Source organism: Bacillus sp. FSL H8-0545 (assembly GCF_038006105.1).
In the GTDB taxonomy this organism is placed as follows: domain Bacteria; phylum Bacillota; class Bacilli; order Bacillales; family Bacillaceae_G; genus Bacillus_A; species Bacillus_A cereus_U.
Map to the genome: position 1 here is coordinate 90,001 of NZ_JBBOUO010000001.1, position 56,752 is coordinate 146,752.

Here is a 56,752-nt window from a genome sequence, read left to right on the forward strand (position 1 = left end):
GTGAAAGAGATCCTGAAACCGTGTGCCTACAAATAGTCAGAGCCCGTTAATGGGTGATGGCGTGCCTTTTGTAGAATGAACCGGCGAGTTACGATCCCGTGCGAGGTTAAGTTGAAGAGGCGGAGCCGCAGCGAAAGCGAGTCTGAATAGGGCGTTTAGTACGTGGTCGTAGACCCGAAACCAGGTGATCTACCCATGTCCAGGGTGAAGTTCAGGTAACACTGAATGGAGGCCCGAACCCACGCACGTTGAAAAGTGCGGGGATGAGGTGTGGGTAGCGGAGAAATTCCAATCGAACCTGGAGATAGCTGGTTCTCCCCGAAATAGCTTTAGGGCTAGCCTTAAGTGTAAGAGTCTTGGAGGTAGAGCACTGATTGAACTAGGGGTCCTCATCGGATTACCGAATTCAGTCAAACTCCGAATGCCAATGACTTATCCTTAGGAGTCAGACTGCGAGTGATAAGATCCGTAGTCAAGAGGGAAACAGCCCAGATCGCCAGCTAAGGTCCCAAAGTGTGTATTAAGTGGAAAAGGATGTGGAGTTGCTTAGACAACTAGGATGTTGGCTCAGAAGCAGCCACCATTTAAAGAGTGCGTAATAGCTCACTAGTCGAGTGACTCTGCGCCGAAAATGTACCGGGGCTAAATACACCACCGAAGCTGCGAATTGATACCAATGGTATCAGTGGTAGGGGAGCGTTCTAAGTGCAGTGAAGTCAGACCGGAAGGACTGGTGGAGCGCTTAGAAGTGAGAATGCCGGTATGAGTAGCGAAAGACGGGTGAGAATCCCGTCCACCGAATGCCTAAGGTTTCCTGAGGAAGGCTCGTCCGCTCAGGGTTAGTCAGGACCTAAGCCGAGGCCGACAGGCGTAGGCGATGGACAACAGGTTGATATTCCTGTACCACCTCTTTATCGTTTGAGCAATGGAGGGACGCAGAAGGATAGAAGAAGCGTGCGATTGGTTGTGCACGTCCAAGCAGTTAGGCTGATAAGTAGGCAAATCCGCTTATCGTGAAGGCTGAGCTGTGATGGGGAAGCTCCTTATGGAGCGAAGTCTTTGATTCCCCGCTGCCAAGAAAAGCTTCTAGCGAGATAAAAGGTGCCTGTACCGCAAACCGACACAGGTAGGCGAGGAGAGAATCCTAAGGTGTGCGAGAGAACTCTGGTTAAGGAACTCGGCAAAATGACCCCGTAACTTCGGGAGAAGGGGTGCTTTCTTAACGGAAAGCCGCAGTGAATAGGCCCAAGCGACTGTTTAGCAAAAACACAGGTCTCTGCGAAGCCGTAAGGCGAAGTATAGGGGCTGACACCTGCCCGGTGCTGGAAGGTTAAGGAGAGGGGTTAGCGTAAGCGAAGCTCTGAACTGAAGCCCCAGTAAACGGCGGCCGTAACTATAACGGTCCTAAGGTAGCGAAATTCCTTGTCGGGTAAGTTCCGACCCGCACGAAAGGTGTAACGATTTGGGCACTGTCTCAACCAGAGACTCGGTGAAATTATAGTACCTGTGAAGATGCAGGTTACCCGCGACAGGACGGAAAGACCCCGTGGAGCTTTACTGTAGCCTGATATTGAATTTTGGTACAGTTTGTACAGGATAGGCGGGAGCCATTGAAACCGGAGCGCTAGCTTCGGTGGAGGCGCTGGTGGGATACCGCCCTGACTGTATTGAAATTCTAACCTACGGGTCTTATCGACCCGGGAGACAGTGTCAGGTGGGCAGTTTGACTGGGGCGGTCGCCTCCTAAAGTGTAACGGAGGCGCCCAAAGGTTCCCTCAGAATGGTTGGAAATCATTCGTAGAGTGCAAAGGCATAAGGGAGCTTGACTGCGAGACCTACAAGTCGAGCAGGGACGAAAGTCGGGCTTAGTGATCCGGTGGTTCCGCATGGAAGGGCCATCGCTCAACGGATAAAAGCTACCCCGGGGATAACAGGCTTATCTCCCCCAAGAGTCCACATCGACGGGGAGGTTTGGCACCTCGATGTCGGCTCATCGCATCCTGGGGCTGTAGTCGGTCCCAAGGGTTGGGCTGTTCGCCCATTAAAGCGGTACGCGAGCTGGGTTCAGAACGTCGTGAGACAGTTCGGTCCCTATCCGTCGTGGGCGCAGGAAATTTGAGAGGAGCTGTCCTTAGTACGAGAGGACCGGGATGGACGCACCGCTGGTGTACCAGTTGTTCTGCCAAGGGCATAGCTGGGTAGCTATGTGCGGAAGGGATAAGTGCTGAAAGCATCTAAGCATGAAGCCCCCCTCAAGATGAGATTTCCCATAGCGTAAGCTAGTAAGATCCCTGAAAGATGATCAGGTTGATAGGTTCGAGGTGGAAGCATGGTGACATGTGGAGCTGACGAATACTAATAGATCGAGGACTTAACCATATAATATGAAGCAAATGTTATCTAGTTTTGAAGGAATATACCTTCAATAGTTTGGTGATGATGGCAGAGAGGTCACACCCGTTCCCATACCGAACACGGAAGTTAAGCTCTCTAGCGCCGATGGTAGTTGGGACCTTGTCCCTGTGAGAGTAGGACGTCGCCAAGCAACTAAAACACGAGTCAAATGACTCGTGTTTTTTCGTGTTTCTTTTTATAATTCATAGTAATTTAAAAAATCTTTACTTAAAGAATCGTCCTTTTGATTAAAGACTGGGAAATGTGGCTAGGATAGTGAATAAGCAAAAGAGTTGCAAAATTTTTTAATACGTATATAATTAAAGTCAAAGATAGTCAAAGTCAATAAAGGTGGCGGATAAATGAGAAATATATCTGATATCATTGAGAAATATCTAAAGCAAGTTATTGACTTAAGCAATAATAATGCGATTGAAATCAAGAGGAATGAGGTCGCTGATCGATTCGATTGTGTGCCGTCTCAAATCAACTATGTAATCAATACCCGTTTTACGTTAGAAAGAGGATTCGTAGTAGAAAGTAAACGAGGTGGAGGAGGTTACATTCGCATTATAAAAGTCAAACTGCATGATGATATAGACATTATTGATCAAATGCTTCATATGATTGATCATAGCGTTGCACAAGGAAATGCAGAAAGCATGATTATACGTTTAATAGAAGAGGGTATTATAACAAATCGTGAAGCTAAACTTATGTTAAGTGTACTAGATCGTTCTGTATTATTAATGGATGTTCCTTCTCGAGATGAACTTAGGGCTCGAATATTATGCGCAATGTTAAGAACACTGAAATATAAATAAATATAACTTTTGTTAAGAATGATAACTAAGATAATGCAGTTTAATATTGTAGGGATTTTGAAAGATGACATGTGCTTTTACTAAATGGATTAAGGAAAGAGAACAATCTAGTAATGTATGAAAAGTATCATGAGATAGATCGTTCCTGTTGTAAAGGTGGGGGATAGCGATGACTTGTCAAAACTGTAATATAAGACCAGCAACTTTACATTATACAAAAGTAATCAACGAAAAAAAGGCGGAAGTTCATCTTTGCGAGCAATGTGCAGAACAAAGTGGCTATACGTCTTTCTTTCAATCACCGCAGTCTAATTTTTCATTCCATGACCTATTAGCCGGATTATTGCATGGTGAACCAGCAATGTTTGAAGAAGGGCAAGATGCATTTTCAAATACAAATATATCAAGATGTCCAAATTGTAAGATGACATATGAACAATTTACAAAAGTGGGACGCTTTGGATGTGCTTCTTGTTACGATACATTTAAGGGGCATTTAAAACCATTGTTAAAACGTCTTCACGGTGGGCATACAGATCATTGTGGAAAAATTCCTGAACGTATAGAAGGAAATATCTACTTAAAGAAAGAATTAGATGAACTAAAACTCAATCTGAAACAATATGTACAGAAAGAGGAATTTGAGAAAGCGGCTGAAGTACGAGATAAAATTCGATGTCTTGTAAATCAGCTTAGTGAGCATAGAGAGGGGGAATAGTTCTATGTCACTGGACAGAATTATGAATGAAGCGATTAGTCCATGGATGAAGGGGGATGGCCCTGATTCTGATATTGTTTTAAGTAGTCGAATTCGTTTGGCTCGTAACTTTAAAAAATATCAATTCTCTACTATGCAAAACGAGGCAGAAGCTAAACAGATTCATGAGTTATTTAAGAAGAAGTTTATAAATAAACCTGTAGAACCTTTTGGGGAGTTTGAACTATTAAAAATGAATGAATTAAATCCTCTTCAAAGGAGAGTTTTAGTTGAGAAGCATTTAATTAGTCCAAATCTTGCAGGAACAGAATACGGAGCATGCCTACTATCAGAAAGTGAACATATAAGTATCATGCTTAATGAAGAGGATCATGTTAGGATTCAGTGCCTATTTTCAGGTTTACAGTTATCAGAGGCGCTTCAAAGTGCCAATCAAATAGATAACTGGATCGAGGAACAGGTTGAATATGCTTTTGATGAATCGCTTGGATATATTACGAGTTGCCCCACTAACGTCGGTACAGGATTAAGGGCTTCGGTAATGATTCATTTGCCGGGACTGGTTTTAACGAAAAGAATTAACCGTATTATACAAGTAATTCAAAAATTAGGGCTAGTAGTAAGAGGAATATACGGTGAAGGTAGCGAAGCGTTAGGTAATATATTTCAAGTGTCAAATCAAATGACACTAGGAAAGTCAGAAGAAGATATTATTGCAGATTTAAAGAGTGTCATTCAACAAATCATCCATCAAGAAAAAATGGCTAGAGAATTAATTGTACAAAATTCAAGTATTGAGCTTGAAGATAAAGTATATCGTTCTTACGGAATACTAGCTAACAGTCGTTTAATTCAATCTGCAGAAGCAGCCACTTGCTTATCAGATGTACGACTTGGTATTGACTTAGGATATATACAAGGTATATCGAGAAATATTTTAACTGAGTTAATGGTTCTTACTCAGCCGGGCATTTTGCAACAATATGCAGGAGGACCTCTAGGACCAGAAGAAAGAGATTATCGAAGAGCAACCTTAATCCGTGAGCGATTACGAATTGAACAAAATTAAGCGCAAGTAGGAGGCGATTTCTATGATGTTTGGAAGATTTACAGAACGAGCACAGAAAGTATTAGCTTTATCTCAAGAGGAAGCAATTCGCATTGGGCACAATAATATTGGAACAGAACATATTTTACTTGGGCTTGTACGCGAAGGTGAAGGAATTGCAGCAAAAGCGTTAATTGCTCTTGGATTAAGTCCAGAGAAAGTTCAAAAAGAGGTAGAAGCATTAATTGGACGTGGAACGGAAGCTTCTCAAACAGTACATTACACACCTCGTGCTAAAAAAGTTATTGAGTTGTCTATGGACGAAGCTCGTAAATTGGGCCATTCCTACGTTGGAACAGAACATATTTTACTTGGTTTAATCCGTGAAGGTGAAGGTGTAGCAGCACGTGTTTTAAATAATTTAGGTGTAAGCCTAAACAAAGCAAGGCAACAAGTGTTACAACTTCTTGGAAGTAATGAAGCTAGTTCAGGTCACCAAGGTGGTTCATCAACAAATGCGAATACACCTACACTTGACAGTCTAGCACGTGATTTAACAGTTGTTGCACGTGAAAACCGTTTAGATCCTGTTATTGGGCGTAGTAAAGAAATTCAACGTGTAATTGAAGTGTTAAGCCGTAGAACAAAAAACAATCCAGTATTAATTGGAGAACCTGGTGTAGGTAAGACAGCAATTGCGGAAGGATTAGCACAGCAAATTGTAAATAATGAAGTTCCTGAAACTTTAAGAGATAAGCGTGTTATGACATTAGATATGGGTACAGTTGTTGCTGGAACAAAATATCGTGGTGAATTTGAGGATCGTTTAAAGAAAGTGATGGATGAGATTCGCCAAGCTGGTAACATCATTCTATTTATTGATGAGCTTCATACGTTAATTGGTGCAGGAGGGGCAGAAGGTGCAATTGATGCATCGAATATTTTAAAACCATCTTTAGCACGTGGTGAATTACAATGTATTGGTGCAACAACTTTAGACGAATATCGTAAATATATTGAAAAGGATGCGGCATTAGAAAGACGTTTCCAACCAATTCATGTTGATGAACCAAACTTAGAAGAATCAGTTCAAATTTTAAAAGGTTTACGTGACCGTTATGAGGCGCATCACCGCGTATCTATTACAGATGATGCAATCGATGCGGCTGTAAAACTTTCAGATCGTTACATTACAGACCGTTTTTTACCTGATAAAGCAATCGATTTAATTGATGAGGCTGCATCAAAAGTGCGCTTACGTTCTTATACAACACCGCCAAACTTAAAAGAGCTTGAAGTGAAGCTTGAGGAAATTAGAAAAGAAAAAGATGCAGCTGTACAAAGCCAAGAATTTGAAAAAGCTGCTTCCTTACGTGATATGGAACAACGTTTACGTGAAAAGTTAGAAGATACAAAGCGTCAGTGGAAAGAGAAACAAGGACAAGAAAATTCAGAAGTAACAGTAGAAGATATTGCAAATGTCGTTTCCACATGGACACGTATTCCAGTTTCTAAACTTGCACAAACAGAGACAGATAAATTATTAAACTTGGAATCAATTTTACATGATCGTTTAATTGGGCAGGATGAAGCAGTTGTAGCTGTGGCAAAAGCTGTTCGTCGTGCGAGAGCGGGATTAAAAGATCCGAAACGTCCAATTGGCTCATTTATTTTCCTAGGACCGACTGGTGTAGGTAAAACAGAACTAGCGAGGGCTTTAGCAGAATCTATGTTCGGTGATGAGGATGCAATGATCCGCATCGATATGTCTGAGTATATGGAAAAACATTCTACTTCTCGCTTAGTTGGATCTCCTCCAGGATATGTTGGATATGAAGAAGGTGGACAATTAACAGAGAAAGTTCGTCGTAAGCCATATTCAGTTGTCTTATTAGATGAAGTAGAGAAAGCCCATCCGGATGTGTTTAATATTTTACTACAAGTATTAGAAGATGGCCGTTTAACAGATTCTAAAGGACGTACAGTTGATTTCCGTAATACAATTGTTATTATGACGTCTAATGTTGGTGCAGACGCATTAAAACGTAATAAACATCTTGGATTTAACGTACAAGATGAGAGCCGCGATTATTCAGATATGAAAGGTAAAGTAATGGATGAATTGAAAAAGGCATTTCGTCCAGAATTTTTAAACCGTATTGATGAAATTATCGTGTTCCATATGCTTGAGAAAAAACATATTCAAGAAATCGTAACTCTTATGGTGAATCAGTTGGTGAATCGCTTAAAAGAACAAGAGATTGAATTGCACTTAACAGAAGGAGCAATTTCAGCAATTGCTGATAAAGGATTTGATCGAGAGTACGGTGCTCGTCCGCTTCGTAGAGCAATTCAAAAACATGTAGAAGATAGACTATCAGAAGAACTGTTAAAAGGTGCTATTGAGAAAGGGCAAAAAGTTATCTTTGATATAGAAGGAGAATCATTTGTCATTCATAGTGCGGAAAAGGTAAAATAAGTATAGACAAACAAAGAGGGCTACGCGATAGCCCTCTTTCTTGTACGAGAAGGATAAACGTTTGTAGATGAAAGTGAAGTGAACTATAAAAGATATGGCTAAAAAGAAAACAAAATTCACATGTCAAGAGTGTGGTTATCAGTCGCCAAAATATATGGGGAAATGTCCTGGATGTGGTAAATGGAATACGCTTGTTGAAGAGATGGAACCAGTTGTATCATCAAGGCGCCTTAATTATGTCAATGCAATTCAATCAGAAGTAACAAAACCAAGACGCTTAACAGAGGTAGAAACAAATTCTGAGGCGCGTATTGAAACGAAATTTCAAGAGTTTAACCGTGTACTTGGTGGCGGGATTGTAGATGGATCTTTAGTACTTATTGGTGGAGACCCTGGGATTGGAAAATCAACATTGTTATTACAAATTTCATCGCAATTAGCAGATTCTTCATATGATGTACTATACATATCAGGCGAGGAGTCAGCAAAGCAGATTAAACTTCGTGCAGATCGTTTGCATGTAAAGGGTAGTAATCTATTTGTTGTAGCAGAAACTGATCTACAGCGAATTGCAGCGCACATTGAAGAGATGAATCCAGCTTTTGTTGTTATTGACTCTATTCAAACGATACATTTACCTGAAGTGACGTCAGCCCCAGGAAGTGTAGCGCAAGTACGTGAATGTACAGCGGAATTAATGAAGCTTGCAAAGACGAAAGGGATTCCTATTTTTATCGTCGGACATGTGACAAAAGAAGGGGCAATTGCAGGACCACGTATGCTAGAACATATGGTTGATGCAGTTCTTTACTTTGAAGGAGATCGTCACCATACATATCGTATTTTGCGAGCTGTGAAGAACCGTTTTGGTTCCACAAATGAAATGGGTATCTTTGAAATGAAGGAACTAGGTCTTGCAGAAGTACTAAATCCTTCTGAAATTTTCCTTGAGGAACGTCCAGTTGGAGTTGCAGGATCCACAGTGGTTGCTTCAATGGAAGGAACCAGACCGGTTTTAGTAGAAATACAAGCATTAATCTCCCCTACTAGTTTTGGAAATCCTCGAAGAATGGCGACGGGAATTGATCATAACCGCGTTTCACTTATTATGGCAGTGCTAGAAAAAAGAACAGGTTTATTGTTGCAAAATCAAGACGCATATTTAAAAGTCGCGGGTGGCTTGAAATTAGATGAACCAGCAATCGATTTAGCTGTTGCCTTAAGTATTGCTTCAAGTTTCAGAGATAAAGCTACTGCACCAACCGATGCGGTAATAGGAGAAGTAGGCCTAACTGGAGAAATAAGAAGAGTATCAAGAATTGAACAACGTGTACAAGAAGCAGCAAAATTAGGATTTCAACGTGCTATTATTCCTAGAAAAAATTTGGGAGGATGGACAATTCCAGATGGGATTGAGGTAGTAGGTGTTTCTAATTTAGGAGAGGCGCTTCGTTTGACATTAGGAGGCTAGGCTATGGAGGAAAACAAGCAACGTGTCAAAAGTATGATTAACATTCTACAGCTCGTTGCCCCAGGAACACCACTACGCGAAGGGATAGATAACGTACTTCGTGCGCAAACTGGAGGGCTAATTGTTCTTGGGTATAATGAGCAGATTAAAAGTATTGTTGATGGAGGATTTCACATTAATTGTGCATTCTCACCGGCTAGTTTATATGAATTAGCAAAAATGGATGGGGCACTTATTTTAAATGAAACTGGGAGCAAAATTTTAATTGCAAATGCACAATTAGTTCCAGATCCATCCATTGATTCTATTGAAACAGGTATGCGTCACCGAACGGCAGAGCGTGTAGCAAAGCAGACGGCTAGCCTTGTTGTGGCTATTTCACAAAGACGTAACGTAATTACACTATATCAAGGGAACTTACGTTATACACTAAAAGATATAGGTGTAATTTTAACAAAGGCAAACCAAGCTATTCAAACGTTAGAAAAATATAAAGCTGTATGGAATGATGGGATTACGAATTTGGGCATTCTAGAATTTGAAGAGGTCGTTACAATGTCCGAGGTAGTTCACGTTTTACATAGTGTTGAAATGGTACTGCGTATTAAAAATGAAATAGTGAGCTACATTCATGAGTTAGGAACGGAAGGAAGGTTAATTCGTTTACAACTTACAGAATTACTAGCCGACTTAGAAGCAGAGGCAGCGTTATTAATTAAGGATTATTATCAAGAAAAAACGCAGGATCACCATCAAATTTTGAAAAAGTTACAAGATCTTGCAAATACACAGCTTTTAGAGGATAGCGATTTAGTTAAATTGCTTGGCTATCCAGGGCAAATGAGCTTAGAAGAAAGCGTGACACCGAGGGGATACCGAATCGCAAGCAAAATTTCTCGTGTTCCACCACTTATCATTGAAAATTTAATTAATCGATTTAAAACGCTACAAGGTGTTTGTCGTGCAACTATTAATGAATTGGATGATGTGGAAGGAATTGGGGAAGTTAGGGCGAAGAAAATACGAGAGGGCCTAAAAAGAATTCAAGAGCATCTCTATATGAGTAGACACAATTAAGAATATTACATTGATTCCATAATATAACGACACTAGAACATTTTTGGTATATGATATGGTATATTGGTAAATAAAACTATTTATATAAAAAAAAACACGTCCGCTTTTGCATTCGGCGTTTTGATTAGCAAAACAATGGTTAATAATGAGTAGGAGGTGGTTGGATGTTAAAAAGGATCGTACAGCTCTTCTTTTTAGTGATCGGGGGAGCGTTAGGGATTTTTCTAATCCCAAAAGTTATTAATGTATTGGACGTCGGTGCTGTTCCTTGGCTTGAGGGATCGTACGTTCGTGCAATTATTGGTGCAATTATTTTATTTTTAACAACATTTTGGCTTGTGGATTATATTGTTCAACTTATTAAACATATCGAAGAAGCCCTTGTAAAGGCACCGGTAGCGGATGTTTTATTTGGTACATTAGGGTTGATCTCTGGTCTTATTGTTGCATATTTAATTTTGATACCAATTCGTGAATTCACGATTCCAGTCATTAGTACAGTATTACAAGTGTTCTTTACTCTTTTACTTGGTTATTTAGGATTCCAAGTAGGATTTAAAAAGAGAAATGAATTGCTAGGATTATTTACATTACCCCAGCGCGGAGGTAAGAAGAAAAACAATAGCGAGAACGAAGAGGTAGAGGTAGAAAAATCTACAACTCATTGGAAAATTCTCGATACAAGTGTAATTATTGATGGACGTATTGCGGATATTTGCCAAACGAAGTTTTTAGAAGGAACAATTGTGATTCCACAATTCGTATTAGAAGAGCTTCAGCATATTGCCGATTCTTCTGATGCTTTAAAGCGTAATCGTGGTCGCAGAGGATTAGACATTTTAAATCGTATTCAAAAAGAGCTACCAATTCCGGTGGAAATTTATGAAGGTGATTTTGAGGATATCCAAGAGGTGGATAGCAAGCTTGTAAAGTTAGCTAAAATCACTGGTGGAACTGTTGTAACAAATGATTTTAACTTAAACAAAGTTTCTGAACTACAAGGAGTAACAGTGTTAAACATTAACGATTTAGCAAATGCAATTAAACCAGTCGTACTCCCTGGTGAAGAATTAAGTGTTTATGTTGTGAAAGATGGTAAAGAACAAAATCAAGGTGTTGCATACTTAGATGATGGCACGATGATTGTAGTAGAAGACGGTAGAGAATATGTCGGTTCGCAACTTAATGTACTAGTTACAAGTGTGTTGCAAACATCGGCTGGTCGTATGATTTTCGCAAAACGTAAATTATTAGAAAAAGCATTATAAGTAGAGGATTATTAATATGTATACATTAATTATTCCGGCAGCGGGTCAAGGGAAACGGATGGGTGCTGGCAAAAACAAGTTGTTCTTACTTATAAATGGAGTACCTATCATTGTGCATACATTACGTGCTTTTGAAAAAGATAAAGCATGTAAACGTATTATCATGGCAATTAACGAAGAGGAACGTCCTTATTTTGAGGAGTTAATACAGAAGTACCCGGTTGAAAAGCAGGTGCAATTTATTCAAGGCGGGGCTGAAAGACAAGATAGTGTGTATAATGCGCTTCAGTATGTGAGCGGAGTTGAGTATGTTCTCGTACACGATGGTGCGCGCCCGTTCGTAACGAATAAGATGATGCAAGATGTATTAACTGTAGCAGAGAAATATGGTGCTTCCATTTGTGCAGTGCCAGTGAAGGATACAATTAAGAAAGTAGAACAGGGTGTTGTTGTTGAAACGGTAGAACGTTCTCAGCTTAAAGCGGTTCAAACACCGCAAGGATTTTCTGTTCCTCTTTTATTAGAAGCTCATAGAAGTGCAAAGCAAAGTTGTTTTCTTGGTACAGATGATGCAAGTCTCGTAGAACGTGTCGGGAAGCAAGTAGGCGTGGTAGAGGGGAGTTACTATAATATTAAAGTGACGACTCCAGAGGATTTACTAATTGCTGAAAGTTTCCTTCATGTTCAGAAGAAATAGAAGTGATGGTATTATAGTAAAGAAAAGCTCGGCAGTTGCCGAGCTTTTCTTTATAGAGATAGCAATATAATATAGAATTCATAAAGTAGTTTAGATTGAGGAGGATGTAAAGAATGTTTCGAATTGGACAAGGTTTTGATGTACATGAATTTGCGGAAGGTAGACCGTTAATTATCGGCGGAATTACAATTCCTCATGAAAAAGGATTAATCGGTCACTCGGATGCAGATGTATTGTTACATACGATTGCTGACGCATGTCTAGGAGCAATTGCAGCAGGAGATATTGGAAAACATTTTCCTGATACAGATCCTGCCTTTAAAGATGCGGATTCAGCTGTATTGTTACAAAAGGTTTGGGAATTTGTGTGTGAACAAGGTTATGAGCTAGGGAACCTAGATTGTACAATTATTGCCCAAAAGCCAAAAATGGCACCGCATATTGAAAGCATGCGTAAACGCATTAGTGAACTACTAGAAACGTCTATTGATAATATTAATGTAAAGGCAACAACAACAGAAAAATTAGGATTTACAGGTAGAGAAGAAGGGATTGCTTCTCAAGCGGTTGTTTTATTACAGAAAAAATAGTGGTTTTTAATTCGTAAGATGGATAATCATGTTTTTTTGGTGTACAATTATAGAATGTGTTGACATTAAGATTGGAAGGTGTACCAACTATGGAAAAGCAAGTGAGAGTGCGCTATGCGCCAAGTCCAACAGGACACTTACATATCGGAAATGCGCGTACGGCATTATTTAATTATTTATTTGCTCGTCATCAAGATGGTAAGTTTATTATTCGTATTGAAGATACTGATGTGAAACGTAATGTTGCTGGTGGAGAAGAAAGCCAATTAAAATACTTGAAATGGCTCGGTATGGACTGGGATGAAGGTGTTGATGTTGGTGGTGAATTTGGACCATATCGTCAAACAGAGCGTTTAGATATTTATAAAAAATTATATGAAGATTTATTAGAGCGTGATTTAGCTTACAAATGTTATATGACAGAAGAAGAGCTAGAGGCAGAGCGTGAAGGACAAATCGCTCGTGGTGAAACACCGCGTTATGCAGGAAACCACCGTGATTTAACTGAGGAGCAAATTAAAGGATTTGAGGCTGAAGGCCGTATTCCAAGTATTCGCTTCCGTGTGCCGGCTGATAGCGACTTCACGTTTAAAGATATCGTAAAAGATGAAGTTGCATTCCATTCAAATGATTTTGGTGATTTCGTTATCGTGAAAAAAGATGGAATTCCAACTTATAACTTTGCGGTAGCGGTAGATGATCACTTAATGGAGATTACACACGTACTTCGTGGTGATGATCATATTTCAAACACGCCAAAACAAATGATGATTTATGAAGCTCTCGGTTGGGATATCCCGAAGTTCGGTCATATGACTTTAATTGTAAACGAAAGCCGTAAAAAGCTAAGTAAGCGTGACGAATCTATTATTCAATTTATTGAGCAATATAAAGAGCTTGGATATCTTCCAGAAGCAATCTTTAACTTTATTGCATTACTAGGTTGGTCACCAGTAGGTGAAGAAGAAATCTTCTCTCAAGATGAGTTTATCAAAATGTTTGATGCAGCTCGTTTATCAAAATCACCTGCATTATTTGATTCTCAAAAACTAAAATGGATGAACAACCAATATATGAAAAAACAAGATTTAGATACGGTTGTTGAACTAAGCTTACCGCATTTAGTGAAAGCGGGTCGCGTAGGTGAAAACTTAAGTGAACAAGAACAAGCATGGGTTCGTGATGTAATTGCTTTATATCATGACCAAATGAGCTTTGGAGCTGAAATTGTAGAGCTTTCTGAAATGTTCTTTAAAGATCATGTTGATCATGAAGAAGAGGGACAAGAAGTATTGAAGGGTGAACAAGTACCTGAAGTACTTCGTACATTTGCCGATCAATTAGAAGCTTTAGAAGCAATGGAGCCAGCGGCGGTTAAGGCGGCTATTAAAGCAGTTCAAAAGGAAACAGGACATAAAGGTAAAAACCTATTTATGCCAATCCGTGTTGCTACTACTGGACAAACACATGGTCCAGAGCTTCCTAACGCTATTGCTCTTCTTGGAAAAGAAAAAGTTTTAAATCGTATTCAAAAAGTAATTGGTTAACATTTTCTAGGTTTAGCAATATAATAAGTATACCTAAAATCTAATAAGGAAAAGCGACGAGAAGGAGAAGTAGAAAATCAGGCTTTTTACAGAGAGAACCACCCTTAGGCTGGAAGTGGTTTATAAGCGGATTTTTGAAATGCCCCTTCGAGTCTTCTGTTGAACAGCGAAGTATTTCGCGGAACGTCTTAGGGCGCAAAGTAAACAGAAGCGGTGTAAACCGTTATCATGGATGAGTTTGAGGCTTCTTTAGCCTAAACAGAGTGGAACCGCGCTTAAAAGGCGTCTCTGTCTATATGACAGAGGCGTCTTTTTTTTATACCATGTAAATGGGTGTGAGTATAAGTTTTATCCCCTTGTATAAAGATTCAGGGGGAGTTAGGGGAGTTAGTTCACTCGAAAAAAGCAGCCCATAAAGGGGAGGGAACATCGATGTTTAAGAGGCTTCGGGAAGATATTGAAGTCGTTTTTGAACAGGATCCAGCGGCACGAAGTTATTTCGAAGTCATTTTAACTTACTCTGGATTACATGCAGTTTGGGGCCATCGAATTGCACATGCTTTTTATAAAAGGAATTTTTTCTTTATGGCACGTTGGATTTCGCAAGTTAGTCGTTTTTTTACTGGCATTGAGATTCATCCAGGAGCAACTATTGGTCGTCGTTTTTTCATTGATCATGGAATGGGGGTTGTAATTGGCGAAACGTGTGAAATTGGCGAAAACGTAACAATTTATCAAGGTGTCACATTAGGTGGTACAGGTAAAGAAAAAGGAAAGAGGCACCCTACAATTCAGGATAATGTATTAATTGCAACAGGTGCTAAAGTACTAGGTTCTATTACTGTTGGAGAGAATTCTAAAATTGGAGCAGGATCTGTCGTGTTGAAGGAAGTTCCTGCACATTCTACAGTTGTAGGTATACCTGGCCGAGTCGTTATTCAAAATGGAGTAAAGATTGGTCAAGAATTAAATCATTCTGATCTCCCGGATCCGATTTTTGATAAATTAAAGGTTATGGAAGCAGAACTTGATAAATTGAGAAAGCAACTCGAAGTAAAGGTAGAAAGGAAGGATAAAAATGACTATTCACATTTATAATACGTTAACGCGTCAAAAAGAAGAGTTTATGCCATTAGAAGAAAATAAGGTAAAGATGTATGTGTGCGGACCTACAGTGTATAACTACATTCACATTGGGAATGCAAGACCACCTATGGTATTTGATACAGTACGCCGTTACTTAGAATATAAAGGATATGATGTGCAGTATGTATCTAACTTTACTGACGTGGATGATAAATTAATTAAGGCGGCAAATGAATTAGGTGAAGATGTGCCAACAATTGCAGATCGTTTTGTTGAAGCTTACTTTGAAGATGTAACGGCACTAGGTTGCAAGCATGCAACGGTTCATCCACGTGTAACAGAAAATATGGATATCATTATTGAATTTATTCAAGAACTTGTGAATAAAGGGTATGCATATGAATCAGAAGGTGATGTGTACTTTAAAACGAAAGAATTCGAAGGTTACGGTAAATTATCACATCAACCGATTGCAGACTTACGTCACGGTGCACGTATTGAAGTAGGAGAAAAGAAACAAGACCCTCTTGACTTTGTTTTATGGAAAGCTGCGAAAGAAGGAGAAATCTTCTGGGAAAGCCCTTGGGGGAAAGGACGCCCAGGGTGGCATATTGAATGCTCAGCAATGGCGCGTAAATATTTAGGGGATACAATTGATATTCATGCTGGTGGTCAAGATTTAGCATTTCCTCATCATGAAAATGAAATTGCGCAGTCTGAGGCGTTGACAGGAAAAACATTTGCACGTTATTGGATGCATAATGGATATATTAATATTAATAACGAGAAGATGTCTAAGTCGCTTGGAAACTTCATTTTAGTTCACGATATCATCAAACAATATGATCCACAGTTAATCAGGTTCTTTATGCTATCGGTACATTACCGTCACCCAATTAACTTTAGTGAAGATTTATTGCAAAGTACGAATAATGGACTAGAAAGAATTAAAACAGCTTACGGTAACTTAAAGCATCGTATGGAAAGTAGCACGAATTTAACGGACCATAATGAAAAATGGTTAGCTGAAATGGAAAAGTTCCAGGTTGCATTCGAAGAAGCGATGGATGATGATTTCAATACGGCTAATGCGATTACTGAATTATATAACGTAGCAAATCACGCAAATCAATATTTGTTAGAAGAACATACTTCTAAAATTGTAATTGAAGCGTATGTAAAACAACTTGAAACATTATTTAGTATTTTAGGATTAGAATTAGCGCAAGAAGAGTTGCTTGATGAAGAAATTGAAGCACTAATCCAAAAGCGTATTGAAGCTCGTCAAAATCGTGACTTCGCATTATCTGATCAAATTCGCGATGATTTAAAAGGACGTAATATTATTTTAGAAGATACCGCTCAAGGTACAAGATGGAAAAGAGGATAAGAATGATTGATGCAAAGCAATTGAACAGCTTAGCGTTAGCGTATATGGGTGATGCGGTATATGAACAATATATCCGCTATCACCTCCTTCAAAAGGGGAAAGTTCGCCCTAATCAATTACATCGCTTAGGGACGAGCTTTGTTTCGGCAAAAGCACAGGCGAAAGTTGTTTATCATTTATTAGAGACGGCATTTTTGACAGAAGAGGAAGAGGCGGTATTAAGAAGAGGGCGTAATGCGAATTCGGGTACTGTTCCAAAAAATACAGATGTACAAACATATCGACACAGTACAGCCTTTGAAGCGCTAATCGGTTATCATCACTTGTTGAATAATCGTGAAAGATTGGACGAGATTGTATATAAGGCGATTGACGTTTTGGACGAAAAGGAAGGGAGCACATCATCATGAGTAGTGAATATATTATCGGACGTAACCCTGTAATTGAAGCTTTAAGAGCGGGGCGAGATATTAATAAAATTTTGGTAGCAGAAGGTGCTGCCAAAGGACAAGTGCAGATTGTACTAGCATTAGCAAAAGAGAATAAGGTTATTTTGCAACACGCACCAAAGAAGAAATTAGATCAATTGGTTGAGGGAAATCATCAAGGTGTAATTGCTCAAGTAGCTGCATATCAATATGCTGAGTTAGAGGATTTGTTTAAATTAGCAGAAAAACGCAATGAAGATCCGTTCTTCTTAATTTTAGATGAAATTGAAGACCCACATAACTTAGGTTCTATTATGCGTACTGCGGATGCAACAGGGGCTCATGGGGTTATTATTCCAAAAAGAAGAGCGGTGGGACTTACAGCGTCAGTTGCGAAAGCGTCGACTGGGGCAATTGAATATATTCCTGTTGCACGTGTAACAAATTTATCGCGTACAATTGATGAATTAAAAGAACGCGGACTTTGGATTGCTGGTACAGATGCCAAAGGGAAAACAGATTACCGTAATTTAGATGGTAATATGCCAATCGGACTAGTAATTGGTAGTGAAGGAAAAGGTATGAGTCGTATTATTGGTGAAAAGTGTGATTTCCTAATTACTTTACCGATGGTCGGTAAAGTTACATCCTTAAATGCTTCAGTAGCCGCAAGTTTGTTAATGTATGAGGTATATCGTAAACGTCACGAAATTGGTAAATAAAAAATGAACGATATTTTAATCGTTGACGGTTACAACATTATCGGGGCTTGGGGAGACTTGAAGAAACTGCGGGATGTAGATTTACAGTCATCAAGAGACGCACTTATTGATAAGATGGCGGATTATCAAGGCTATACAGGCACAAAGGTAATGATTGTCTTTGATGCCTATACAGTCTATGGTATTGAAAAAAAGATGAAACAATCGCGGGTGGAAGTAATATTCACGAGAAAGAATCAAACTGCAGATGAAAAGATAGAACAACTTGCGATTGAGCTTAGAAATATAAATACACAAATATACGTTGCAACTTCGGATTATACGGAGCAATGGATTATATTTGCGCAAGGTGCACTTCGAAAATCTGCGCGTGAATTAGAGTTAGAAGTGCAAGCGATGGAACAACAAGTAAGAAGGTGTACAAAAGACACGAAAGAAAAGCAACCCGCCATGCGAAAGATATTTAGTAAAGATATTACAGAAAAATTAGAAAAATTAAGAAGAGGAGAGCGTTGAGGCATTGACGCTCTTTATCTTTTTACTGTATAATATTGCTAAATATATAGCGGTCGGAGGGATCAAGGTGGAAGCAGGCTTCGTAAGTGTAGGCGACGTTACATTTCGTGATTTAGAGGATGAGGCAATCGTTGAGTTAGTTCGAAAAGGTAATACTGACGCTCTAGAATATTTAATTCACAAATATAAGAACTTTGTTCGCGCGAAATCAAGATCTTATTTCTTAGTGGGTGCCGATCGAGAAGACATTGTTCAAGAAGGCATGATTGGGTTGTTTAAAGCCATTCGTGATTATAAAGGGGACAAGCTGTCTTCGTTCAAAGCATTTGCTGAACTGTGTATCACTCGACAAATTATTACCGCTATTAAAACAGCAACAAGGCAAAAACATATTCCGTTAAATTCGTATGTGTCTTTAGACAAGCCAATTTACGATGAGGAATCTGATCGAACATTATTAGATGTTATTTCGGAATCGAAAGTAACTGATCCAGAAGAGATGATTATCAGTCAGGAAGAATATACAGACATAGAATCAAAAATATCTGAATTATTAAGCGATTTAGAAAGAAAAGTGCTCTCTTTATACTTAGATGGTCGTTCCTATCAAGAAATTTCAGAACAGTTAAACAGGCACGTGAAATCTATTGATAACGCATTGCAGCGTGTAAAAAGGAAATTAGAAAGATATATGGAGATGAGAGAGAGTACAACTTTAAATTCATAGCAAGTGCCGCAGGTGTAAAATAATTCACCTGTTTTCTTTTTGTTAAGAGAGTGAAAGTCATGACATTGACATTGTCTTTTGTTGTATGATACATTTTTAGGGACAATGTTACAAGGTTGGTGTAACTAATGAGGAAAAAAGTTGTACTCTCATGTGAAGAGTGTAAAAATCGAAACTACTCTACGATGAAAGATACGAGCTCAGTAGAGCGACTTGAGATAAAGAAGTTTTGTAAAACATGCAATAAGCATACAGTTCACAAAGAAACAAAATAAATAATTGAAATAATACACTGGAGGTCCCGTAGATGCGTTTAACGAACTTTTTCGGCGATGTAGGTCGCGAAATGAAAAAAGTAAGTTGGCCTAAAAAAGATGAATTACTCCGCTCAACAACGACTGTTATCGCGACAGTTGTGTTCTTTGCGATTTTCTTCGCAGTGGTTGATATGGGCATTTCTTCTTTAATTCGGTTAATTCTTGGTTAATTCTTGAATAAGAAGCACTTATCCATGATATAATGTTATTTATAAGAACTGTGTAAAAGCCCGGTGAACGGGTTTTTTCATTTGCGCAAAAAAATGTACGTCAGGGAGGGAAGGACGCTCGTCCTAAATGAATGGAAAAAAGTTGGTATGTTGTCCATACTTATTCTGGATATGAAAATAAAGTAAAAGCAAACCTAGAGAAACGTGTAGAATCAATGGGTATGCAAGATAAAATTTTCCGTGTTGTTGTCCCGGAAGAAGTAGAAGTAGAAATGAAAAATGGTAAAGAAAAAATAACGAAAAGAAAAGTGTTCCCAGGTTACGTATTAGTAGAACTAATCATGACTGACGATTCTTGGTATGTTGTTCGTAATACGCCAGGTGTAACAGGTTTTGTTGGTTCTTCTGGTTCAGGATCTAAACCATCGCCTCTATTAGAAGAGGAAGTTGTTACCATCATGAAGCATATGGGAATGGACAATGAAGTGGTTGATTTCGAATTTGAACTTCATGAAACAGTGCGTGTAAATGAGGGGCCATTCGCGGATTATACAGGTGCGATTGAAGAAATTGATGTGGAAAAGAAAAAAGTTAGCGTGCTTGTAGACATGTTCGGTCGCGAGACTCCGGTTGAACTTGATTTCCATCAAATTGAAAAATTATAAAATGAAACTTGAAATGAATTGTAAAAAGTGATAATATCTTTTAAGTCAGTACGTCTTCGGTAACGGAGACGTTTTTTGAAAAAGATTTTATCATTATGATAAAATATGAAGTGGGAGGGCAAATCACTGCCCAATTGACCACATCACGGACTTAAGGAGGTGTGTCTCGTGGCTAAAAAGGTAATTAAAATAGTAAAACTTCAAATTCCTGCAGGTAAAGCTAATCCAGCTCCGCCGGTTGGTCCAGCATTAGGACAAGCAGGTGTTAACATCATGGGCTTCTGTAAAGAGTTTAACGCTCGTACAGCTGATCAAGCTGGTCTTATCATCCCTGTTGAAATTACGGTATTTGAGGACCGTTCATTCACTTTCATTACTAAAACTCCTCCTGCTGCTGTTCTTCTTAAGAAAGTAGCTGGTATTGAGTCTGGTTCTGGTGAACCAAACCGTAATAAAGTGGCAACTGTTAAGCGTGATAAAGTACGCGAAATCGCTGAAACTAAAATGCCTGACCTAAACGCTGCTAGTGTAGAAGCTGCAATGCGTATGGTTGAAGGTACTGCGCGCAGTATGGGCATCGTTATCGAAGACTAATTCGATTTGTTTTTTGTAAAAAAGGTTGCGGGTCTGGAATTCCAATTCGCAACCTTTATTATCGTAAATGATTATCATTTTTAAATAAATGGATGGGCGCACATCCTCGGGGGTTCCCGGAATGAAGGCGTAAACGTGGGAGGTTATTCCGCTAAAACCACATTCAAGGAGGAAACAAACATGGCTAAAAGAGGTAAAAAGTACGTTGAAGCTGCGAAGCTTGTTGATCGTGCATCTGCTTACTCTGCAACAGAAGCAGTAGAATTAGTAAAGAAAACAAACACAGCTAAATTTGATGCAACTGTAGAAGCTGCATTCCGTTTAGGTGTTGACCCTAAGAAAGCTGACCAACAAATTCGTGGTGCAGTTGTTCTTCCACACGGTACTGGTAAAGTACAACGTGTATTAGTATTCGCTAAAGGCGAAAAAGCAAAAGAAGCAGAAGCTGCTGGCGCTGAATTCGTAGGCGATGCTGATTACATCGGTAAAATCCAAAAAGGTTGGTTCGATTTCGATGTAGTAGTAGCAACTCCTGACATGATGGGTGAAGTTGGTAAACTTGGTCGTGTATTAGGACCTAAAGGTTTAATGCCAAACCCTAAAACTGGAACAGTTACTTTCGATGTAACTAAAGCTGTTAACGAAATCAAAGCTGGTAAAGTTGAATACCGCGTTGATAAAGCTGGTAACATCCACGTTCCAATCGGTAAAGTATCTTTCGAAGATGCTAAATTAGTAGAAAACTTCAAAACAATTGCTGACACGCTACAAAAAGCTAAGCCAGCTGCTGCAAAAGGTACTTACATGAAGAACGCAACTGTTGCTTCTACAATGGGACCTGGCGTACGCGTAGACGTTTCTACACTTGCGTAAAAATTGGAAGTTGACTTCTTAAAGAAGTTTTAATATAATCATTTATGTTGTGAATTTTAATAGTGTACCGTAGACAGTAGGAGTCGATTCGACTTAATTCCCTACCTAGGTGTTAATATACGAAGCGGAATCTTTTTTCTGTGACTATATGCCTCCATGTCTACAAGTTGGGCATGGAGGTTTTTAGTGCACTTTCGGTACATCTTCTATATAATCTACAGGAGGTGTAATAACATGAGCAAAGTAATCGAAACTAAACAACAAGTTGTAACTGAAATCGCTGAAAAACTTCGCGCGAGTAAATCTACAATTGTTGTTGACTACCGTGGTTTAACAGTTTCTGAAGCAACAGAATTACGTAAAAACTTACGTGAAGCTGGCGTTGAGTTCAAAGTTTACAAAAACTCTTTAACTCGTCGTGCTGCAGAGTCTGCTGAAATGGCTGAGTTAAACGAATTCTTAACAGGACCAAACGCAATCGCGTTCAGTAACGAGGATGTAGTTGCTCCTGCGAAAGTATTAAACGACTTCGCTAAAAATCATGAAGCTTTAGAAATTAAAGCAGGCGTAATCGAAGGTAAACTTGTAACACTTGATGAGGTTAAAGCTATCGCTACTCTTCCATCACGTGAAGGCTTACTTTCTATGCTTCTTAGCGTTCTTCAAGCTCCAATCCGTAACCTTGCACTTGCTACTAAAGCAGTTGCAGATCAAAAGGAAGAGCAAGGCGCTTAATTTTTTAAAAGATAATTACTTGTTATCTATAAAACAATACAAACCTATTTAAGGGAGGATATTTACAATGACTAAAGAACAAATCATTGAAGCAGTTAAATCTATGACTGTATTAGAACTTAACGACTTAGTAAAAGCTATCGAGGAAGAATTCGGCGTAACTGCTGCTGCTCCTGTAGCTGTAGCTGGTGGCGCTGGTGAAGCTGCTGCTGAGCAAACTGAATTTGACGTAGTACTTGCAAGTGCTGGCGCTCAAAAAATCAAAGTTATCAAAGCTGTACGTGAAATCACTGGTCTTGGCTTAAAAGAAGCTAAAGAATTAGTTGACAACACTCCAAAAGCAATCAAAGAAGGCGTTACTAAAGAGGAAGCTGAAGAAATGAAAGCTAAACTTGAAGAGGTTGGCGCTGCTGTAGAAGTTAAGTAATTAACTTTTGGTGCTTTTAAAAAAAGCTCGCTCTCATGCGAGCTTTTTTTTTAACTGTAAAGAAAAGAGGTGGCCATATGGCAGACCATTATTTTTCTAACGACCCTTCTAGTAAAAGTGATCGTAAACGATGGGAATTTACACTTCGTGAATCTCGATTTACTTTTTTATCTGACCATGGGGTGTTCTCGAAAAACGAAGTGGACTTTGGTTCTCGTCTTTTAATTGAAGCGTTTCAAATGCCAGATGTTAAAGGTAATGTGTTAGACGTAGGATGTGGGTACGGTCCAATCGGTTTGTCGTTAGCGAAAGAGTTTCAAAATCGTGAAATTCACATGGTGGATGTGAATGAAAGGGCCTTGGGACTTGCAAAAGAAAATGCCGCTAATAACAGAATTGAAAATATACGTATTTTGCAAAGTAGTGTCTATGAAAATGTAGATGGCAAGTATGCTGCTATTCTATCTAATCCTCCAATTCGTGCTGGTAAAGATATCGTGCATGAGATTTTAGAAAAGGCTGTGGAGTATTTAGTTTCAGGTGGAGAATTGTGGATTGTTATTCAAAAGAAACAAGGTGCGCCATCTGCGCTTAAAAAACTAGAAGAAGCATTTTCTGAAGTTGAAGTTGTAGAAAAGAAAAAAGGATATTATATCATAAAATCAAAAAAGCGTTGACGGTTATTTTTGGCTATGTTAACATTATACAATGCCAATATATGATTTTCTGCGTTGAGAAAGATGTATATTTTTGTTTCTCTTGGAAAAGATAGTAAAATCAGCAGATTATGAAACAGAATGATGGTTTTCTTATAGAAGCCATTTTTCTTTTTTGAGCAGATAGAAAGACTCAACGTATCTATCTTTAAGAGAAAAAAACTACGCTAATAGCAGTAGTTGTATTTATTTGTGATTTTTGCACAAATTTTTTTGTGCATTTATAATACTCATGATTTGAGGGGTGAAGCAGTTGACAGGTCAACTAGTTCAATACGGACGCCACCGCCAACGAAGAAGTTATGCCCGTATTAGTGAAGTATTAGAGTTACCAAATCTTATCGAAATTCAAACCTCTTCTTATCAGTGGTTTCTTGATGAGGGTTTGCGAGAAATGTTCCAAGACATTTCTCCGATCGAAGACTTTACGGGAAATCTATCGCTTGAATTTATCGACTACAGCTTAGGTGAACCTAAATACTCTGTAGAAGAATGCAAAGAGCGTGATGTGACGTATGCAGCACCACTTCGTGTAAAAGTGCGTCTAATCAACAAGGAAACTGGTGAAGTAAAAGAACAAGATGTGTTCATGGGAGATTTCCCACTCATGACAGAGACTGGAACATTCGTAATTAACGGTGCAGAACGTGTTATCGTTTCCCAGTTAGTTCGCTCTCCAAGCGTATACTATAGTGGCAAAGTGGATAAAAACGGAAAACGTGGTTTTACTGCTACTGTAATTCCAAACCGCGGAGCTTGGTTAGAGTATGAAACAGATGCTAAGGATGTTGTATATGTGCGTATTGACCGTACGCGTAAACTTCCTGTAACTGTTTTGTTACGCGCATTAGGGTTTGGCTCTGATCAAGAAATCACCGAGCTTTTAGGTGATAACGAATACTTAAGCAATACGTTAGAAAAAGACAACACAGATAGCACAGAGAAAGCATTGCTTGAAATTTATGAGCGTCTACGCCCTGGTGAACCACCAACAGTAGAAAATGCAAAGAGCTTACTTGTGTCTCGTTTCTTTGATCCGAAGCGCTACGATTTAGCAAATGTAGGTCGCTATAAGATCAACAAAAAGCTACACATTAAAAACAGATTGTTTAACCAACGTTTAGCTGAAACACTGGTGGATCCAGAAACTGGTGAAATTTTAGCGGCAGAAGGAACAGTCTTAGATCGTCGTACACTGGATCGTATTCTACCTTACTTAGAGAAAAACATTGGATTCAAAACAGCGAAACCAATGGGTGGAGTGGTAGCAGGCGATGTTGAGCTGCAATCTATTAAGATCTATGCTCCAGAATCAGAAGGCGAACGATCTATAAACGTAATTGGGAATGCAAATATTACTCGTGATATAAAAAACATCACACCAGGTGATATTCTTGCTTCTATTAGCTACTTCTTTAACTTGCTATATAAAGTAGGGGATACAGATGATATTGACCACTTAGGAAATCGTCGTCTGCGTTCTGTAGGAGAGTTACTACAAAACCAATTCCGTATCGGTCTTTCTCGTATGGAACGTGTTGTTCGTGAGAGAATGTCGATTCAAGATACAAATGCAATTACACCACAAGCGTTAATTAACATTCGCCCGGTTATTGCATCTATTAAAGAGTTCTTCGGAAGTTCTCAGTTATCTCAGTTCATGGATCAAACAAACCCATTAGCAGAGTTAACTCACAAACGAAGACTATCTGCATTAGGACCCGGTGGTTTAACGCGTGAGCGCGCAGGCTTTGAAGTACGTGACGTTCACTACTCTCACTATGGTCGTATGTGTCCAATCGAAACACCAGAGGGACCAAACATCGGTTTGATTAACTCATTATCTTCGTTTGCGAAAGTAAATGAGTTTGGTTTCATTGAAACGCCATACCGTCGTGTTGACCCAGAAACTGGTCTTGTAACAGGGCAGGTTGATTATTTAACAGCAGATGAAGAAGATAACTATGTTGTAGCCCAAGCGAATATGAAATTATCTGAAGTAGGGGAATTCCTTGATGAAGATATCGTAGCTCGTTTCCGTGGTGAAAACATTGTCACAAATAAAGAACGCATCGACTACATGGATGTATCTCCAAAACAAGTAGTGTCGGCAGCGACAGCTTGTATTCCGTTCTTAGAAAACGATGACTCTAACCGCGCACTTATGGGAGCGAACATGCAACGTCAGGCGGTTCCGTTAATAAATCCGGAATCTCCGATTGTAGGTACAGGTATGGAGTACGTATCAGCAAAAGACTCAGGTGCTGCAGTAATCTGTAAACAGCCTGGTGTTGTTGAGCGCGTAGAAGCACGTGAAGTTTGGGTACGTCGTTATGTAGACGTTGACGGCCAAACAGTAAAAGGCGACTTAGATCGCTACAAAATGCAAAAATTCATTCGTTCTAACCAAGGAACTTGCTACAACCAACGTCCAATCGTAAGTGTTGGAGACCAAGTTGTAAAAGGTGAAATCCTTGCGGATGGTCCTTCTATGGAACTAGGTGAACTAGCGCTTGGACGTAACGTGCTTGTTGGCTTTATGACATGGGACGGTTATAACTATGAGGATGCGATCATCATGAGTGAGCGCCTTGTAAAAGATGATGTGTACACTTCTATCCATATTGAAGAATATGAATCAGAAGCTCGTGATACGAAGCTTGGACCAGAAGAAATTACACGTGATATCCCGAATGTTGGAGAAGATGCACTTCGTAATCTTGACGAGCGCGGTATTATTCGCGTCGGTGCTGAAGTAAAAGATGGAGATCTACTTGTTGGTAAAGTAACGCCAAAAGGTGTAACAGAATTAACGGCAGAAGAACGTCTATTACATGCAATCTTCGGTGAGAAAGCACGTGAAGTACGTGATACATCACTACGTGTACCACACGGTGGTGGCGGTATTATCTTAGACGTAAAAGTGTTTAACCGTGAAGATGGCGATGAATTGCCACCAGGCGTGAATCAACTTGTACGTGCATATATCGTTCAAAAGCGTAAAATTTCTGAAGGTGACAAAATGGCCGGTCGTCATGGTAACAAAGGTGTTATTTCTCGTATTTTACCAGAAGAAGATATGCCTTACTTACCAGATGGTACGCCAATCGATATCATGTTAAACCCATTAGGGGTACCATCTCGTATGAATATCGGTCAGGTATTAGAGCTTCATCTTGGTATGGCAGCAAGATACCTTGGTATTCACATTGCAACACCGGTATTCGATGGTGCTCGTGAGGAAGATGTATGGGGCACAATTGAAGAAGCTGGTATGGCAAATGACGCGAAAACAATCCTGTATGACGGACGTACTGGTGAGCCATTCGATAACCGTGTATCTGTTGGTGTCATGTATATGATCAAACTTGCGCACATGGTTGACGATAAGCTTCATGCTCGTTCTACTGGACCATACTCACTTGTAACGCAGCAACCTCTTGGAGGTAAAGCTCAGTTCGGTGGACAGCGTTTCGGTGAGATGGAGGTTTGGGCACTTGAAGCTTATGGTGCCGCTTATACTCTTCAAGAAATCTTAACAGTGAAGTCTGATGATGTTATTGGACGTGTTAAGACGTATGAAGCAATTGTAAAAGGTGAAAATGTTCCAGAACCAGGCGTTCCTGAATCATTCAAAGTATTGATTAAAGAACTGCAAAGTTTAGGTATGGACGTTAAAATGATGTCTATCAACGATACAGAAATTGAAATGCGTGATACGGAAGATGATGATCATCAATCAGCAGATAAATTGAATGTTGAAGTTGAGACAACTAAGGAATAATTGGGATAACCTGTAGACTAAAAGGGAGGTAGGCCCCTTGATAGATGTAAATAACTTTGAATATATGAAGATTGGACTTGCTTCACCTGACAAGATTCGTTCTTGGTCATACGGTGAAGTTAAGAAACCAGAAACAATTAACTATCGTACGTTAAAGCCTGAAAAAGATGGCTTGTTCTGTGAGCGTATTTTCGGACCACAAAAGGACTGGGAATGTCATTGCGGAAAATATAAACGTGTACGTTATAAAGGTGTAGTTTGTGATCGATGTGGCGTTGAAGTAACGCGTGCAAAAGTTCGTCGTGAACGTATGGGTCATATCGAATTAGCTGCTCCTGTATCTCATATTTGGTATTTCAAAGGTATCCCGAGCCGCATGGGACTTGTCTTAGACATGTCCCCTCGCGCGCTTGAAGAAGTAATTTATTTCGCTTCTTATGTTGTAACAGAAAGTGGAGATACACCACTTGATAAGAAGCAATTACTTTCTGAAAAAGAATACCGTGCATATCGTGATCGATATGGCAGTACATTCCATGCTGCTATGGGTGCAGAAGCGATTAAAAAATTACTGCAAGACATCGATTTAGATAAAGAAGTAGACTTCTTAAAGGAAGAATTAAAAACAGCACAAGGACAACGCCGTACTCGTGCTATTAAACGTCTAGAAGTATTAGAAGCATTCCGTAACTCTGGAAATCACCCATCTTGGATGATCTTAGAGGTTCTTCCAGTTATCCCACCAGAACTACGCCCGATGGTACAGTTAGATGGTGGACGTTTTGCTACTTCTGACTTAAACGACTTATATCGTCGTGTAATTAACCGTAACAACCGTTTAAAACGTCTATTGGACTTAGGTGCACCAAGCATCATCGTTCAAAACGAAAAACGTATGTTACAAGAAGCTGTAGACGCATTAATCGATAATGGTCGCCGTGGCCGTCCAGTTACTGGACCAGGTAACCGTCCATTAAAATCACTATCTCACATGCTTAAAGGTAAACAAGGACGTTTCCGTCAAAACTTATTAGGTAAACGTGTTGACTACTCTGGCCGTTCTGTAATCGTTGTAGGACCGAACTTAAAGATGTACCAATGTGGATTGCCGAAAGAAATGGCACTTGAATTGTTTAAACCTTTCGTTATGAAAGAGTTAGTTGGAAAAGGATTAGCACACAACATTAAGAGTGCTAAACGTAAAATCGAGCGTGTACACCCTGAAGTTTGGGACGTTTTAGAATCTGTGATTAAAGAGCATCCAGTACTTCTAAACCGCGCACCAACACTTCACCGTCTTGGTATCCAGGCGTTTGAACCTACACTAGTAGAGGGTCGTGCAATCCGTCTTCACCCACTTGTATGTACTGCATACAACGCGGACTTTGACGGTGACCAAATGGCGGTTCACGTTCCGTTATCATCAGAGGCACAAGCGGAAGCTCGTATTCTTATGTTAGCGGCACAAAACATCTTGAATCCAAAAGACGGAAAACCAGTTGTTACTCCATCTCAAGATATGGTATTAGGTAACTATTACTTAACACTTGAGCGCGAGGGTGCAATCGGTGAAGGTATGGTCTTCAAAGATGCAAACGAAGCAATACTTGCATACCAAAATGGATATGTACATCTGCACACACGTGTTGCAGTTGCTGCGAGTTCGGTAAATAATGTAACGTTTACTGAAGAGCAAAAGAGTAAGCTTCTATTAACAACAGTTGGTAAATTAATATTTAACGAAATCTTACCAGAGTCGTTCCCTTATATTAATGAACCAACAAACTCAAACCTTGAAAAAGAAACACCAGCGGAATATTTCGTTGAAAAAGGTGCGAACATTAAAGAAATTATTGCTAGTCGCGAAGAAGTGGCGCCATTTAGCAAGAAAATCCTTGGTAACATTATTGCGGAAGTATTCAAACGTTTCCAAATTACGGAAACATCTCGCATGCTTGACCGTATGAAAAACTTAGGATTTAAATACTCTACAAAAGCTGGTATTACAGTTGGGGTATCAGACATTCTTGTATTAGGCGAAAAAAATGAAATTCTCCATGAAGCACAAGCAAAAGTAGATAATGTAATTAAACAATTCCGTCGCGGTTTAATCACGGAAGAAGAACGTTACGATCGCGTTATCTCTATTTGGAGTAATGCAAAAGATGTTATCCAAGGAAAACTGATGAAATCCTTGAATAAACGCAACCCAATCTTCATGATGAGTGATTCAGGTGCCCGTGGTAACGCATCGAACTTTACTCAGCTTGCTGGTATGCGTGGTCTGATGGCCAATCCATCTGGTCGTATCATTGAGCTTCCAATCAAATCAAGTTTCCGTGAAGGTTTAACAGTACTTGAGTACTTCATCTCTACGCATGGTGCGCGTAAAGGTCTTGCCGATACAGCACTTAAAACTGCCGATTCTGGTTACTTAACACGTCGTCTTGTAGACGTTGCACAAGATGTAATTGTTCGTCAAGATGATTGTGGGACAGATCGTGGTTTACTAATTGGTGCGATTAAAGAGGGTAATGAAGTTATTGAGTCACTATATGATCGTCTTGTTGGACGTTTTGCGAGAAAAACTGTAAAACATCCTGAAACAGGTGAAGTATTAATTGCTGAAAATCAATTAATTACTGAAGATATTGCTCATATCGTTGAAAAGTCGGGTGTTGAAACTGTAAATATTCGTTCAGCGTTTACGTGTAATACTCGCCATGGTGTATGTAAAAAGTGTTACGGTCGTAACTTAGCAACTGGTACAGACGTAGAAGTAGGAGAGGCGGTAGGTATTATCGCAGCTCAATCTATCGGTGAGCCAGGTACACAGTTAACGATGCGTACGTTCCATACAGGTGGGGTTGCCGGAGATGATATCACACAAGGTTTACCTCGTATCCAAGAGATCTTCGAGGCTCGTAATCCGAAAGGTCAGGCAGTTATCAGTGAAATCGACGGTGTTATCGCAGCGATCAACGATGTTAAAGATCGCCAAGAAGTAGTTGTACAGGGTGAAGTTGAAGCTCGTACGTATGCTATTCCTTACGGTGCTCGTCTGAAAGTAACTCTAGGACAGCCAATTAGCCACGGTAAAGAGTTAACAGAAGGTTCTATTGATCCGAAGGAATTACTAAAAGTAACGGACATTACAGCAGTTCAAGAATACTTATTACGTGAAGTTCAAAAAGTATACCGTATGCAAGGGGTAGAAATTGGTGACAAACACGTAGAAGTAATGGTACGTCAAATGCTACGTAAAGTTCGTGTAAGTGATGCGGGTGAAACAGATGTATTACCAGGAACATTACTAGACATCCATCAGTTTACTGATGCGAATGCGAAGGTGTTACTGAAAGGTAAACAACCAGCAACAGCTAGACCGGTTCTACTTGGTATTACTAAAGCTTCACTTGAAACTGATTCGTTCTTATCTGCAGCATCGTTCCAAGAAACAACTCGTGTTCTAACAGATGCAGCAATTAAGGGTAAACGCGATGAGCTTCTAGGATTGAAAGAGAATGTTATTATCGGTAAGCTTGTTCCTGCTGGAACAGGTATGAATCGTTATCGCCAAGTGGATCTTGTAAAAACAACACAAGATAACATGAATGTAGAAAACGATGAAGTTTATGTGGAACAGTAAAATTTTCCGTCGTAAATTTTGTATAAAAACAGCTAATCCTAGTTGACATTGTATGAGACAAAATGTTACTATAATCAAGGTTGCTCCTGAACGATGCTTTGGAGGATATTTATATGTCTTATCAAAAAGTGTCAAATGCTGAAAATGTAGTCGTTGGTTATAAACGAACATTGGAAGCAATCAAAAATGGTATAGTTAAAGAAGTTGTTATTGCGGAAGATGCTGATGTGCGGTTAACCCATGTTATCATTCGTACTGCCTTGCAACATAACATACCCATAACCAAAGTTGAATCAGTTCGTAAGCTTGGAAAAGTTTCGGGGATTCAAGTGGGAGCTTCAGCAATAGGAATAATAAGTTAAAACTGTTTTTGTGAGGAGAGAGCATTTGCTCTTCCTTGCAAAAACTTTGTTTTCAACTAATAATGAACCACCTGGATATGTGGTCATACAAACATGCGAAGGGAGGATAAACAAATGCCTACTATTAACCAATTAGTGAGAAATGGTCGTACTGATAAAGTATGGAAGTCTAAATCACCTGCGTTAAACAAAGGTTTTAATTCTTTAAAGAAAAAATCAACTGATATCTCTGCACCTCAAAAACGTGGTGTGTGTACTCGTGTTGGTACAATGACTCCGAAGAAACCGAACTCAGCGTTACGTAAATACGCTCGTGTACGTTTAACAAATGGTATTGAAGTTACAGCTTACATCCCAGGTATCGGTCATAACCTACAAGAGCATAGCGTAGTATTAATTCGCGGTGGTCGAGTAAAGGATTTACCAGGGGTACGTTACCACATCGTTCGTGGTGCGCTTGATACAGCTGGTGTTGACAAACGTATGCAAGGACGTTCTAAATATGGTACTAAGCGACCAAAACCTGCTAAAAAATAATAAACTTATAATGAAAGGAGGAACTCAATATGCCTCGTAAAGGACCTGTTGCGAAACGTGACGTGTTACCAGATCCAATGTACAATTCTAAGCTTGTAACACGCCTAATCAACAAAATGATGGTTGACGGTAAAAAAGGTAAATCTCAAACAATTCTTTATAACGCTTTCGAAATCGTTCGTGAACGTTCAGATAAAGAACCAATGGAAGTATTCGAGCAAGCTCTTAAGAACATCATGCCTGTTCTTGAAGTACGCGCTCGTCGTGTTGGTGGTGCTAACTACCAAGTTCCGGTTGAGGTTCGTCCAGAACGCCGTACAACTTTAGGTCTTCGCTGGTTAGTAAACTATGCTCGTCTTCGTGGTGAAAAAACTATGGAAGAGCGTCTAGCTTACGAAATCTTAGATGCATCTAACAACGCTGGTGCAGCTGTTAAGAAACGTGAAGACACTCATAAAATGGCAGAAGCTAACAAAGCATTTGCTCATTACCGTTGGTAGGATTCAACGTAAAATAAATGTAAGCATAAACCGCTTTATTTGTCGCTTATGGAAGTGTGGAGAGGGAGAATGCCTCTCCCTTTCGTTGGGCGCTCGTTTTACATAATGAGGGTACTGGACACTGGCATATGTAACAATATAAAGTGGCTTTTTTGCTACTTAAAATAAAATAATCCAATCCATATATGGAAGGAGCAAGACACCAAATGACTAGAGAGTTCTCTTTAGAAAACACTCGTAATATTGGTATCATGGCTCACATCGATGCTGGTAAAACAACAGCAACTGAGCGTATTCTGTATTACACAGGACGTATTCATAAAATCGGTGAAACTCATGAAGGTGCATCTCAGATGGACTGGATGGAGCAAGAGCAAGAACGTGGTATCACAATTACTTCTGCTGCAACTACAGCACAATGGAAAGGTCACCGTGTAAATATCATTGACACTCCAGGACACGTAGATTTCACAGTAGAAGTAGAACGTTCTTTACGCGTACTTGATGGCGCAGTAGCAGTACTTGATGCACAATCTGGTGTAGAACCACAAACAGAAACTGTTTGGCGTCAGGCTACTACTTATGGTGTACCTCGTATCGTATTCGTTAACAAAATGGATAAGATTGGTGCAGATTTCTTATACTCTGTAGGAACAATCCACGATCGTTTACAAGCAAACGCACATCCAATTCAGTTACCAATCGGTGCTGAAGATGAGTTCAATGGTATCATTGACCTTGTTGAAGAGTGTGCTTACATGTACGCTAACGATTTAGGAACAGACATCGAGCGTGTTGAAATTCCTGAAGAGCACAAAGAATTAGCTGAAGAATACCGCGGGAAACTTATTGAAGCGGTAGCTGAGCTTGATGAAGAAATGATGATGAAGTACCTAGAAGGTGAAGAAATCACTGTAGAAGAGCTTAAAGCTGGTATCCGTAAGGCTACAACTTCTGTTGAATTCTTCCCAGTAATCTGTGGTTCTGCATTCAAAAATAAAGGTGTTCAAATTCTGTTAGACGCAGTTATTGACTACCTACCATCTCCATTAGATGTACCTGCTATTAAAGGTACTCTTCCGGATACGGAGGAAGCTATCGAGCGTAAGTCTAGCGATGAAGAACCATTCGCAGCTCTAGCATTCAAAATCATGACTGACCCTTATGTTGGTAAGTTAACGTTCTTCCGTGTGTATTCTGGTGTGTTAAACTCTGGATCATACGTGAAAAACTCAACTAAAGGTAAGCGTGAGCGTGTAGGTCGTATCCTACAAATGCACGCTAACAGCCGTGAAGAGATTTCAACAGTTTACGCTGGTGATATCGCTGCTGCTGTAGGTTTAAAAGATACTACTACTGGTGATACTCTTTGTGACGAGAAGAGCCTTGTTATCCTTGAGTCTATGGAATTCCCAGAGCCAGTTATCTCTGTAGCTATCGAACCAAAATCTAAAGCTGACCAAGATAAAATGGGTACAGCATTATCTAAGCTTTCTGAAGAAGATCCAACATTCCGTGCTCACACTGACCAAGAAACTGGCCAAACAATCATCGCTGGTATGGGTGAACTTCACCTTGATATCATCGTTGACCGTATGCGCCGTGAATTCAAAGTGGAAGCAAACGTTGGTGCTCCTCAGGTAGCATACCGTGAGACTTTCCGCGCTGCTGCGAAAGTTGAAGGTAAGTTCGCTCGTCAATCTGGTGGTCGTGGACAATTCGGTCACGTTTGGATTGAGTTTGAACCTAATGAAGAAGGTAAAGGATTCGAATTCCAAAACAAGGTTGTCGGTGGTGTAGTTCCACGTGAATACATCCCAGCTGTTGGAGCGGGTCTTGAAGACTCACTTAAAAATGGTGTACTAGCTGGTTATCCACTAGTTGACATTAAAGCTGCGTTAGTTGACGGATCTTACCATGATGTTGACTCCTCTGAGATGGCGTTCAAAATCGCTGCATCTATGGCGCTTAAAGCTGCGGTTTCTAAATGTAGCCCAGTAATTCTTGAGCCAATGATGAAAGTTGAAGTTGTAATTCCTGAAGAGTACATGGGTGACATTATGGGTGACGTAACATCTCGTCGTGGACGTGTAGAAGGTATGGAAGCTCGCGGTAACGCACAAGTTGTTCGCGCTATGGTTCCACTTTCTGAAATGTTCGGTTATGCAACGGCATTACGTTCTAACACTCAAGGACGCGGAACATTCTCAATGACATTTGATCATTATGAAGAAGTACCGAAGTCTGTTTCTGAAGAAATTATTAAAAAAAATAAAGGTGAATAATTGATTTTTATCGATTGTTCAAGTATAACTACTTATGTAAGCTTAGAAAGTGAGACTTAAGTTTCACTTTCTAGTCTAAATATAAAATAACCTATATAAACTAAGGAGGAATTTAGAATGGCTAAAGCTAAATTCGAACGTTCTAAACCCCATGTTAACATCGGTACAATCGGCCACGTTGACCATGGTAAAACTACATTAACTGCTGCGATCACTACAGTTCTTGCAAAAGCTGGTGGTGCTGAAGCACGCGGATACGATCAAATCGACGCTGCTCCAGAAGAAAGAGAGCGCGGAATCACAATCTCAACTGCACACGTTGAGTACGAAACTGAAACTCGTCACTATGCACACGTTGACTGCCCAGGTCATGCTGACTATGTTAAAAACATGATCACTGGTGCTGCTCAAATGGACGGCGGTATCTTAGTAGTATCTGCTGCTGATGGTCCAATGCCTCAAACACGTGAGCACATCCTTCTTTCTCGTCAAGTAGGTGTTCCTTACATCGTTGTATTCTTAAACAAATGCGACATGGTAGACGACGAAGAATTATTAGAATTAGTTGAAATGGAAGTTCGCGACCTATTATCTGAATACGGATTCCCAGGCGACGATATTCCTGTAATTAAAGGTTCTGCTCTTAAAGCTCTTCAAGGAGAAGCTGAGTGGGAAGAAAAAATCATCGAATTAATGGCTGAAGTTGATGCTTACATCCCAACTCCAGAACGTGAAACTGACAAACCATTCTTAATGCCTATCGAGGATGTATTCTCTATCACAGGTCGTGGTACAGTTGCAACTGGTCGTGTTGAGCGTGGAATCGTTAAAGTTGGTGACGTAGTAGAAATCATCGGTCTTGCTGAAGAGAATGCTAATACAACTGTAACTGGTGTAGAAATGTTCCGTAAGCTTCTTGACCAAGCTCAAGCTGGAGACAACATCGGTGCTCTACTTCGTGGGGTTGCTCGTGAAGACATCCAACGTGGACAAGTTCTTGCTAAAACTGGCTCTGTAAAAGCACACGCTAAATTCAAAGCTGAGGTTTTCGTATTATCTAAAGAAGAAGGTGGACGTCACACTCCATTCTTCGCTAACTACCGTCCACAGTTCTACTTCCGTACAACTGACGTAACTGGTATCATCCAATTACCAGAAGGTACTGAAATGGTAATGCCTGGTGACAACATCGAAATGACTATCGAACTTATCGCTCCAATCGCTATCGAAGAGGGAACTAAATTCTCTATTCGTGAAGGTGGACGTACAGTAGGTTACGGTGTAGTTGCTACAATCGTTGCTGAGTAGTCTTTAATTAGATTATTAAAAACTCAAGGGATTCTCCCTTGAGTTTTTTTATTGCTTATTACTATAGAAGAAAGAGATGCATTTTCTATTTTTGAATGAGTTTCTTCTATAGTATATAAAACGAAAGTGACACCCAAAAACTGTAAGTTAAATAAGAGTAGATGAAAACTTGATATTCTTTAAAGTGCCATGTATAATAGCAAAAGTAGAGAAAAGCAGATGCAAACAAAAAGATGCTTGCATCTAGACGAATAACATTGTATAATAGACAATGTTGGTCTTTGACTGCGATGAAGTGGAAGGTTGCTGACACACCCGGCCGCTTTGCCATGGCATGGTGTGGGGAAATTTCCATGGAGAAGGTCTATTTTAGAAATAGGCGAACGAAGGAGGGAAAATAATGGCAAAAGAAAAAATTCGTATCCGTTTAAAAGCTTATGATCACCGTATTCTTGATCAATCAGCTGAGAAAATTGTAGAAACAGCTAAGCGTTCTGGGGCAACAGTTTCTGGTCCAATCCCATTACCAACTGAGAAGACTATTTACACAATTCTTCGTGCTGTTCATAAGTACAAAGATTCTCGTGAACAATTCGAAATGCGCACGCACAAACGTTTAATCGACATCGTGAGTCCTACTCCACAAACAGTAGATTCATTAATGCGTTTAGACTTACCATCTGGTGTAGATATCGAAATCAAATTATAATTCATATAACTTAAAAATGTAGGAGGTGTAACTCATGACCAAAGGAATCTTAGGAAGAAAGATCGGTATGACTCAAGTATTTGCTGAGAACGGTGAGTTAATCCCAGTAACGGTAATCGCTGCTAATCCAAACGTTGTTCTTCAAAAGAAAACAACTGAAACTGATGGCTACAACGCAATTCAGTTAGGATTTGAAGATAAACGTGAAAAGTTAACTAACAAACCTGAACAAGGCCACACTGCTAAAGCATCTACAACTCCTAAGCGCTTCATTCGCGAAATCCGCGATGCAGACGTGGACGGATTAGAGGTTGGTCAAGAGGTAAAAGTTGAAGTTTTCGCTGCAGGTGAAATCGTTGACGTAACAGGAATTTCTAAAGGTAAAGGTTTCCAAGGTGTTATTAAACGCCACGGACAATCTCGCGGACCTATGTCTCATGGTTCTCGCTATCACCGTCGTCCAGGTTCAATGGGGCCAGTTGCTCCGAACCGTGTATTCAAAGGCAAAAAACTTGCTGGACGTATGGGCGGAGACCAAGTTACTATCCAAAACTTAGAAATCGTTCAAGTTGACACTGAGCGCAACTTATTACTAGTAAAAGGTAACGTTCCAGGTGCTAAGAAATCTCTTGTAGTTGTTCAAGGCGCTGTGAAGGTTAGCAAATAATTCACAATAGGAAGGAGGAATTCCAATGCCAAAAGTTACTGTATATAACCAAACTGGTTCACAGGTTGGTGAAATCGAATTAGCTGAAGCTATTTTCGGTATCGAACCAAATGAAGCTGTACTATTTGAAGCTGTAATGATGCAACGTGCATCTTTACGTCAAGGTACACACAAAGTAAAAACTCGCTCTGAAGTTCGCGGTGGTGGTCGTAAACCATGGCGTCAAAAAGGAACTGGACGTGCTCGTCAAGGTTCTATCCGCTCTCCTCAATGGCGTGGTGGTGGTACGGTATTCGGACCTACACCAAGAAGCTATGCGTACAAACTTCCTAAGAAAGTTCGTCGTTTAGCAATCAAATCTGCATTAGCTACTAAAGTAGTTGAGAACAACATTGTAGTTCTTGAAGACCTAGTGTTAAATGCACCAAAAACAAAAGACATGGTAGCAGTACTTAAAGGATTAACTGTTGAGAAGAAAGCTCTTATCGTAACTGCTGATGCAAACGAATCTGTAGAGTTATCTGCTCGCAATATCCCAGGAGTAACAGTAATCACTGCTGATGGCGTAAACGTGCTAGATGTGCTTCATCATGATAAGCTAATCATGACAAAAGCGGCAGTGGAAAAAGTAGAGGAGGTGCTTGCATAATGAGAGATCCTCGTGATATCATTAAGCGCCCAGTTATCACTGAACGTTCTATGGAAATGATGGCTGAAAAAAAATACACGTTCGACGTGGACGTTAAATCTAATAAAACAGAAGTTAAAGACGCGATAGAAGCGATCTTTGGTGTTAATGTAGACAAAGTAAATATCATGAACTACAAGCCGAAAGCAAAACGCGTTGGTCGTCACGCTGGTTTTACTAGCCGTCGTCGTAAAGCAATCGTTAAGCTAACTGCTGACAGCAAAGAAATCGAAATCTTCCAAGGCGTTTAATTCTTACTAAAGAAGGAGGGAAATTGAGATGGGAATTAAAAAGTATAATCCAACTACTAACGGTCGTCGTAACATGACTACGAATGATTTCGCTGAAATCACGACCGACAGACCGGAAAAGTCTTTACTTGCTCCTTTAAGCAAAAAGGCTGGTCGTAATAACCAAGGTAAAATTACTGTACGTCATCAAGGTGGCGGACATAAGCGTCAATACCGTATCATCGACTTTAAGCGTAACAAAGATGGAATTCCAGGACGCGTTGCTACGATCGAATATGATCCAAACCGCTCTGCGAATATCGCATTAATTAATTACGTTGACGGTGAAAAACGTTACATTCTTGCTCCTAAAACTTTAGAAGTAGGTATGGAAGTTGTGTCTGGCCCTGAAGCTGACATTAAAATCGGTAACGCATTACCATTAATCAACATTCCAGTAGGTACTGTTGTTCATAACATCGAGCTTAAGCCTGGTCGTGGCGGACAATTAGTTCGTTCTGCTGGTACATCTGCTCAAGTACTTGGTAAAGAAGGAAAATACGTACTTGTACGTTTAACTTCTGGTGAAGTACGTTTAGTATTATCTGCTTGTCGCGCTTCAATCGGTCAAGTTGGTAACGAACAACACGAACTTATCAAAATCGGTAAAGCAGGTCGCTCTCGCTGGTTAGGTAAGCGTCCAACAGTTCGTGGTTCTGTAATGAACCCGGTTGATCACCCACACGGTGGTGGTGAAGGTCGCTCTCCAATCGGACGTAAGTCTCCAATGTCTCCATGGGGTAAACCAACTCTTGGATTCAAGACTCGTAAGAAAAACAAAGCGTCTGATAAATTTATCGTTCGTCGTCGTAAAAAATAATGGGATTGTAGTACGGTTCGCTTCAAGAACCGTACGCCAATCACGAAGGGAGGCACCAAAATGGCTCGTAGCTTAAAAAAAGGACCATTTGTCGATGATCACTTAATGAACAAAATGGAAAAATTAGTTGCATCTGAGCAAAAACAAGTTGTTAAAACTTGGTCTCGCCGTTCAACAATCTTCCCTCAGTTCATCGGACATACAATTGCTGTATATGATGGTCGTAAACACGTACCTGTGTACATCACTGAGGATATGGTTGGCCATAAGTTAGGTGAATTCGCACCAACTCGTACGTATAAAGGTCACCTTGCTGACGATAAGAAAACTAGAAGATAATGAGAGGAGGCACTTCAATGCAAGCTAAAGCAGTAGTGAGAACAGTTCGTATTGCTCCTCGTAAGGTTCGTTTAGTAGTAGACTTAATCCGAGGTAAGCAAGTGGGTGAAGCGATTGCTATCCTTAACCACACACCAAAAACTGCTTCTCCAGTTGTAGAAAAAGTTTTAAAATCTGCAATCGCAAATGCAGAGCACAATTATGAGATGGATATTAACAACCTAGTTGTTGAAAAAGTCTTCGTTGACGAAGGTCCAACGTTGAAACGTTTCCGTCCACGTGCAATGGGTCGTGCAAGCCAAATTAACAAACGCACAAGCCACATCACAGTTGTGGTATCAGAAAAGAAGGAGGGATAATCGATGGGTCAGAAGGTTAATCCAATTGGTCTTCGTGTCGGTATTATCCGCGACTGGGAATCTCGTTGGTTCGCTGAGAAAGATTATGCTACGTTATTACATGAAGACATCAAAATCCGTGAGTACATTACTGTACGCTTAAAAGATTCTGCTGTTGCTAAAGTAGAAATCGAACGTGCAGCAAATCGTGTAAATGTTACAATTCACACTGCGAAACCTGGTATGGTAATTGGTAAAGGTGGTACTGAAGTTGAAGCGCTTCGTAAAGCTCTTAACCAATTAACAGGCAAGCGTGTACACATCAACATTTTAGAAGTTAAGAGAGCTGATCTTAACGCTAAATTAGTAGGCGAAAACATCGCTCGTCAACTAGAAAACCGTGTATCATTCCGTCGTGCACAAAAGCAAGTTATTCAACGTGCTATGCGTGCAGGAGCAAAAGGTATTAAAACACAGGTTTCTGGTCGTCTTGGCGGAGCTGATATCGCTCGTGCAGAATCTTACAGTGAAGGAACTGTTCCACTTCATACACTTCGCGCTGATATTGACTATGCAGCAGTTGAAGCTGATACAACATACGGTAAATTAGGCGTAAAAGTATGGATCTACCGTGGAGAAGTCCTTCCTACAAAAAAGAAAGCTTCTGAGGAAGGAGGAAAATAATATGTTAATGCCTAAACGCGTAAAATATCGTAGAGAGCATCGTGGTAAAATGCGTGGTCGTGCAAAAGGTGGAACTGAAATCGCTTTTGGTGAATTCGGTTTACAAGCACTAGCTGCTTCATGGATTACAAACCGTCAAATCGAAGCTGCTCGTCGTGCAATGACTCGTCACATGAAACGTGGCGGTAAAGTATGGATTAAAATTTTCCCTTCTAAACCTTACACTGCAAAACCTCTAGAAGTACGTATGGGTTCCGGTAAAGGGGCACCAGAAGGCTGGGTAGCAGTAGTAAAACCTGGGAAAATTATGTTTGAAATTGCGGGTGTATCTGAAGAGGTAGCACGCGAAGCATTACGTCTTGCAGCTCACAAATTACCAGTGAAATGTAAATTCGTAAAACGTGAAGTAAATGGTGGTGAATCTAATGAAAACTAATGATATTCGTGAATTAACCACTGCCGAAATCGAAACAAAAGTTAAAGCTTTAAAGGAAGAGTTGTTTAATCTTCGCTTCCAACTTGCTACAGGACAATTAGAGAATCCAACTCGCATCCGTGAAGTACGTAAAGCGATTGCTCGTATGAAAACTGTAGTTTGTGAAAGAGAGATCGGAATTAATCGATAAATTGAGGGGAGGTTTGCATAGTGAGCGAACGTAACCAACGCAAAGTTTATACTGGTCGTGTTGTTTCTGACAAAATGGACAAAACGATTACAGTTTTAGTTGAAACTTACAAAACTCATTCCTTGTACGGAAAACGTGTTAAGTATTCTAAAAAGTATAAAGCCCATGATGAGCAAAACCAAGCGAAACTTGGCGATATCGTTAAAATCATGGAAACTCGCCCGCTTTCTGCTACTAAGCGTTTCCGTTTAGTTGAAATCGTTGAAGAAGCGGTTGTTATCTAAATAGACGAATCGGAATTTTTAGTCCGAAGGGAGGTTTCATAACATGATCCAACAAGAATCTCGTTTGAAAGTTGCTGACAACTCTGGTGCCCGCGAACTTTTAACAATTAAAGTATTAGGCGGCTCTGGTCGTAAATATGCTTATATTGGTGATATTATCGTTGCTACGGTAAAACAAGCAACACCAGGTGGCGTTGTTAAAAAAGGTGACGTTGTTAAGGCAGTAGTGGTACGTACGAAGAGCGGAGCTCGTCGTCCGGACGGTTCTTACATTAAATTTGATGAAAACGCAGCGGTTATCATCAAAGACGATAAGAGCCCACGTGGTACTCGTATCTTCGGACCAGTAGCTCGTGAATTACGTGATAGCAACTTCATGAAGATCGTTTCTTTAGCTCCAGAAGTTCTATAATTTAAGGTATTGCCTTGCTAAGGAGGTGCAGAATTAAGATGCATGTAAAAAAAGGTGATAAAGTTCAGGTAATCACTGGTAAAGACAAAGGAAAACAAGGTGTTATCCTTGTGGCTTTCCCAAAGCAAAACCGTGTTATCGTTGAGGGTGTTAACATCGTTAAAAAACACTCTAAGCCATCTCAATTAAATCCACAAGGTGGAATTATTACGAAAGAAGCACCTATTCACGTTTCTAATGTTATGGTATTAGATCCGAAAACAGGCGAACCTACTCGCGTAGGCTTCAAAGTAGAAGATGGTAAAAAAGTGCGTATTGCAAAAAAATCTGGTGAATTATTAGATAAATAATTTTCTTAAGAAAGGAGGTCACTTCATTGAATCGCCTTAAAGAGAAGTTCCAAAAGGAAATTACTCCTGCTCTAATGAGCAAGTTTAACTATAAATCTGTGATGGAAGTACCGAAAATCGAAAAGATCGTAATCAACACTGGTGTTGGTGACGCGGTATCTAACTCAAAAGCTTTAGACAATGCAGTAGAAGAATTAACTCAAATCGCAGGTCAAAAACCTGTTGTAACTCGCGCTAAAAAATCAATCGCTGGTTTCCGTCTTCGTGAAGGTATGCCAATCGGTGCGAAAGTAACTTTACGCGGTCAGCAAATGTATGAGTTCTTCGACAAATTAGTATCAGTTTCTTTACCACGTGTACGTGATTTCCGTGGTGTTTCTAAGAAATCATTTGATGGTCGTGGGAACTACACATTAGGTGTTAAAGAGCAACTAATTTTTCCTGAGATTGATTATGATAAAGTAAGTAAAGTCCGAGGTATGGACATCGTAATCGTTACTACAGCGAAAACTGATGAAGAAGCTCGTGAACTTTTAACACAATTCGGTATGCCATTCCAAAAATAATGGAAGCCAACGCTAAGTAGAGGAGGCGAAAACGTGGCTAAAAAATCTATGATCGCGAAACAAAAGCGTACTCCTAAGTTTAAAGTACAAGAGTATACACGTTGCGAACGCTGCGGTCGTCCGCATTCTGTATACCGCAAATTTAAGCTTTGCCGTATTTGTTTCCGTGAACTTGCATATAAAGGTCAAATTCCTGGTGTTAAAAAAGCTAGTTGGTAAAACCCACAAATGGGAAGGAGGTAAAACACATGGTGATGACAGATCCAATTGCAGACATGCTTACTCGCATCCGTAATGCGAACATGGTACGTCATGAGAAATTAGAGGTTCCTGCTTCTAAAATCAAAAAAGAGATCGCTGATCTTTTAAAACGTGAAGGTTTCATTCGTGATGTAGAATACATCGGGGATAACAAACAAGGTATCCTTCGTATTTTCCTGAAATATGGTGCAAACAATGAACGTGTAATCACTGGATTAAAACGTATCAGTAAACCTGGCTTACGCGTTTACGCAAAAGCTGATGAAGTACCTCGTGTACTTAACGGATTAGGTATCGCTCTTGTTTCTACATCTAAGGGAGTAATGACGGACAAAGATGCTCGTCAATTACAAACTGGTGGAGAAGTAGTAGCATACGTTTGGTAATATATATTTAAAACGAACGGAGGTGTGACCACATGTCTCGTATTGGTAAAAAGATTCTTGAAATCCCTGCAGGTGTTACTATTACAGTTGCAGAAGACAATACTGTAACAGTAAAAGGCCCTAAAGGTGAATTAACTCGTACTTTCAAAACTGATATGTCTATCAAAATTGAAGAAAATACACTAACAGTTGAGCGTCCATCTGAACAGAAGGAACACCGTGCATTACACGGTACAACTCGTGCTTTAATCGGAAACATGGTTGAAGGTGTAACTACAGGTTTTGCACGCGGACTTGAATTAGTCGGTGTTGGTTACCGTGCTCAAAAACAAGGTGATAAACTTGTTTTAAGCGTAGGTTATTCTCATCCAGTAGAAATGACTCCAGAAGCAGGACTTGAAGTTGAAGTACCTGTACCAACTAAAATCGTAATTAAAGGTATCGACAAGCAACGTGTTGGCGAATTTGCTGCTAACATCCGTGCTGTACGTGCTCCTGAACCATATAAAGGTAAAGGTATTCGTTACGAAGGCGAAGTTGTTCGTCGTAAAGAAGGTAAAACTGCTAAGTAAACCCGTTAGGTGAAAGAAAGGAGTGACAAGAATGATCACTAAAGCTGCTAAAAATGCGACTCGTAAGAAAAGACATGCACGTGTACGTGCTAAACTTACTGGTACTGCAGAACGTCCACGTTTAAACGTGTACCGTTCTAACCAACATATTTACGCTCAAGTTATTGATGATGTAAATGGTGTAACATTAGTAAGTGCATCTACTCTTGATAAAGACCTTGCTCTTAACGGTACTAGCAATACTGAAGCTGCTACGAAAGTTGGAGAATCAGTTGCTAAGCGTGCTGTAGAGAAAGGCGTTAAAGAAGTAGTATTTGATCGCGGTGGTTACTTATACCATGGCCGTGTTAAAGCTCTAGCTGAAGCTGCTCGTGAGGCTGGATTACAATTTTAATGGTCAAAGGAGGGAAAATTGATGCAACGCATTGACCCAAGTAAATTAGAACTTGAAGAACGTGTAGTTACGATAAATCGTGTCGCGAAAGTTGTTAAGGGTGGTCGTCGTTTCCGCTTTGCTGCACTAGTTGTAGTTGGCGATAAAAACGGTCATGTTGGATTCGGTACTGGTAAAGCACAAGAGGTACCAGACGCAATCCGTAAAGCTATCGAAGACGCTAAGAAAAACCTAATCGCAGTACCATTAGTTGGTACAACAATTCCACACACAATCAACGGTCATTTTGGAGCTGGTGAAGTATTCTTAAAACCTGCTGCTGAGGGTACTGGTGTTATTGCTGGTGGACCTGTTCGTGCGGTACTAGAATTAGCTGGTGTACAAGATATTCTTTCGAAATCTCTTGGTACTAACACACCAATCAACATGATTCGCGCTACTGTGAACGGATTAAGCGAACTTAAGCGCGCTGAAGATGTTGCAAAATTACGCGGTAAATCTGTAGAAGAGCTACTAGGTTAAGGAGGGAAAACAAATGGCGAAAAAGTTAGAAATTACCCTCACTCGTAGTGTAATTGGTCGTCCACAAGATCAACGTGCGACGGTAGAAGCTTTAGGTCTTAAAAAGTTGAATTCAACTGTAGTTAAGGAAGAAACTCCTGCTATTCTTGGTATGATCAACAAAGTTTCTCACCTTATAACTGTAAAAGAAGCTTAAGGATAACTCATTAATATAAGGAGGTGCCTGGGAATGAAACTTCATGAATTAAAACCTGCAGAAGGTTCTCGTAAAGTACGTAACCGTGTCGGTCGTGGTATCGGTTCTGGTAACGGTAAAACTGCTGGTAGAGGTCATAAAGGACAAAACGCACGTTCTGGCGGCGGTGTTCGTCTTGGCTTCGAAGGTGGTCAAACTCCACTATTCCGTCGTTTACCAAAACGCGGCTTCACAAACATTAACCGTAAAGAGTTTACTATTGTAAACTTATCAACGTTAAATCGTTTTGAAGATGGTACAGAAGTAACACCTGAATTATTGCTGGAAACTGGCGTTATCAGCAAATTAAACGACGGTGTTAAAATTCTTGCAAGCGGAGCAGTAGAGAAAAAATTAACTGTTAAAGCGCACAAGTTCTCTTCAAGTGCTAAAGAAGCAATTGAAGCAGCTGGCGGATCAGTTGAGGTGATCTAATGTTTCGTACAATCTCCAACTTTATGCGCGTTGCTGAGATAAGACGTAAAATATTATTCACTTTAGCGATGTTAGTCGTATTCAGAATTGGCACGTTTATCCCAGTGCCATTTACAAATGGAGACGTACTGAAAGCACAAGATCAATTAAATGCCTTAGGTATCCTAAATACATTTGGCGGTGGCGCCTTGAAGAACTTCTCCATCTTCGCGATGGGAATCATGCCGTATATTACAGCATCCATCATCGTGCAATTATTGCAGATGGATGTTGTTCCTAAATTTTCGGAATGGTCGAAGCAAGGCGAAATGGGCCGTCGTAAACTAACGCAATTCACGCGTTACTTTACAATTGTTCTTGCGTTTATTCAGGGGTTTGGTATGTCAATCGGTTTTAACGGTATGGTAGGTGGGCAATTAATTTTGAATCCAGGTTGGAGCACTTATTTATACATTGCTACGGTACTGACTGCTGGTACTGCATTTTTAATGTGGTTAGGTGAACAGATTACATCTAAAGGTGTAGGTAATGGTATTTCCATTCTTATCTTTGGTGGTATTGCCGCAGCGATCCCAAGTGTTATATCTCAAGTGTATCAACAACAGTTTCAAAATATCGGAGATCAATTGTTCATGAGTATCGTTAAAGTTGCATTGATTTTACTAGCTGTGCTAGCAGTTATTGTTGGTGTTATTTTCATTCAACAGGCTGTTAGAAAGATCCCAATTCAATACGCGAAGCGTGTAACAGGAGGGAATGGGAATCATGCTGGAGCACAAAACACTCATTTACCACTTAAGGTAAATAGTGCGGGTGTTATTCCAGTCATTTTTGCTGTTTCATTCTTAATTACGCCTCCAACTATTGCACAGTTCTTCCCGAAACATGATGTATCGCAGTGGATTATTGCAAACTTTAACTATTCTCACCCAGTGGGAATGATCATATATGTTGCGCTCATTGTGGCCTTCACATACTTCTATGCATTTGTTCAGGTTAATCCAGAGCAAATGTCAGAGAATCTAAACAAGCAAGGTGGATATGTTCCAGGTATTCGTCCGGGTAAGAATACAGAACAATATCTAACAAAAATCTTGTATCGTTTGACCTTTGTGGGATCAATTTTCCTAGCAGCGATTGCAATCTTACCAGTTATCTTTACGAAATTGGGAAATCTTCCTCCATCTGCACAGATTGGCGGAACGAGTATGTTAATCGTTGTCGGCGTTGCTTTAGAAACAATGAAGCAGCTAGAAAGCCAATTAGTAAAACGCCATTACAAAGGGTTTATCAAGCAGTGAGTAAGTGGGAAGAATTATCTTCCCTACATGCTCATGTACTGAGGGGGAACAAGGATGAACTTAATTTTAATGGGGCTTCCTGGTGCTGGTAAAGGTACACAAGCCGAACAGATTGTTGCCAAGTATAACATCCCTCACATCTCAACGGGAGATATGTTCCGTGCAGCTATGAAGGCTGAAACTGAACTTGGTTTACAAGCAAAATCTTTTATTGATAAAGGTGCGCTTGTTCCAGATGAAGTTACAATCGGAATTGTTCGTGAACGTTTAAGTCAAGAAGACTGTATTAAAGGATTCTTATTAGATGGTTTCCCACGAACTGTTGCACAAGCATCAGCTCTTGAAGAGATTATGAAAGATCTTGGCAAAAAAATCGATTATGTTTTAAACATTAATGTGGATTCAGGGTTGTTATTAACACGCCTTACAGGTCGTCGCATTTGTAAAGAGTGCGGTGCGACTTACCACTTAGAATTCAATCCGCCAGCAAAAGCTGATGTGTGCGATAAATGTGGTGGCGAATTATATCAACGCTCTGATGACAACGAGGAAACTGTAGCAAATCGTTTAGATGTAAATATTAAGCAAACAAAACCTTTGCTTGATTTCTACGGGGAGCTTGGTTACTTAGAAAGCATTAATGGTGAGCAAGATATCAATAAAGTATTTGCTGATATCGATGTTCTCATCGGGTGCTTAGCGTAATGATCATCTGCAAAACTCCTCGCGAGATAGAAATCATGCGAGAAGCTGGCAGGATCGTTGCTTTAACTCATCAAGAGTTGAAACAACATATTACTCCAGGAATTACAACGAAAGAGCTCAATCAAATAGCGGAAAAGACGATTCGAAAATATGGTGCTACGCCATCTTTTAAAGGATATAACGGATTTCCGGGGAGCATATGTGCTTCTGTAAATGAAGAGCTTGTACACGGGATTCCAGGGAAGCGTAAGCTCGAAGAGGGCGATATCATCAGTATCGATATTGGTGCGAAATACAATGGGTACCATGGAGATTCTGCATGGACATATCCAGTTGGAAACATTTCTGAATCTGTTCAAAAGTTACTTGATGTCACAGAAAAATCGTTGTATCTTGGTCTAGAACAAGTAAAACCAGGCGAAAGATTATCAAATATCTCACATGCGGTTCAAACCCATGCTGAAGAGAATGGATTCTCGATCGTTAGGGAGTATGTTGGTCACGGAATCGGGCAAGACTTACATGAGGACCCTCAAATCCCGCACTATGGTCCACCAAATAGAGGCCCTAGATTAAAGCCGGGAATGGTCATCTGTGTTGAGCCGATGGTGAATCAAGGAAGACGATATGTAAAAACACTATCTGATGACTGGACAGTGGTAACGGTAGATGGTAAATGGTGTGCCCACTTTGAGCACACGATTGCTCTTACAGAAGCAGGATACGAAATCCTTACCACTTTATAAGTAGCTGGCTCTCCGGGATTTCAGAGCAGTGTAAAATGTTACTGATTTGAAGAAGGGAGAACTATTGAATGGCTAAAGATGATGTAATTGAAGTCGAAGGTACCGTTCTTGAAACGTTGCCAAATGCTATGTTCAAAGTAGAATTAGAGAATGGGCATGTCGTATTGGCTCACGTTTCTGGTAAAATCCGTATGAACTTCATTCGTATTTTACCAGGAGACAAAGTTACGGTAGAATTATCTCCGTACGATTTAAATCGTGGTCGTATTACGTACCGTTTTAAATAATATAGCACTCCGTAATCTTTAAGGAGGTTCGAGACATGAAAGTAAGACCGTCAGTTAAACCAATCTGCGAAAAATGTAAAGTTATTCGTAGACGTGGAAAAGTAATGGTTATTTGTGAAAACCCTAAACATAAACAAAAACAAGGTTAATCAGAAGGAGGTGCATTCAGAATGGCACGTATCGCAGGTGTAGATATTCCTCGTGACAAGCGCGTTGTTATTTCTTTAACTTACGTATTCGGCATTGGTCGCCCAACTGCTGAAAAAATTCTTACAGAAGCTGGTATTTCTTCGGAAGCACGAGTTCGTGATTTATCGGAAGATGAATTAGGACGTATCCGTGATATCATCGATCGTATTAAAGTTGAGGGAGACCTTCGTCGTGAAGTATCTCTTAACATTAAACGTCTAATGGAGATCGGTTCTTACCGTGGTCTTCGTCACCGTCGTGGTTTACCAGTTCGTGGTCAAAACTCTAAAAACAATGCTCGTACACGTAAAGGTCCACGTCGTACAGTAGCAAATAAAAAGAAATAATAAGTAAAGGAGGTTGAACTAACAATGGCACGTAAAACAAACACTCGTAAAAAACGTGTGAAAAAGAATATTGAAGCTGGTATAGCTCATATTCGTTCTACTTTCAACAACACAATCGTAACACTTACAGATACTCACGGTAACGCACTTTCTTGGTCTAGTGCTGGTGCACTTGGTTTCCGTGGATCTCGTAAATCTACTCCATTCGCTGCGCAAATGGCTGCTGAAGCTGCTTCTAAAGTTGCAATGGAGCATGGTTTAAAAACTTTAGAGGTTACTGTTAAAGGTCCTGGTGCTGGTCGTGAAGCTGCAATTCGTGCTCTTCAAGCGGCAGGTCTAGAAGTAACAGCAATTAGAGATGTTACTCCAGTTCCTCATAATGGATGTCGTCCACCAAAACGTCGTCGTGTGTAATTTTTCTGTATAGAATTTTCCCTTTTGTCTATAATGGATATGATGCATTATCGAGAAATTTCGTACAGAAACATCGCTTGTTGTGCACAATCGGGAACTGCCTAAGGGGGACTTTCGGTTAAACAGAGGTTCTTCCTTTGTTTAACCGGGGTTTCGACGTTTTGAAGGAGGGTTTAGTTAATGATTGAAATCGAAAAACCGAAAATCGAAACGGTTGAACTTAACGAAGATGCTAAGTATGGCAAATTCGTGATTGAACCGCTTGAGCGTGGATATGGTACTACTTTGGGTAACTCCTTACGTCGTATTCTTTTATCCTCACTCCCTGGTGCCGCTGTAACTGCTATCCAAATCGATGGCGTTTTACACGAATTTTCAACAGTAGAGGGCGTAGTAGAGGATGTTACTACGATGATCTTAAACTTGAAAAAGTTAGCTCTTAAAATCTACTCTGAAGAAGAGAAGACGTTGGAAATCGATGTACAGGGCGAAGGTATTGTCACAGCTGCTGATATTACTCACGATAGTGATGTTGAAATCTTAAATCCAGATTTACACATTGCAACGTTAGCAAAAAATGCGCATTTCCGCATGCGTTTAACTGCAAAGCGTGGCCGTGGGTATACGCCAGCTGTTGCAAATAAAAGCGAAGATCAACCAATAGGAGTAATTCCTATTGATTCTATTTATACTCCAGTATCACGTGTGACTTACCAAGTGGAAAAGACACGTGTCGGACAAGTGGCTAATTATGATAAGCTTACGCTTGATGTATGGACGGATGGAAGCATCGGGCCAAAAGAAGCTATCTCTTTAGGTGCCAAAATCTTAACTGAGCATTTAAATATCTTTGTTGGTTTAACTGACGAAGCACAAAATGCTGAGATTATGGTCGAGAAGGAAGAAGATCAAAAAGAAAAAGTTCTTGAGATGACTATCGAAGAACTAGATCTTTCTGTTCGTTCTTATAATTGCCTAAAACGTGCAGGAATTAATACTGTACAAGAGCTTGCGAACAAAACAGAAGAAGATATGATGAAAGTTCGTAACTTAGGACGTAAATCCCTAGAAGAAGTTAAACATAAACTTGAGGAATTAGGTTTAGGTTTACGTAAAGACGACTGAGGATTTAAACCCATCAACAAAGGAGGGAACTACGAATGGCATACAGAAAATTAGGCCGTACAAGTGCGCAACGTAAAGCTATGTTACGTGATTTAGCTACTGATTTAATTATCAACGAGCGCATCCAAACGACAGAAACTCGTGCAAAAGAACTTCGTTCTGTAGTGGAAAAAATGATCACTTTAGGTAAACGCGGAGATCTTCATGCTCGTCGTCAAGCAGCAGCTTTCATCCGTAATGAGGTTGCTAACGCTGAGACTGGTCAAGATGCACTTCAAAAATTATTCGCTGATGTAGCTCCACGCTATGCTGAGCGCCAAGGCGGATACACTCGTATTGCAAAAATTGGTCCACGTCGCGGAGACGCAGCACCAATGGTAATTATCGAGTTAGTATAATGATGATTAAAAGGGCAGGACAGTTCTTTTCAAGTAACTGGTCATGGCCCTTTTTTTTTAAGTATAAAAAAATAGGCTAACTTGGCGGAAGAAAGGGTGCCTTGTATTGAAAAAAGAGAAACTTCGGACAGAAAATATATCATTTCAATATCCTGGGGCAGCCTCTTATGCATTAAAAGATGTTTCGTTTTCCTTATATGAAGGAGAATGGGTATCTGTTATTGGACAAAATGGTTCAGGGAAGTCTACACTTGCAAAATTATTGAATGGCTTATTTTTACCGGAATCAGGGACAATTACTTTAAATGATACAATGATTTTATCAGAGGAAACAGTATGGGATGTTCGAAAGCAAATTGGGATGGTATTTCAAAATCCAGATAATCAATTTGTTGGAACGACAGTACAAGATGACGTTGTATTCGGCCTAGAGAACATCGGAATGCCAAGGGAGCAGATGATAGAAAGACTAGAACAAGCTCTGCAACTTGTCCGTATGGAAGATTTTTTAAATGAAGAACCCCATTCGTTATCTGGTGGACAAAAGCAGCGAGTCGCAATAGCAGGTGTTCTAGCACTTCAGCCATCTATTTTAATACTAGATGAAGCAACTTCAATGTTAGATCCTCAGGGGAGACGTGAAGTAGTAGAAACGGTCAGACAACTTGTTAATCAAAAGGGTATTACGGTGTTATCGATTACGCACGATTTAGAAGAAGCGGCACAGTCAGACCGTATTATTATTTTGAACAAGGGAGAAATATTAGAGGAAGGTACTCCAGAGAAAATTTTCAAATCCTCTCATATGCTCCAAGAGATTGGATTAGATGTACCTTTTTCGGTGAAAATAGCAGAATTATTAAAAAGAAATGAAATTCACTTGCAAAATACGCATCTTACAATGGAAAGCTTGGTGAACGAACTTTGGAGATTACATTCCAAAAAGTAGAACATCGTTATCAATATAAAACTCCATTTGAAAGACGCGCACTTTATGATGTAGACGTGTCGTTTCCAAGTGGGGGCTATTATGCCATTATCGGTCATACTGGTTCAGGTAAGTCGACGATGATTCAACATTTAAATGGTTTATTGCAGCCGACAAATGGTACGGTTCAAATTGGTGAACATTTAATTTCAGCAGGGAAGAAAGAGAAGAAACTTAAGCCGCTACGAAAAAAAGTAGGGGTTGTCTTTCAGTTTCCAGAACATCAACTATTTGAAGAAACAGTTGAAAAGGACATTTGTTTTGGGCCTACTAATTTTGGTGTATCTGAAGAAGAGGCGAAACAAAAGGCGAAAGATGCAATCCAGCTTGTTGGATTGGACATAGAGTTATTAGCACGTTCTCCGTTTGAATTAAGCGGTGGGCAAATGAGGCGTGTTGCAATCGCAGGTGTACTTGCGATGGAACCCGAAGTGCTTGTATTAGATGAACCTACAGCAGGGCTTGATCCGAAAGGACAGCACGAGCTCATGGAGATGTTTTACAATTTGCATAAGGAGCAGGGGCTTACAGTCATTCTTGTTACCCATAATATGGAGGATGCCGCTAAGTATGCAGATCAAATAGTGGTCATGCATAAAGGAACGGTCTTTTTGCAAGGAAGAGCAGAGGAAGTATTTTCACATGCTGATGAATTAGAACAAATCGGTGTGGATCTTCCAATGTCTTTAAAGTATAAACGTGCAATTGAAGAGAAGTTTGGTATTTCAATTTCGAAGGCTACCTTATCTTTAGAGGATCTTACTCATGAAGTTTTGCAGGTGTTACGAAAAGGTGGTCATGAATCATGCAGCAGTTGATTATTGGGAGATACATTCCAGGTCAGTCACTCATTCATCAACTTGATCCTCGTACGAAGCTGTTGATTGTCTTTTTATATGTATTTGTTGTTTTCTTAGCAAATAATGCGATTTCATATGGATTTTTATTTTTATATGCACTCATTGCTTTATTTTTTGCAAAAGTGCCGATTCGTTATGTACTTTCGGGCTTAAAACCAATTTTATGGATTTTTCTTTTTACATTTTTCCTGCATATTTTTACAAATAAAGAAGGGGAAGTACTATTCCAGCTTGGTTGGTTTTCGATACATGAAAAAGGATTAGAGCAAGGGATCTACATTTCTATACGATTTTTCGTTATTATTTTAATGACGACATTATTAACGTTAACAACGACACCAATTGAGATTACAGATGGTTTAGAGACGTTATTAAAGCCGTTGAAGCGTATGAAAGTTCCTGTTCATGAAATCGCATTAATGATGTCAATTTCTCTTCGATTTATCCCCACATTAATGGATGAAACGAGTAAAATTATGAAAGCGCAGGCGTCACGTGGTATTGATTTTGCTGGAGGACCGATAAAAGATAGGATGAAAGCTATTATCTCACTACTCGTTCCACTATTTATCAGTGCTTTTAAGCGTGCAGAGGACTTAGCGATTGCGATGGAATCTCGTGGATATAAAAGTGGCGAAGGACGTACTAAATTTAGGCAACTACGCTGGAAAATAAGTGATACAGTAACAATTGTAAGCTTACTTTGTTTAGCTTGTATTTTGGCATGGGTGCGGTCGTAATGGAGAATAGAGAAATGGAAAGAATAAAATGTACAGTTGCATATGATGGCATTCATTTTTGTGGTTACCAAATTCAACCACAGCATCGTACTGTTCAACAAGAAATAGAGAAAGCATTGCAGAAGTTGCATAAAGGAGAACTTGTTCGTGTGCAGGCATCAGGCAGAACGGATTCTACCGTTCACGCCAAAGGACAAGTGATACACTTTGATACACCTTTGTCTCTTGAAGAGTGGCAATGGAGTAATGCTTTAAATACAATGTTGCCGGATGATATTATTATCAGGCAGGTAGAGAAAAAAACAGAAGAATTTCATGCACGTTACGGTGTCGAGAAAAAAGAATATCGCTATCGTGTATTATTATCAAAGACTGCGGATGTATTCCGTAGAAATTACGTATATCAATATCCATATCCGCTCGAAATAAACTCTATAAGAAAAGCGATTCCTTATTTTATTGGAACGCATGACTTTACTTCTTTTTGTTCGGCAAAAACTGACAAAAAAGATAAAGTGCGAACAATTTATGAAATCGAATTAATTGAGCAAGACGATGAATTAATTTTTCGCTTTGTAGGTAATGGATTTTTATATAATATGGTCAGAATTATTGTTGGTACGTTACTTAGCGTAGGCCAAGGAAAGCTTGATCCTGATAGTATTCCAGAGATTTTAGCGAAACAAAATCGCCAGTTTGCTGGAAAGATGGCTCCAGGTCATGGACTTTACTTATGGCAGGTAAACTATAACAACTAATCCTGGTGTAACATTTGCTTGACATTAGAAACTCAAAAGTATATCATAACATATGGTATTGTTTCTAAAACCACGATTAGCCCCGGAAGGAAATCGTGTTTAAGATAAACAATAGATTTTTTCTATGGAAAAGATAACGAGGAGGGAAACACATGCGTACGACTTTTATGGCAAAAGCTAACGAAGTTGAGCGTAAATGGTATGTGGTTGATGCTGAAGGTCAAACTTTAGGTCGCCTATCTACTGAAGTAGCATCCATTTTACGTGGTAAACACAAACCTACATTTACACCACACGTTGACACGGGTGATCATGTAATTATTATTAACGCTGAGAAAATTCATTTAACAGGTAATAAATTAAACGATAAAATTTACTACCGTCACACTAACCACCCAGGTGGACTTAAGCAAAGAACAGCTCTAGAAATGCGTACAAACTACCCTGTACAAATGTTAGAGCTTGCAATTAAAGGCATGCTTCCAAAAGGACGTTTAGGACGTCAAGTGTCTAAGAAATTAAACGTGTATGCTGGAGCAGAGCATCCACACCAAGCACAACAACCAGAAGTTTACGAACTTCGCGGATAATTAATTAAAGGAGGGCTTACTTTGGCACAGGTTCAATACTATGGCACTGGACGTCGTAAGAGTTCAGTAGCGCGCGTACGCCTAGTTCCAGGCGAAGGACGCGTTATTATTAACGGTCGTGATTTTGAAAACTATATCCCATTTGCTGCATTACGTGAAGTAGTGAAACAACCTCTAGTTGCAACAGAAACTTTAGGTAACTACAATGTACTTGTAAACGTAAATGGTGGTGGATACACTGGTCAAGCTGGTGCTATTCGTCACGGTATTTCTCGCGCTTTATTAAAAGCTGATCCAGAATACCGTCTAACATTAAAACGTGCAGGTCTATTAACTCGTGACGCACGTATGAAAGAGCGTAAAAAATACGGTCTTAAAGGCGCACGTCGTGCACCTCAGTTCTCAAAACGTTAATTTTTGTGAACTTCAAACCCCAACCATTTTGGTTGGGGTTTTTTTATGTTTAATTCTTCTTTTGTAATTTTTGTAGCTTGGAATATTTTAGTGCTACCGTCCTGCGTATGCTTCTTCTTTAGAAGCTTAGACTAATACGTATTAGGGAGGTTTATAAGTACTATGAATGTCATTGTCAGCTTACAAGAAAAACAAAAAGAAAAGCAGTTAAAATACGAGCGGAAGATGCTGCGAGAATTATCATTAAAAACATTGCGTTCAAATATTCGTGATGCCTTTCAGATGCAAGAACTTCATCGTCAGTATGAAGATTATTGTATTGAACTAGGGATAGAATCTTATTTATTAGGAGCGAGATACAGTAAATTTGGTTATCATGGTGAATCATTCTTTGATGTGAAATATAGGGCTTTAGAAGAAGAACAACAATTAACTGAAACGTTATTTCAATTTTTAACGAGTATGACTATACGTGAAATTAAGTTGCAAGACGAGGAATTGCTTTTTGAATCTTGCCAGCAGTTTATCGGCTTGTGGTGGCAGGAAGGGTATGAAAAAGGCGAAAGAAGATATCGATTAAAGCTACACTAAGACAAGCATAAACTTTCCTCTTGTCCCATATAAGTAATTAGAGGGACTAGCTGGAGGAGGAAAGGTATGAAGAGAATTCGAATTATCTCTTTTGCGCTCGCTGCGGTTGTTTTGTTTTTTTTAGTTAAACAAGAATTTCAAATTACAAAATCGTGGCGAGCTTGGAATTTACCCTTATCAGGGAAAGTGATTGTACTAGATGCTGGGCATGGTGGTCCAGACGGAGGGGCTGTTGGTGGAAAGGATATTGTAGAAAAAGATATTACGCTTGAGATTACAAAAAAGGTACAAGATTATTTACAAGAACAAGGTGCTTTAGTCATTTTAACGCGTGAAGGAGATTATGATTTAGCTAATAAAGATACAAAGTCATATAGTAGACGTAAAGCAGAGGATTTAAAAAAGCGTGTGGAGATCATTAATAAGCCTGATGTAGACTTTTTTGCGAGTATTCATTTAAATGCCCTAACTAGTAGTGGATCTAGGGGCGCACAAACGTTCTATTATCGTTCTTCGATTGAAAATGAACGGGCTGCGAAATTTATACAAGCTGAATTGAGAACAAGCTTAGAAAATACGAATCGTTCTGCTAAAACAATTCCTCACGTGTATTTATTGAAGTATGCCAAAAAACCAGGTGCTTTAATTGAGGCTGGCTTTTTATCGAATGTGAATGAAAGATATATGTTAAATTCGGAGAAATACCAGCAAAAAGTAGCGGCTGCAATATATCGTGGTATATTACGTTATTTTACGGAAAAAGGAAATCCTCCAGAATAAGGAGGATTTTTCGAGTTTCTCTCGTTAACGAAGTTTT

The 56,752-nt window shown here is 39.7% G+C and carries 69 protein-coding genes, 2 rRNA genes and 2 other annotated features (1 of these 73 cut by a window edge); all 71 genes read left to right on the plus strand.

What is annotated here, in order from left to right; translation table 11 throughout:
- Positions 1-2,379: ribosomal RNA gene (locus MHI07_RS00500) — 23S ribosomal RNA — on the plus strand; it begins 543 nt to the left of the window's first position.
- A gap of 50 nt (positions 2,380-2,429) precedes the next feature.
- Positions 2,430-2,545: ribosomal RNA gene (gene rrf, locus MHI07_RS00505) — 5S ribosomal RNA — on the plus strand.
- Between the two features lie 211 nt (positions 2,546-2,756).
- Positions 2,757-3,218: a transcriptional regulator CtsR gene (ctsR, locus tag MHI07_RS00510; RefSeq protein WP_002029353.1), complete on the plus strand. Its 462-nt coding sequence runs from the start codon at positions 2,757-2,759 to the stop codon at positions 3,216-3,218.
- A gap of 169 nt (positions 3,219-3,387) precedes the next feature.
- Positions 3,388-3,936: a UvrB/UvrC motif-containing protein gene (locus tag MHI07_RS00515; RefSeq protein ID WP_002159618.1), complete on the plus strand. Its 549-nt coding sequence runs from the start codon at positions 3,388-3,390 to the stop codon at positions 3,934-3,936.
- Positions 3,937-3,940: 4 nt separating this feature from the next.
- Complete coding sequence (locus MHI07_RS00520; RefSeq protein ID WP_340821430.1) at positions 3,941-5,005, plus strand: protein arginine kinase; 1,065 nt, start codon at positions 3,941-3,943, stop codon at positions 5,003-5,005.
- 22 nt (positions 5,006-5,027) lie between these two features.
- Entirely contained in the window at positions 5,028-7,463 is a 2,436-nt protein-coding gene (gene clpC / locus MHI07_RS00525; protein WP_002063405.1) for an ATP-dependent protease ATP-binding subunit ClpC, read from the plus strand.
- A gap of 94 nt (positions 7,464-7,557) precedes the next feature.
- On the plus strand, positions 7,558-8,934 hold the full coding sequence (radA, locus tag MHI07_RS00530; protein WP_002159617.1) for a DNA repair protein RadA: 1,377 nt from the start codon (positions 7,558-7,560) through the stop codon (positions 8,932-8,934).
- Between the two features lie 3 nt (positions 8,935-8,937).
- Complete coding sequence (disA, locus tag MHI07_RS00535) at positions 8,938-10,011, plus strand: DNA integrity scanning diadenylate cyclase DisA (RefSeq protein ID WP_000392162.1); 1,074 nt, start codon at positions 8,938-8,940, stop codon at positions 10,009-10,011.
- 164 nt (positions 10,012-10,175) lie between these two features.
- A complete protein-coding gene (locus MHI07_RS00540; RefSeq protein ID WP_002159616.1) occupies positions 10,176-11,279 on the plus strand; it encodes a PIN/TRAM domain-containing protein in 1,104 nt (367 codons plus the stop codon).
- A gap of 16 nt (positions 11,280-11,295) precedes the next feature.
- Positions 11,296-11,976 (plus strand): 2-C-methyl-D-erythritol 4-phosphate cytidylyltransferase, encoded by a 681-nt coding sequence (ispD, locus tag MHI07_RS00545; RefSeq protein ID WP_016103295.1) that lies wholly within the window; start codon positions 11,296-11,298, stop codon positions 11,974-11,976.
- Positions 11,977-12,089: 113 nt separating this feature from the next.
- The gene (gene ispF / locus MHI07_RS00550; RefSeq protein WP_002159614.1) at positions 12,090-12,566 is read left to right on the plus strand and encodes a 2-C-methyl-D-erythritol 2,4-cyclodiphosphate synthase; all 477 of its coding nucleotides are present in this window, start codon (positions 12,090-12,092) and stop codon (positions 12,564-12,566) included.
- 89 nt (positions 12,567-12,655) lie between these two features.
- Complete coding sequence (gltX, locus tag MHI07_RS00555; protein WP_340821433.1) at positions 12,656-14,113, plus strand: glutamate--tRNA ligase; 1,458 nt, start codon at positions 12,656-12,658, stop codon at positions 14,111-14,113.
- A 47-nt stretch (positions 14,114-14,160) separates the two neighbouring features.
- Positions 14,161-14,406 (plus strand) — a binding site (T-box leader).
- 139 nt (positions 14,407-14,545) lie between these two features.
- Positions 14,546-15,211, plus strand: a complete 666-nt coding sequence (gene cysE / locus MHI07_RS00560) for a serine O-acetyltransferase (protein ID WP_016103297.1) — start codon at positions 14,546-14,548, stop codon at positions 15,209-15,211.
- Entirely contained in the window at positions 15,192-16,589 is a 1,398-nt protein-coding gene (cysS, locus tag MHI07_RS00565; protein ID WP_340821436.1) for a cysteine--tRNA ligase, read from the plus strand. The genes cysE and cysS overlap by 20 nt, the downstream gene beginning before the upstream one ends.
- Before the next feature lie 2 nt (positions 16,590-16,591).
- Positions 16,592-16,999, plus strand: coding sequence for a Mini-ribonuclease 3 (locus MHI07_RS00570; protein WP_002159611.1), 408 nt, complete (start codon positions 16,592-16,594; stop codon positions 16,997-16,999).
- Positions 16,996-17,739: a 23S rRNA (guanosine(2251)-2'-O)-methyltransferase RlmB gene (gene rlmB / locus MHI07_RS00575; protein WP_002091503.1), complete on the plus strand. Its 744-nt coding sequence runs from the start codon at positions 16,996-16,998 to the stop codon at positions 17,737-17,739. Before MHI07_RS00570 ends, rlmB begins: the two co-directional genes overlap by 4 nt.
- Before the next feature lie 3 nt (positions 17,740-17,742).
- On the plus strand, positions 17,743-18,255 hold the full coding sequence (locus tag MHI07_RS00580; protein ID WP_340821437.1) for an NYN domain-containing protein: 513 nt from the start codon (positions 17,743-17,745) through the stop codon (positions 18,253-18,255).
- Between the two features lie 67 nt (positions 18,256-18,322).
- Positions 18,323-18,982 carry an RNA polymerase sporulation sigma factor SigH gene (locus tag MHI07_RS00585; protein WP_002009799.1) on the plus strand — a complete coding sequence of 220 codons (660 nt, stop codon included), beginning with the start codon at positions 18,323-18,325 and terminating at the stop codon, positions 18,980-18,982.
- Between the two features lie 128 nt (positions 18,983-19,110).
- Positions 19,111-19,257, plus strand: coding sequence for a 50S ribosomal protein L33 (gene rpmG / locus MHI07_RS00590; RefSeq protein WP_012260172.1), 147 nt, complete (start codon positions 19,111-19,113; stop codon positions 19,255-19,257).
- 32 nt (positions 19,258-19,289) lie between these two features.
- Positions 19,290-19,469: a preprotein translocase subunit SecE gene (secE, locus tag MHI07_RS00595; RefSeq protein ID WP_002009797.1), complete on the plus strand. Its 180-nt coding sequence runs from the start codon at positions 19,290-19,292 to the stop codon at positions 19,467-19,469.
- Positions 19,470-19,600: 131 nt separating this feature from the next.
- Complete coding sequence (gene nusG / locus MHI07_RS00600; protein WP_002009795.1) at positions 19,601-20,134, plus strand: transcription termination/antitermination protein NusG; 534 nt, start codon at positions 19,601-19,603, stop codon at positions 20,132-20,134.
- Between the two features lie 168 nt (positions 20,135-20,302).
- Positions 20,303-20,728, plus strand: coding sequence for a 50S ribosomal protein L11 (gene rplK / locus MHI07_RS00605; RefSeq protein WP_002159610.1), 426 nt, complete (start codon positions 20,303-20,305; stop codon positions 20,726-20,728).
- 180 nt (positions 20,729-20,908) lie between these two features.
- Positions 20,909-21,601: a 50S ribosomal protein L1 gene (gene rplA, locus MHI07_RS00610; protein ID WP_002009792.1), complete on the plus strand. Its 693-nt coding sequence runs from the start codon at positions 20,909-20,911 to the stop codon at positions 21,599-21,601.
- 49 nt (positions 21,602-21,650) lie between these two features.
- Positions 21,651-21,796, plus strand: a sequence feature (ribosomal protein L10 leader region).
- 39 nt (positions 21,797-21,835) lie between these two features.
- On the plus strand, positions 21,836-22,336 hold the full coding sequence (gene rplJ / locus MHI07_RS00615; protein ID WP_002009790.1) for a 50S ribosomal protein L10: 501 nt from the start codon (positions 21,836-21,838) through the stop codon (positions 22,334-22,336).
- Between the two features lie 67 nt (positions 22,337-22,403).
- Positions 22,404-22,763, plus strand: coding sequence for a 50S ribosomal protein L7/L12 (gene rplL / locus MHI07_RS00620; RefSeq protein WP_002009788.1), 360 nt, complete (start codon positions 22,404-22,406; stop codon positions 22,761-22,763).
- Between the two features lie 77 nt (positions 22,764-22,840).
- On the plus strand, positions 22,841-23,440 hold the full coding sequence (locus tag MHI07_RS00625; RefSeq protein WP_340821439.1) for a class I SAM-dependent methyltransferase: 600 nt from the start codon (positions 22,841-22,843) through the stop codon (positions 23,438-23,440).
- A gap of 292 nt (positions 23,441-23,732) precedes the next feature.
- Complete coding sequence (rpoB, locus tag MHI07_RS00630) at positions 23,733-27,263, plus strand: DNA-directed RNA polymerase subunit beta (protein ID WP_002159608.1); 3,531 nt, start codon at positions 23,733-23,735, stop codon at positions 27,261-27,263.
- Between the two features lie 37 nt (positions 27,264-27,300).
- Positions 27,301-30,912: a DNA-directed RNA polymerase subunit beta' gene (gene rpoC / locus MHI07_RS00635; protein ID WP_002091510.1), complete on the plus strand. Its 3,612-nt coding sequence runs from the start codon at positions 27,301-27,303 to the stop codon at positions 30,910-30,912.
- A gap of 113 nt (positions 30,913-31,025) precedes the next feature.
- Positions 31,026-31,274: a 50S ribosomal protein L7ae-like protein gene (locus MHI07_RS00640; RefSeq protein WP_002159607.1), complete on the plus strand. Its 249-nt coding sequence runs from the start codon at positions 31,026-31,028 to the stop codon at positions 31,272-31,274.
- Positions 31,275-31,388: 114 nt separating this feature from the next.
- The gene (gene rpsL / locus MHI07_RS00645; protein WP_001142341.1) at positions 31,389-31,811 is read left to right on the plus strand and encodes a 30S ribosomal protein S12; all 423 of its coding nucleotides are present in this window, start codon (positions 31,389-31,391) and stop codon (positions 31,809-31,811) included.
- Between the two features lie 29 nt (positions 31,812-31,840).
- Positions 31,841-32,311 (plus strand): 30S ribosomal protein S7, encoded by a 471-nt coding sequence (gene rpsG, locus MHI07_RS00650; protein WP_002063416.1) that lies wholly within the window; start codon positions 31,841-31,843, stop codon positions 32,309-32,311.
- Positions 32,312-32,517: 206 nt separating this feature from the next.
- Positions 32,518-34,596 (plus strand): elongation factor G, encoded by a 2,079-nt coding sequence (gene fusA, locus MHI07_RS00655; RefSeq protein WP_002159606.1) that lies wholly within the window; start codon positions 32,518-32,520, stop codon positions 34,594-34,596.
- A 117-nt stretch (positions 34,597-34,713) separates the two neighbouring features.
- The gene (tuf, locus tag MHI07_RS00660) at positions 34,714-35,904 is read left to right on the plus strand and encodes an elongation factor Tu (protein ID WP_002159605.1); all 1,191 of its coding nucleotides are present in this window, start codon (positions 34,714-34,716) and stop codon (positions 35,902-35,904) included.
- A gap of 400 nt (positions 35,905-36,304) precedes the next feature.
- Positions 36,305-36,613 (plus strand): 30S ribosomal protein S10, encoded by a 309-nt coding sequence (gene rpsJ, locus MHI07_RS00665; RefSeq protein ID WP_001040595.1) that lies wholly within the window; start codon positions 36,305-36,307, stop codon positions 36,611-36,613.
- A gap of 34 nt (positions 36,614-36,647) precedes the next feature.
- Positions 36,648-37,280 carry a 50S ribosomal protein L3 gene (rplC, locus tag MHI07_RS00670; protein WP_000160209.1) on the plus strand — a complete coding sequence of 211 codons (633 nt, stop codon included), beginning with the start codon at positions 36,648-36,650 and terminating at the stop codon, positions 37,278-37,280.
- 25 nt (positions 37,281-37,305) lie between these two features.
- A complete protein-coding gene (rplD, locus tag MHI07_RS00675; protein ID WP_001127261.1) occupies positions 37,306-37,929 on the plus strand; it encodes a 50S ribosomal protein L4 in 624 nt (207 codons plus the stop codon).
- Positions 37,929-38,219: a 50S ribosomal protein L23 gene (gene rplW / locus MHI07_RS00680; protein WP_001205557.1), complete on the plus strand. Its 291-nt coding sequence runs from the start codon at positions 37,929-37,931 to the stop codon at positions 38,217-38,219. Before rplD ends, rplW begins: the two co-directional genes overlap by 1 nt.
- 28 nt (positions 38,220-38,247) lie before the next feature.
- Entirely contained in the window at positions 38,248-39,078 is an 831-nt protein-coding gene (gene rplB, locus MHI07_RS00685; RefSeq protein WP_002159604.1) for a 50S ribosomal protein L2, read from the plus strand.
- A gap of 60 nt (positions 39,079-39,138) precedes the next feature.
- Positions 39,139-39,417, plus strand: a complete 279-nt coding sequence (gene rpsS, locus MHI07_RS00690) for a 30S ribosomal protein S19 (RefSeq protein ID WP_000124452.1) — start codon at positions 39,139-39,141, stop codon at positions 39,415-39,417.
- 17 nt (positions 39,418-39,434) lie between these two features.
- Complete coding sequence (gene rplV / locus MHI07_RS00695; protein ID WP_002009773.1) at positions 39,435-39,776, plus strand: 50S ribosomal protein L22; 342 nt, start codon at positions 39,435-39,437, stop codon at positions 39,774-39,776.
- Positions 39,777-39,779: 3 nt separating this feature from the next.
- On the plus strand, positions 39,780-40,439 hold the full coding sequence (gene rpsC / locus MHI07_RS00700; protein ID WP_002009771.1) for a 30S ribosomal protein S3: 660 nt from the start codon (positions 39,780-39,782) through the stop codon (positions 40,437-40,439).
- Between the two features lies 1 nt (position 40,440).
- Entirely contained in the window at positions 40,441-40,875 is a 435-nt protein-coding gene (rplP, locus tag MHI07_RS00705) for a 50S ribosomal protein L16 (RefSeq protein WP_002159603.1), read from the plus strand.
- The gene (gene rpmC / locus MHI07_RS00710; protein ID WP_002091523.1) at positions 40,865-41,065 is read left to right on the plus strand and encodes a 50S ribosomal protein L29; all 201 of its coding nucleotides are present in this window, start codon (positions 40,865-40,867) and stop codon (positions 41,063-41,065) included. The genes rplP and rpmC overlap by 11 nt, the downstream gene beginning before the upstream one ends.
- Positions 41,066-41,085: 20 nt before the next feature.
- Positions 41,086-41,349 (plus strand): 30S ribosomal protein S17, encoded by a 264-nt coding sequence (gene rpsQ / locus MHI07_RS00715; protein WP_002091526.1) that lies wholly within the window; start codon positions 41,086-41,088, stop codon positions 41,347-41,349.
- A 43-nt stretch (positions 41,350-41,392) separates the two neighbouring features.
- Positions 41,393-41,761 carry a 50S ribosomal protein L14 gene (gene rplN, locus MHI07_RS00720; RefSeq protein ID WP_002063420.1) on the plus strand — a complete coding sequence of 123 codons (369 nt, stop codon included), beginning with the start codon at positions 41,393-41,395 and terminating at the stop codon, positions 41,759-41,761.
- Between the two features lie 38 nt (positions 41,762-41,799).
- Positions 41,800-42,111: a 50S ribosomal protein L24 gene (gene rplX / locus MHI07_RS00725; RefSeq protein WP_000558201.1), complete on the plus strand. Its 312-nt coding sequence runs from the start codon at positions 41,800-41,802 to the stop codon at positions 42,109-42,111.
- Between the two features lie 26 nt (positions 42,112-42,137).
- Positions 42,138-42,677 carry a 50S ribosomal protein L5 gene (gene rplE, locus MHI07_RS00730; protein ID WP_002091528.1) on the plus strand — a complete coding sequence of 180 codons (540 nt, stop codon included), beginning with the start codon at positions 42,138-42,140 and terminating at the stop codon, positions 42,675-42,677.
- Positions 42,678-42,710: 33 nt separating this feature from the next.
- Complete coding sequence (rpsN, locus tag MHI07_RS00735) at positions 42,711-42,896, plus strand: 30S ribosomal protein S14 (RefSeq protein ID WP_001085700.1); 186 nt, start codon at positions 42,711-42,713, stop codon at positions 42,894-42,896.
- A 29-nt stretch (positions 42,897-42,925) separates the two neighbouring features.
- Positions 42,926-43,324 (plus strand): 30S ribosomal protein S8, encoded by a 399-nt coding sequence (rpsH, locus tag MHI07_RS00740; RefSeq protein WP_002091529.1) that lies wholly within the window; start codon positions 42,926-42,928, stop codon positions 43,322-43,324.
- Positions 43,325-43,356: 32 nt separating this feature from the next.
- Positions 43,357-43,896, plus strand: coding sequence for a 50S ribosomal protein L6 (gene rplF, locus MHI07_RS00745; RefSeq protein WP_002063425.1), 540 nt, complete (start codon positions 43,357-43,359; stop codon positions 43,894-43,896).
- A gap of 31 nt (positions 43,897-43,927) precedes the next feature.
- A complete protein-coding gene (gene rplR / locus MHI07_RS00750; protein WP_002009761.1) occupies positions 43,928-44,290 on the plus strand; it encodes a 50S ribosomal protein L18 in 363 nt (120 codons plus the stop codon).
- Between the two features lie 21 nt (positions 44,291-44,311).
- Positions 44,312-44,812, plus strand: a complete 501-nt coding sequence (gene rpsE / locus MHI07_RS00755) for a 30S ribosomal protein S5 (protein ID WP_002063426.1) — start codon at positions 44,312-44,314, stop codon at positions 44,810-44,812.
- Positions 44,813-44,825: 13 nt separating this feature from the next.
- Entirely contained in the window at positions 44,826-45,008 is a 183-nt protein-coding gene (gene rpmD, locus MHI07_RS00760; protein ID WP_001085231.1) for a 50S ribosomal protein L30, read from the plus strand.
- A 33-nt stretch (positions 45,009-45,041) separates the two neighbouring features.
- Positions 45,042-45,482 carry a 50S ribosomal protein L15 gene (gene rplO / locus MHI07_RS00765; protein ID WP_002009754.1) on the plus strand — a complete coding sequence of 147 codons (441 nt, stop codon included), beginning with the start codon at positions 45,042-45,044 and terminating at the stop codon, positions 45,480-45,482.
- Complete coding sequence (gene secY, locus MHI07_RS00770) at positions 45,482-46,783, plus strand: preprotein translocase subunit SecY (protein WP_002091534.1); 1,302 nt, start codon at positions 45,482-45,484, stop codon at positions 46,781-46,783. The genes rplO and secY overlap by 1 nt, the downstream gene beginning before the upstream one ends.
- Before the next feature lie 54 nt (positions 46,784-46,837).
- Positions 46,838-47,488 carry an adenylate kinase gene (locus MHI07_RS00775; RefSeq protein ID WP_002091536.1) on the plus strand — a complete coding sequence of 217 codons (651 nt, stop codon included), beginning with the start codon at positions 46,838-46,840 and terminating at the stop codon, positions 47,486-47,488.
- Positions 47,488-48,234, plus strand: coding sequence for a type I methionyl aminopeptidase (map, locus tag MHI07_RS00780; RefSeq protein WP_002091537.1), 747 nt, complete (start codon positions 47,488-47,490; stop codon positions 48,232-48,234). Before MHI07_RS00775 ends, map begins: the two co-directional genes overlap by 1 nt.
- Before the next feature lie 68 nt (positions 48,235-48,302).
- A complete protein-coding gene (gene infA, locus MHI07_RS00785) occupies positions 48,303-48,521 on the plus strand; it encodes a translation initiation factor IF-1 (RefSeq protein WP_001029884.1) in 219 nt (72 codons plus the stop codon).
- Positions 48,522-48,556: 35 nt separating this feature from the next.
- Positions 48,557-48,670: a 50S ribosomal protein L36 gene (rpmJ, locus tag MHI07_RS00790; protein WP_000868344.1), complete on the plus strand. Its 114-nt coding sequence runs from the start codon at positions 48,557-48,559 to the stop codon at positions 48,668-48,670.
- A 21-nt stretch (positions 48,671-48,691) separates the two neighbouring features.
- Positions 48,692-49,057, plus strand: coding sequence for a 30S ribosomal protein S13 (gene rpsM, locus MHI07_RS00795; protein WP_002159602.1), 366 nt, complete (start codon positions 48,692-48,694; stop codon positions 49,055-49,057).
- Between the two features lie 24 nt (positions 49,058-49,081).
- A complete protein-coding gene (gene rpsK / locus MHI07_RS00800; protein WP_002009745.1) occupies positions 49,082-49,471 on the plus strand; it encodes a 30S ribosomal protein S11 in 390 nt (129 codons plus the stop codon).
- Positions 49,472-49,651: 180 nt separating this feature from the next.
- The gene (locus MHI07_RS00805) at positions 49,652-50,596 is read left to right on the plus strand and encodes a DNA-directed RNA polymerase subunit alpha (RefSeq protein ID WP_002091540.1); all 945 of its coding nucleotides are present in this window, start codon (positions 49,652-49,654) and stop codon (positions 50,594-50,596) included.
- Positions 50,597-50,631: 35 nt separating this feature from the next.
- Positions 50,632-50,994, plus strand: coding sequence for a 50S ribosomal protein L17 (rplQ, locus tag MHI07_RS00810; RefSeq protein WP_000331490.1), 363 nt, complete (start codon positions 50,632-50,634; stop codon positions 50,992-50,994).
- 106 nt (positions 50,995-51,100) lie between these two features.
- A complete protein-coding gene (locus MHI07_RS00815) occupies positions 51,101-51,943 on the plus strand; it encodes an energy-coupling factor ABC transporter ATP-binding protein (RefSeq protein ID WP_002091544.1) in 843 nt (280 codons plus the stop codon).
- Complete coding sequence (locus MHI07_RS00820) at positions 51,919-52,800, plus strand: energy-coupling factor ABC transporter ATP-binding protein (RefSeq protein ID WP_340821446.1); 882 nt, start codon at positions 51,919-51,921, stop codon at positions 52,798-52,800. Before MHI07_RS00815 ends, MHI07_RS00820 begins: the two co-directional genes overlap by 25 nt.
- A complete protein-coding gene (locus MHI07_RS00825) occupies positions 52,788-53,582 on the plus strand; it encodes an energy-coupling factor transporter transmembrane component T family protein (protein ID WP_002091546.1) in 795 nt (264 codons plus the stop codon). Before MHI07_RS00820 ends, MHI07_RS00825 begins: the two co-directional genes overlap by 13 nt.
- Before the next feature lie 14 nt (positions 53,583-53,596).
- Positions 53,597-54,340, plus strand: coding sequence for a tRNA pseudouridine(38-40) synthase TruA (gene truA, locus MHI07_RS00830; protein ID WP_002124694.1), 744 nt, complete (start codon positions 53,597-53,599; stop codon positions 54,338-54,340).
- A gap of 152 nt (positions 54,341-54,492) precedes the next feature.
- Positions 54,493-54,930 (plus strand): 50S ribosomal protein L13, encoded by a 438-nt coding sequence (gene rplM / locus MHI07_RS00835; protein WP_002029337.1) that lies wholly within the window; start codon positions 54,493-54,495, stop codon positions 54,928-54,930.
- 21 nt (positions 54,931-54,951) lie between these two features.
- Complete coding sequence (gene rpsI / locus MHI07_RS00840; protein ID WP_002009728.1) at positions 54,952-55,344, plus strand: 30S ribosomal protein S9; 393 nt, start codon at positions 54,952-54,954, stop codon at positions 55,342-55,344.
- A 162-nt stretch (positions 55,345-55,506) separates the two neighbouring features.
- Entirely contained in the window at positions 55,507-55,935 is a 429-nt protein-coding gene (locus tag MHI07_RS00845) for a DUF2521 family protein (RefSeq protein ID WP_002113330.1), read from the plus strand.
- Positions 55,936-56,001: 66 nt separating this feature from the next.
- On the plus strand, positions 56,002-56,715 hold the full coding sequence (gene cwlD, locus MHI07_RS00850) for an N-acetylmuramoyl-L-alanine amidase CwlD (RefSeq protein ID WP_078174991.1): 714 nt from the start codon (positions 56,002-56,004) through the stop codon (positions 56,713-56,715).
- Positions 56,716-56,752: the final 37 nt, after the last annotated feature.

Bases quoted from the DNA above. Each gene is read 5' to 3' on its own strand.
- ctsR (WP_002029353.1), top strand. From the start codon at position 2,757: ATGAGAAATATATCTGATATCATTGAGAAATATCTAAAGCAAGTTATT.
- MHI07_RS00515 (WP_002159618.1), top strand. From the start codon at position 3,388: ATGACTTGTCAAAACTGTAATATAAGACCAGCAACTTTACATTATACA.
- MHI07_RS00520 (WP_340821430.1), top strand. From the start codon at position 3,941: ATGTCACTGGACAGAATTATGAATGAAGCGATTAGTCCATGGATGAAG.
- clpC (WP_002063405.1), top strand. From the start codon at position 5,028: ATGATGTTTGGAAGATTTACAGAACGAGCACAGAAAGTATTAGCTTTA.
- radA (WP_002159617.1), top strand. From the start codon at position 7,558: ATGGCTAAAAAGAAAACAAAATTCACATGTCAAGAGTGTGGTTATCAG.
- disA (WP_000392162.1), top strand. From the start codon at position 8,938: ATGGAGGAAAACAAGCAACGTGTCAAAAGTATGATTAACATTCTACAG.
- MHI07_RS00540 (WP_002159616.1), top strand. From the start codon at position 10,176: ATGTTAAAAAGGATCGTACAGCTCTTCTTTTTAGTGATCGGGGGAGCG.
- ispD (WP_016103295.1), top strand. From the start codon at position 11,296: ATGTATACATTAATTATTCCGGCAGCGGGTCAAGGGAAACGGATGGGT.
- ispF (WP_002159614.1), top strand. From the start codon at position 12,090: ATGTTTCGAATTGGACAAGGTTTTGATGTACATGAATTTGCGGAAGGT.
- gltX (WP_340821433.1), top strand. From the start codon at position 12,656: ATGGAAAAGCAAGTGAGAGTGCGCTATGCGCCAAGTCCAACAGGACAC.
- cysE (WP_016103297.1), top strand. From the start codon at position 14,546: ATGTTTAAGAGGCTTCGGGAAGATATTGAAGTCGTTTTTGAACAGGAT.
- cysS (WP_340821436.1), top strand. From the start codon at position 15,192: ATGACTATTCACATTTATAATACGTTAACGCGTCAAAAAGAAGAGTTT.
- MHI07_RS00570 (WP_002159611.1), top strand. From the start codon at position 16,592: ATGATTGATGCAAAGCAATTGAACAGCTTAGCGTTAGCGTATATGGGT.
- rlmB (WP_002091503.1), top strand. From the start codon at position 16,996: ATGAGTAGTGAATATATTATCGGACGTAACCCTGTAATTGAAGCTTTA.
- MHI07_RS00580 (WP_340821437.1), top strand. From the start codon at position 17,743: ATGAACGATATTTTAATCGTTGACGGTTACAACATTATCGGGGCTTGG.
- rpmG (WP_012260172.1), top strand. From the start codon at position 19,111: ATGAGGAAAAAAGTTGTACTCTCATGTGAAGAGTGTAAAAATCGAAAC.
- secE (WP_002009797.1), top strand. From the start codon at position 19,290: ATGCGTTTAACGAACTTTTTCGGCGATGTAGGTCGCGAAATGAAAAAA.
- nusG (WP_002009795.1), top strand. From the start codon at position 19,601: ATGGAAAAAAGTTGGTATGTTGTCCATACTTATTCTGGATATGAAAAT.
- rplA (WP_002009792.1), top strand. From the start codon at position 20,909: ATGGCTAAAAGAGGTAAAAAGTACGTTGAAGCTGCGAAGCTTGTTGAT.
- rplJ (WP_002009790.1), top strand. From the start codon at position 21,836: ATGAGCAAAGTAATCGAAACTAAACAACAAGTTGTAACTGAAATCGCT.
- rplL (WP_002009788.1), top strand. From the start codon at position 22,404: ATGACTAAAGAACAAATCATTGAAGCAGTTAAATCTATGACTGTATTA.
- MHI07_RS00625 (WP_340821439.1), top strand. From the start codon at position 22,841: ATGGCAGACCATTATTTTTCTAACGACCCTTCTAGTAAAAGTGATCGT.
- MHI07_RS00640 (WP_002159607.1), top strand. From the start codon at position 31,026: ATGTCTTATCAAAAAGTGTCAAATGCTGAAAATGTAGTCGTTGGTTAT.
- rpsL (WP_001142341.1), top strand. From the start codon at position 31,389: ATGCCTACTATTAACCAATTAGTGAGAAATGGTCGTACTGATAAAGTA.
- rpsG (WP_002063416.1), top strand. From the start codon at position 31,841: ATGCCTCGTAAAGGACCTGTTGCGAAACGTGACGTGTTACCAGATCCA.
- fusA (WP_002159606.1), top strand. From the start codon at position 32,518: ATGACTAGAGAGTTCTCTTTAGAAAACACTCGTAATATTGGTATCATG.
- tuf (WP_002159605.1), top strand. From the start codon at position 34,714: ATGGCTAAAGCTAAATTCGAACGTTCTAAACCCCATGTTAACATCGGT.
- rpsJ (WP_001040595.1), top strand. From the start codon at position 36,305: ATGGCAAAAGAAAAAATTCGTATCCGTTTAAAAGCTTATGATCACCGT.
- rplC (WP_000160209.1), top strand. From the start codon at position 36,648: ATGACCAAAGGAATCTTAGGAAGAAAGATCGGTATGACTCAAGTATTT.
- rplD (WP_001127261.1), top strand. From the start codon at position 37,306: ATGCCAAAAGTTACTGTATATAACCAAACTGGTTCACAGGTTGGTGAA.
- rplW (WP_001205557.1), top strand. From the start codon at position 37,929: ATGAGAGATCCTCGTGATATCATTAAGCGCCCAGTTATCACTGAACGT.
- rplB (WP_002159604.1), top strand. From the start codon at position 38,248: ATGGGAATTAAAAAGTATAATCCAACTACTAACGGTCGTCGTAACATG.
- rpsS (WP_000124452.1), top strand. From the start codon at position 39,139: ATGGCTCGTAGCTTAAAAAAAGGACCATTTGTCGATGATCACTTAATG.
- rplV (WP_002009773.1), top strand. From the start codon at position 39,435: ATGCAAGCTAAAGCAGTAGTGAGAACAGTTCGTATTGCTCCTCGTAAG.
- rpsC (WP_002009771.1), top strand. From the start codon at position 39,780: ATGGGTCAGAAGGTTAATCCAATTGGTCTTCGTGTCGGTATTATCCGC.
- rplP (WP_002159603.1), top strand. From the start codon at position 40,441: ATGTTAATGCCTAAACGCGTAAAATATCGTAGAGAGCATCGTGGTAAA.
- rpmC (WP_002091523.1), top strand. From the start codon at position 40,865: ATGAAAACTAATGATATTCGTGAATTAACCACTGCCGAAATCGAAACA.
- rplN (WP_002063420.1), top strand. From the start codon at position 41,393: ATGATCCAACAAGAATCTCGTTTGAAAGTTGCTGACAACTCTGGTGCC.
- rplX (WP_000558201.1), top strand. From the start codon at position 41,800: ATGCATGTAAAAAAAGGTGATAAAGTTCAGGTAATCACTGGTAAAGAC.
- rpsH (WP_002091529.1), top strand. From the start codon at position 42,926: ATGGTGATGACAGATCCAATTGCAGACATGCTTACTCGCATCCGTAAT.
- rplF (WP_002063425.1), top strand. From the start codon at position 43,357: ATGTCTCGTATTGGTAAAAAGATTCTTGAAATCCCTGCAGGTGTTACT.
- rplR (WP_002009761.1), top strand. From the start codon at position 43,928: ATGATCACTAAAGCTGCTAAAAATGCGACTCGTAAGAAAAGACATGCA.
- rpsE (WP_002063426.1), top strand. From the start codon at position 44,312: ATGCAACGCATTGACCCAAGTAAATTAGAACTTGAAGAACGTGTAGTT.
- rpmD (WP_001085231.1), top strand. From the start codon at position 44,826: ATGGCGAAAAAGTTAGAAATTACCCTCACTCGTAGTGTAATTGGTCGT.
- rplO (WP_002009754.1), top strand. From the start codon at position 45,042: ATGAAACTTCATGAATTAAAACCTGCAGAAGGTTCTCGTAAAGTACGT.
- secY (WP_002091534.1), top strand. From the start codon at position 45,482: ATGTTTCGTACAATCTCCAACTTTATGCGCGTTGCTGAGATAAGACGT.
- MHI07_RS00775 (WP_002091536.1), top strand. From the start codon at position 46,838: ATGAACTTAATTTTAATGGGGCTTCCTGGTGCTGGTAAAGGTACACAA.
- map (WP_002091537.1), top strand. From the start codon at position 47,488: ATGATCATCTGCAAAACTCCTCGCGAGATAGAAATCATGCGAGAAGCT.
- infA (WP_001029884.1), top strand. From the start codon at position 48,303: ATGGCTAAAGATGATGTAATTGAAGTCGAAGGTACCGTTCTTGAAACG.
- rpmJ (WP_000868344.1), top strand. From the start codon at position 48,557: ATGAAAGTAAGACCGTCAGTTAAACCAATCTGCGAAAAATGTAAAGTT.
- rpsM (WP_002159602.1), top strand. From the start codon at position 48,692: ATGGCACGTATCGCAGGTGTAGATATTCCTCGTGACAAGCGCGTTGTT.
- rpsK (WP_002009745.1), top strand. From the start codon at position 49,082: ATGGCACGTAAAACAAACACTCGTAAAAAACGTGTGAAAAAGAATATT.
- MHI07_RS00805 (WP_002091540.1), top strand. From the start codon at position 49,652: ATGATTGAAATCGAAAAACCGAAAATCGAAACGGTTGAACTTAACGAA.
- rplQ (WP_000331490.1), top strand. From the start codon at position 50,632: ATGGCATACAGAAAATTAGGCCGTACAAGTGCGCAACGTAAAGCTATG.
- MHI07_RS00825 (WP_002091546.1), top strand. From the start codon at position 52,788: ATGCAGCAGTTGATTATTGGGAGATACATTCCAGGTCAGTCACTCATT.
- truA (WP_002124694.1), top strand. From the start codon at position 53,597: ATGGAAAGAATAAAATGTACAGTTGCATATGATGGCATTCATTTTTGT.
- rplM (WP_002029337.1), top strand. From the start codon at position 54,493: ATGCGTACGACTTTTATGGCAAAAGCTAACGAAGTTGAGCGTAAATGG.
- MHI07_RS00845 (WP_002113330.1), top strand. From the start codon at position 55,507: ATGAATGTCATTGTCAGCTTACAAGAAAAACAAAAAGAAAAGCAGTTA.
- cwlD (WP_078174991.1), top strand. From the start codon at position 56,002: ATGAAGAGAATTCGAATTATCTCTTTTGCGCTCGCTGCGGTTGTTTTG.